Genomic DNA, 57,027 nt, shown 5'->3' on the forward strand with positions numbered 1-57,027 from the left:
GAAGTCTTTTGAGTACTTACCCATGAAAAACGCCCCATAAGGTTGGATAGGTGTCCAACATTTGGGGCGCAGTTCACTACCTGTGCCATCTCTTCGCGAGCTTGCGCTTGCTCCTACAGCCGATAGGTGCTGCCGTAGCAGCAGGGCCGGGCCACGGCGTAACGCCTTGTTAACGCTTCAACCAGGCCAGGTCTTCAGGCCGGGTGATCTTGATGTTGTCGCCACGGCCTTCGATCAATCGCGGCGCAAAGCCTGCCCACTCCATGGCCGAGGCCTCATCGGTCACGGTGGTACCAGCGACCAAGGCGTCGGCCAAGGCCCGCTGCAAAGGACCGAGGCGGAACATCTGGGGCGTAAAGGCATGCCAGACCACACTGCGGTCCAAGGTTTCGCTCACGCGCCCATCACTGCCCGCGCGTTTGAGCGTGTCCTTGGCAGGCACCGCCAACAGGCCACCGACTTCATCATGGGCCAGTTCGCTCAGCAGGCGCTCCAGGTCGCTACCTGCCAGGTTGGGCCGGGCCGCGTCATGGACCAACACCCAATCCCGGCTTCCGGCGCCCAGCTCACTGAGCTTAAGCAGCGCATTGAGTACAGAATCACACCGCTCCTGCCCGCCGTGGGCGCGGTGAATGCCAGGGTGACGCGCGCATGCCAGGTCGGGCCACCAGGCGTCATGCTCGGCCAGGCTTACCACCACGCCACGTAGCCCCGGGTGGTCAAGGAAACAATCGAGGGTGTGTTCCAGCAGGGTTTTGCCCGCATAGCTCAGGTATTGCTTGGGTCGATCCGCGCCCATGCGCGAGCCCACGCCTGCGGCGGGTATGACCACCCAGAAAGGTACAGGCCCGGGGGTCATTGGGTAATCTGGTAAAGGGTTTCGCCGTCCTTGACCATGCCCAGCTCATGACGGGCACGCTCTTCAACGGTCTCCATGCCTTTTTTAAGCTCGGCTACTTCGGCATCGAGTACACGGTTGCGCTCGAACAAGCGCTCGTTTTCAGCCTTCTGATCGGCAATCTGCTGTTTTAGATCTGCTGCCTGGGCAAAGCTGCCCGTGCCGGTCCACAGCCGATGCTGTAGCCCCGCGAGCAACACGATAAGAACCAGAAACAACCAGTAGGGACTGCGCATCAAAGCATCCAAAAGAGATCAATTGCCTGCCAGATAGCACGAAGCCTGGCAGGGCCAGGCTTGGTGAATGCGAGCATGAAGGGAAGCAATTGGAACCGGTAACGCTAGACGGGCAACCTTCCCTGCCGCCTTTTTACCACTTCCTGATCAGCCGCGAAACTCGGCGCGACCACGGTAAGGGGCTTTCTCCCCCAACTGTTCTTCAATACGCAGCAGTTGGTTGTACTTGGACACCCGGTCAGAGCGGCACAGCGAACCGGTCTTGATTTGACCGGCAGCGGTACCGACCGCCAGGTCGGCGATGGTGGAATCTTCGGTTTCACCGGAACGGTGAGAGATGACCGCCGTGTAACCCGCCGCCTTGGCCATCTGGATGGCTTCGAGGGTTTCGGTCAGGCTGCCGATCTGGTTGAACTTGATCAGGATGGAGTTACCGATCTTCTTGTCGATGCCTTCCTTAAGAATCTTGGTATTGGTCACGAACAGGTCGTCACCCACCAATTGCACCTTCTCGCCGATCTTGTCAGTGAGGATTTTCCAGCCAGCCCAGTCGGATTCATCCAGACCATCTTCGATGGAGATAATCGGATAACGCTGGGTCAGGCCTTGCAGGTAGGTAGCGAAGCCTTCGGCATCAAACGTATGACCTTCACCGGCCAGGTCGTAGGTGCCGTTGTCGAAAAACTCGCTGGCCGCGCAGTCCAGCGCCAGGGTCACGTCGGTACCCAGCGTGTAGCCAGCCTTTTCCACGGCTTCGGCGATAGCGCCCAAGGCCTCTTCGTTGGAGGCCAGGTTAGGCGCGAAGCCACCTTCGTCGCCCACCGAGGTGCTCAGGCCACGGGCCTTGAGTACCGCCTTGAGGCTGTGGAAGATCTCCGCGCCCATGCGCAGTGCATCGGCGAAGTTTTTGGCGCCGACCGGCTGCACCATGAATTCCTGGATATCGACGTTGTTATCGGCGTGCTCGCCACCGTTGATGATGTTCATCATCGGCACTGGCATCGAGTACTGGCCAGGGGTGCCGTTGAGGTTGGCAATGTGTGCGTACAGCGGCAGGTCCTGGTCTTCAGCAGCAGCCTTGGCAGCGGCCAAGGACACTGCCAGGATGGCATTGGCGCCCAGGTTGGCTTTGTTCTCGGTGCCGTCGAGGTCGATCATGGTGTGGTCGAGGGCTTTCTGGTCGGCAGGGTCCTTACCCAGCAGCGCGTCGCGGATAGGGCCATTGATATTGGCCACGGCCTTCAATACGCCTTTGCCCAAGTAACGGCTCTTGTCGCCATCCCGCAGTTCCAGTGCTTCACGCGAGCCAGTAGACGCACCCGACGGCGCGCAGGCACGGCCTATGATGCCATTGTCCAGAAGCACGTCGGCTTCCACGGTTGGGTTGCCACGGGAGTCCAGAACCTCACGACCTTTGATGTCGACGATTTTTGCCATTGTTGTAAACACTCCAGATTGGACGAAACGACGCAGCTGAGGGTTGAACAGCACCCGGCGACTCCTGTCGCCGGGCCTCAGAAAAAGCCGGTGGCCGCGCGTGCGCGGTCAGGCGGTCTCTATGATCGGAAAACCTTTGACCAGTTCATCCAGGGCCTTGAGTTGGCTCAAAAAAGCTTCGAGCTTGTTCAGGCGCAGGGCGCACGGGCCATCGCAACGGGCATTGTCGGGGTCTGGGTGGGCTTCCAAAAACAAGCCCGCCAGGCCTTGGCTGATGCCTGCCTTGGCCAGGTCAGTGACCTGGGCACGGCGACCACCAGCGGAATCGGCGCGCCCACCCGGCATCTGCAGGGCGTGGGTCACGTCGAAGAACACGGGGTATTCGAACTGCTTCATGATGCCGAAGCCGAGCATGTCCACCACCAGGTTGTTGTAACCGAAGCTTGAACCCCGCTCGCACAGCACCAGTTGGTCGTTACCGGCTTCTTCGCACTTGGTCAGGATGTGCTTCATTTCCTGGGGCGCGAGGAACTGAGCCTTTTTGATGTTGATCACCGCATTGGTGCGCGCCATGGCGACCACCAGGTCGGTTTGCCTGGAGAGGAAAGCCGGCAGCTGGATGATGTCGCACACTTCAGCCACGGGCGCGGCCTGGTGAGGCTCGTGCACATCAGTGATCACCGGCACGTTGAAGGTTTTTTTGATCTCTTCGAAGATCTTCAGGCCCTCTTCCATGCCAGGGCCACGATAGGACGTCACCGAGGAACGGTTGGCCTTATCGAAGCTGGCCTTGAACACGTAAGGAATGCCGAGCTTTTCGGTCACCCGCACGTATTCTTCGCACACTTGCATGGCCAGGTCGCGGGATTCGAGCACGTTCATGCCGCCGAACAGCGCCATGGGCTTGTCGTTGGCCAGCTCGATGCTGCCTACGCGGATAGTTTTCTGTGCCATGGGTCAGCCTTTGTTCCGTTGAGCCAGTGCCGCCTTGACGAAACCGCTGAACAGCGGGTGGCCGTCACGGGGCGTGGAAGTGAATTCTGGGTGGAACTGGCAGGCCACGAACCAAGGGTGGTCCTTGCCTTCTACAACTTCGACCAGCGCACCGTCACCGGAGCGGCCGGAGATCACCAGGCCCGCTTCGACCAACTGCGGCAACAGGTTGTTATTCACCTCATACCGGTGGCGATGGCGCTCGACGATCACGTCTTTTTCGTAGCAGGCGTGTACCTTGGAGCCAGGCTCAAGCAGGCAGTCCTGCGCGCCCAGGCGCATGGTGCCGCCCAGGTCGGAGGTTTCGGTACGGGTTTCCACCGCGCCGGTGGCATCGGACCATTCGGTGATCAGGCCCACCACGGGGTGGCCGCTGCTACGCTCGAATTCGGTGGAGTTCGCGTCGGCCCAGCCCAGCACGTTACGGGCGAATTCGATGACCGCCACCTGCATGCCCAGACAGATGCCCAGGTATGGGACCTTATTCTCACGGGCGAATTGTACCGCGCGGATCTTGCCTTCAACGCCGCGCAGGCCAAAGCCGCCCGGTACCAGAATGGCGTCTACCCCTTCGAGCAAGCCAGTGCCCTGGTTTTCGATGTCTTCGGAGTCGATGTAGCGCAGGTTGACCCGGGTGCGGTTCTGAATGCCGGCATGGCTCATGGCCTCGATCAACGATTTGTAGGCGTCGAGCAGCTCCATGTACTTGCCGACCATGGCGATGGTGACTTCATGCTCAGGGTTGAGCTTGGCATCGATGACTTTGTCCCACTCGGCCAGGTCGGCGCCGCCGCATTGCAGGCCAAAGCGCTCCACTACGAAATCATCCAGGCCCTGGGCATGCAGCACGCCCGGGATCTTGTAGATGGTGTCCACGTCTTCGAGGGAAATGACCGCACGCTCTTCGACGTTTGTGAACAAGGCGATCTTGCGGCGGGAAGAGGCATCCACCGGGTGGTCGGAGCGGCAGATGAGTACATCTGGCTGCAGGCCGATGGAGCGCAGTTCCTTGACCGAGTGCTGAGTAGGCTTGGTCTTGGTTTCACCAGCCGTGGCGATATACGGCACCAAGGTCAGGTGCATCAGCATGGCGCGGCGGGCGCCCACCTCAACCCGCAGCTGGCGGATCGCTTCCAGGAACGGCTGAGACTCGATATCGCCCACGGTACCGCCGATTTCCACCAGAGCTACGTCGGCATCGCCGGCGCCCTTGATAATACGGCGCTTGATTTCGTCGGTGATGTGCGGAATCACCTGAATGGTCGCGCCCAGGTAATCACCACGGCGCTCTTTGCGCAGCACGTGCTCGTACACACGGCCGGTGGTGAAGTTGTTGTTCTGGGTCATGGTGGTGCGGATGAACCGCTCGTAGTGGCCCAGGTCCAGGTCGGTTTCGGCACCGTCATGGGTCACGAACACTTCACCGTGCTGGAACGGGCTCATGGTGCCCGGGTCCACGTTGATATACGGATCCAGCTTGAGCATGGTGACCTTCAGCCCCCGCGCCTCCAGGATGGCCGCCAAGGATGCTGAAGCAATGCCTTTCCCCAATGAAGAAACAACACCGCCCGTGACGAAGATGTAACGCGTCATGAAAAACCCTAGAAGTCTGCGTTAAAGCGGTCGGAGCCGCCGGGGAAAGCGAAGGAAGGCCTGGCGCACGGAACGGTGTTCCGCTTGCAAAAAGCCCCGAGACCTAGAGCGCTACCGTGCTGGGTTCGAGAAAATGCCGCGTTCGCATGTACCGGCGATTGGCGCCGGCCTATGAGAGCCGCTACAGGTTTTCAAACATCACGCGGTAAGACCGTTCGGTCATCGGCAACTTCGGCGGTTTCGGGAACGCGCAGAAGCTGTATCAAGAAGGGAGGGTAGTCTACCGGAAACCGCCTTTCATCTCAAACACCGGTCGTTCGTCGGTGGTCGCCAGTGCAGGTGGCCGGAGGTTACAGTGAGCCCAGGCAGGTTGGCCACGGCCAGCAGTTGCCCCTCCACGAACAGCAACGGCAAGCGCCCGCGCAGGAAGTTGGGCACCCCCGCCTCATTGAGCAGACGCTTCAGATCCCGGCTGCCTCGGCCCGGCAATAGTAACCGTTCCCCCCCTTGGCGATAGCGCACCTGAACACCGGCTCCAGGCACGGCCCCTTGCCAACGGAGCGTGCCATTGCCCGGCAGGTGCAGCGGCTGAGAAAGGTCCTCCCACGCGCAGGGAGAAGGTGGCGCTTGTAGCCAGGGCCCGGCCAGCCACCAGGCGCGCCCTGCCCCACGACACAATCTGCCGTCGGTCAGGGCCCAGATGGGCGAGGCATCCTGGGCTGCATCTCTGAACGCCACCCACCCTGCCCAATGGTCAGTGTCTGGCAAACGTGTAAGGGGCGCCAGCCAGGCTTGCAGGGCGTTGCGCTGCCGCGCTTCGCTCAAGGCTTGCAAGGGTGCCAACGCCAATGAAGGCATGGGCAGCCAGGTAAAAGCCCCGGGAGTACTGGCAGCGGCCAGGTCTTCGGCGGCCAGTTCTTCCAGCAAGCACAGGGCCTCGGCGAAATGCCCTGCGCTGCGGGCAAGGTTGGTCGCGGCGGCTGGCCAGCGAGCGTGCAAACCTGGCATCACCTGATGGCGCATGTAGTTACGCCCATGGCGGGTATCGGCATTGGAGGGGTCTTCTACCCACCCAAGGTCGTGATCTTGTGCATAGGCCAACAGCGCCTGGCGGCTGATGCTGAGCAACGGACGGCACAGCGTTCCGGCGCCGAGCGCGCGCTGCCAGGCCATGGCCGCCGCGCCGCGCACGCCAGCCCCGCGCATCAAGCGCAAAAGCAGGGTTTCGGCCTGGTCATCCTGGTGCTGGCCGGTCAGCAGCACCTCGCCAGCGCTCAGGGCAGCCTCCAGGGCAGCATAGCGGGCATCCCGTGCGGCCTGCTCCAGGCTTGCACCAGGCCGCACCTGTACCCGCTGCACGGTCAAGGGCACCTTGAGCGCGTGGCACAGCCGGTGGCAGTGGTCAGGCCATGAATCGGCGGCCGATTGCAGCCCATGATGGATATGAATAGCCCGCAACGGGGGAAGGCTGTGCTGGCGAGCGAGGGCCACCAGGGCATGCAGTAGCACACAGGAGTCCAGCCCCCCTGACAACGCCACTACCCAGGAAGGGGCAGCGCGCCAGGGGCTCAAGCGCTGTAACAGGTGCTCAGTGAGCATCGCCTGGCAACCCTCGGTAAGCGGCTACGGGCCAGCACAGGGCTGGCCCGGCTGCCTGAGCTTATAAGCCGTAGCTCATCAACCGCTGGTAGCGGCGATCCAGCAGTGCTGGGGTGTCGAAACCCTTGAGCATGTCTAGCTGCTCAATAAGCGAAGCTTGCAGGGTTTGCGAGGCCAGGGCGATGTCCCGATGAGCGCCACCGAGCGGCTCGTCGATCACTTTGTCCACGATGCCCAGGCCTTTGAGGCGCTCGGCGGTAATGCCCATGGCTTCAGCCGCATCCGGCGCCTTCTCGGCGGTTTTCCACAAAATGGATGCACAACCCTCAGGGGAGATCACCGAATAGGTGGAGTACTGCAACATGTTGAGCTGATCGCACACGCCAATGGCCAGCGCACCACCAGAACCGCCTTCGCCGATTACCGTGGCGATGATTGGGGTTTTCAGCCGCGCCATCACCCGCAGGTTCCAGGCAATCGCCTCGCTCTGGTTACGCTCTTCGGCATCGATCCCTGGGTAAGCGCCGGGGGTATCGATAAAGGTAAGGATCGGCATTTTGAAGCGCTCGGCCATTTCCATCAGGCGGCACGCCTTGCGATAGCCTTCAGGGCGCGGCATGCCGAAGTTGCGGCGTACCTTCTCGCGGACTTCACGCCCTTTCTGATGGCCGATCACCATAACGGGCTGGCCGTCCAGGCGCGCGGTGCCGCCCACGATGGCGGCGTCATCGGAGAAGTGCCGGTCCCCGTGCAGCTCTTCGAACTCGGTGAAGACCTGCGGAATGTAATCCAGGGTGTAAGGGCGACGCGGGTGACGCGCCAGTCGCGCGATCTGCCAGCTGGTGAGATTGCCGAAAATGCTCTCGGTCAGCGTGCTGCTCTTTTCCTGAAGGCGAGAGATCTCATCGCTGATGTTGAGTGAGTTGTCGTTGCCGACAAGGCGCAACTCTTCGATCTTGGCTTGCAGGTCAGCGATTGGCTGTTCGAAATCCAGGAAATTCGGGTTCATAGGCTTCCGTCTAGGGTCGACGGCCAGGCGGCCGGTTGATCCGTTTGGCGCCATACCATACGGAAGTGGCGCCTTGAGGTCGAGATGTAAAAAACAGTGCGCCGTTGCCAAAGGGGCAGCGACGCGTGCCGGGGTAAGGTCGGTACCCCTGGCTTAACGATAATTCAGGAAGACGTTCTCCCGCCCGAACTGGTCACGCAAGGCCTGGATCAGGCTGTCGGCCGGGTCGATCCGCCAGGCCTCGCCAAACTGCACCAGCGCGCGCGCCTCGCTGGAACTGTAATCCAGAGTGATCGGGCAGGCCCCACGGTGCTTGTTCAACAAGGTGCCCAGCCAGTTGATGCGATCCCCGCCCAAGGCATTGATATCAACCTTCAGGCGCAGGCTTTCGGCCAACTGGGTGCGAGCGTCTTCCATGCTCAGTACCCGCTTGACCCGCAAGCGCAGCCCACCGGAAAAGTCATCATTGCTGACCTCCCCTTCTACCACCACCACGGTATCGGTTTGCAGCAAGGCCTGGGCACTGTGGAAAGCGTCGGCAAACAGCGACGCTTCGATGCGCCCAGAGCGATCGTCGAGGGTAATAAAGCCCATCTTGTCGCCCTTTTTATTCTTCATCACCCGCAGCGCGACCACCATGCCGGCGATGGTCTGGGTGTCCCGGGCTGGCTTAAGGTCAATGATGCGCTGCCGAGCGAAACGGCGGATTTCGGTTTCGTATTCGTCGATGGGGTGGCCGGTCAGGTACAGCCCAAGGGTGTCTTTCTCACCCTTGAGACGCTCTTTGAGCGACAACGCCCGCGCCCGGCCATGGTTGGCGTAGACATCGGCGTCCGCTTCGGCGAACACGCCGCCAAACAGGTCCACGTGGCCACTGTCCTGGGTACGCGCGGTTTGCTCGGCGGATTTGATCGCTTCTTCCATGGCGGCCAGCAGCACCGCGCGGTTGCGGTCGATGTTGGCCTGGTAGGCCTTGGGCTCGTCATGGAAATGCGGCCCCAGGCGGTCCAGGGCGCCGCTGCGCACCAGGGCATCGAGGGTACGTTTGTTAATGCGTTTAAGGTCTACCCGGGCGCAGAAATCGAACAAATCCTTGAAGGGCCCAGCCTGGCGGGATTCAACGATGGCCTCCACTGGCGACTCACCCACCCCCTTGATAGCGCCCAGGCCGTAGATAATCCGGCCATCTTCGTTGACCGTGAATTTGAATTCCGAGGCGTTCACGTCTGGCGCGTCCAAGCGCAGCTTCATGCTGCGCACTTCCTCGATCAGGGTCACGACCTTGTCGGTATTGTGCATATCCGCCGACAGTACCGCGGCCATAAAGGGCGCCGGGTAGTGGGCCTTGAGCCAGGCGGTTTGGTAGGACACCAGGCCGTAGGCGGCGGAGTGGGACTTGTTGAAGCCGTAACCAGCGAACTTTTCTACCAGGTCGAAAATGTTACCGGCCAGGTCCGCATCGATGTTGTTATTGGCGCAGCCTTCGATAAAGCCGCCACGCTGCTTGGCCATTTCTTCGGGTTTTTTCTTACCCATGGCCCGGCGCAGCATGTCCGCCCCGCCAAGGGTATAACCGGCCATCACCTGGGCGATCTGCATTACCTGTTCCTGATACAGGATGATGCCGTAGGTGGGCGCCAGTACCGGTTTTAGGCCTTCGTACTGGTAATCGGGGTGCGGGTAGGCCAACTCGGCGCGGCCGTGCTTACGGTTGATGAAGTCGTCCACCATGCCCGACTGCAACGGCCCAGGGCGGAACAGGGCCACCAATGCGATAAGGTCTTCCAGGCAGTCTGGCTTGAGCTTCTTGATCAGCTCTTTCATGCCACGGGATTCGAGCTGAAACACCGCGGTGGTTTCAGCCTTTTGCAGCAGGCTGTAGGTCGGCTTGTCGTCCAGCGGAATGAACGCGATGTCCAGGGGCGGCTCGTTGACCTTGGCCCGGTCGCGGTTGATGGTCTTGAGCGCCCAGTCGATGATGGTCAGGGTACGCAGGCCGAGGAAGTCGAACTTCACCAGGCCGGCGGCTTCCACATCGTCTTTATCGAACTGGGTCACCAAGCCGTCACCGGCTTCATCGCAGTAGATAGGCGAGAAGTCCGTCAGCTTGGTGGGGGCAATCACCACCCCACCGGCGTGCTTGCCTACGTTACGGGTAATGCCTTCGAGCTTGAGGGCCATGGCCCAGATTTCCGCTGCCTCTTCGTCGGTGGCCAAAAAGTCACGGAGCATTTCTTCCTGCTCGAAAGCTTTTTCCAGGGTCATGCCCACTTCGAAGGGGATCATCTTGGACAGGCGGTCGGCCAGGCCATAGGACTTGCCCTGCACCCGCGCCACGTCCCTGACCACCGCCTTGGCCGCCATGGAACCGAAGGTGATGATCTGGCTGACGGCGTTACGCCCGTACTTGTCGGCCACATAGTCGATTACCCGGTCGCGGCCATCCATGCAGAAGTCAACGTCAAAGTCGGGCATCGAGACCCGCTCGGGGTTGAGGAAGCGTTCAAACAGCAGGTCATATTCCAACGGGTCCAGGTCAGTGATCTTCTGCACGTAGGCCACCAGCGACCCGGCGCCCGACCCCCGCCCTGGGCCCACGGGCACGCCATTGCTCTTGGCCCACTGGATAAAGTCCATCACGATCAGGAAATAACCGGGGAAGCCCATCTGGATGATGATATCCAGCTCGAAATTCAGCCGGTCCACGTACACCTGGCGCTTGGCTTCGTAGTCAGGCGTGGTCTCACGCGGCAACAGTACCGACAAGCGCTCTTCCAGGCCGTCGAAAGACACCTTGCGGAAGTACTCGTCGATGGTCATGCCATCGGGAATGGGATAATCGGGCAGGAAGTGCTTGCCCAGCTTCACCTCGATGTTGCAGCGCCGGGCGATTTCCACAGTGTTTTGCAACGCATCGGGCAGGTCGCTGAACAGCTCGGCCATTTCTTCGGGGCTTTTCAGGTACTGCTGGTCGCTGTAGTTGCGCGAACGCCGGGGGTCATCCAGCGCGCGGCCTTCGCCGATGCACACTCGGGTTTCGTGAGCCTCGTAGTCTTCGGCCTTGATAAAGCGCACATCGTTGGTGGCCACCAGCGGCGCGCCCAAGCGGTCGGCCAAGGCCACGGCGGCGTGCAGGTAGTCTTCATCCCCGGCGCGGTTGGTGCGCTGCACTTCCACATAGAACCGATCGTCGAACACAGACTGCCAGTAGCCCAGCAAGGCTTCTGCCTGGCCGGGGTCATTGCCCAGCAAGGCCTGGCCGATTTCGCCCTCTTTCGCCCCGGATAACGCGATCACCCCGGTACTGGCGTCGGCCACCCATTCGCGCTGGACCACGATCACGCCATTGCGCTGGCCTTCCATGTAGCCACGGGAGATCAACTCGGTGATGTTGCGATAGCCCTCGGCATCCATGGCTAGCAAGCTGATGCGGCTCAAGGGGGCGTCGATATCCGAGCCCGCCAACCAGAGGTCGGCGCCGCAAATCGGCTTGACGCCCGCGCCCATGGCGGCTTTGTAGAACTTCACCAGGGCGCACATGTTGCTTTGGTCGGTAACGGCCACCGCTGGCATGTTCATGGTAGCCAGGCTTTTGATCAGTGGCTTGATCCGCACCAGGCCGTCTACCAGGGAGTATTCGGTGTGCAGGCGAAGATGAACGAAAGAAACCGGCATGAGCGTTCCGTTGGCGAATAAAACGATAGCGGGGGATTGTACCGGGGGCGCGCGCCTAATGCATGACCGTCAGGCTTGGGCGTAATCCGCGTCGCGGGCTTCGAAGGCAGCCCGTACAGGCGCGAAGGAGCGCCGATGGATAAGGGTTGGGCCCAGCCGTGCCAGGGCTTCGAGGTGCACGGGGGTTGGGTAACCCTTGTGACTGCCCATGCCGTAGCCTGGGTAGATCAATTCGAACGCGGTCATTTCACGGTCTCGGCTGACCTTGGCCAGAATGGACGCGGCGGCAATGGCAGGGACCTTTGCATCACCTTGCACCACAGGCGCGCTGGGCACAGCCAGCACTGGGCAACGGTTGCCGTCGATCAAGGCCATGCGAGGGGTAATGTGCAACCCTGCTACCGCCCGCTGCATCGCCAGCATGGTGGCGTGGAGGATGTTCAGGCGGTCGATTTCGTCTACTTCCGCCCGAGCGATGCACCAGCTCAAGGCCTTTTCGCAGATTTCTTCGTACAGGGCTTCGCGCCGTGCCTCGGTCAGCTTTTTCGAATCGTTCAGGCCCAGGATGGGCCGAGCAGGGTCAAGAATCACCGCCGCCGTGACCACTGCGCCACACAAGGGCCCACGGCCGACTTCATCCACGCCGGCGACCAGCGTTTCGACCAGGTTGTAATCCAGGCCCATCTGCGGTTGTTTAGGTTTCATGATCGCGCTCCCGTCAGCGTGATAGCAGTTGCAGTACCGCGTCGGCCGCCTGATTGGAGGCGTCTTGGCGCAGGGTGCGATGAATCGCGTCGAAGCCCGCGGTTTGCTCGTGCGGATCGTCCAGCAGGGGTAGCAGGGCTTCGGCCAGCGCCTCGGGCGTGGCGGCGTTTTGAAGTATCTCCGGTACCAGCTGGCGTTGAGCCAACAGGTTAGGCAAAGACACGTAGGGGCTGGTGACCATACGTTTGAGCATCCACCAGGTCAACGGCGCCAGGCGATAGGCCACGACCATCGGTCGCTTGTACAGCAGTGCTTCGAGAGTAGCCGTGCCTGAGGCGATCAACACCGCGTCGCACGCGGCCAGTGCCTCGTGGGACTGCCCGTCGAGCAAGGTGACCGGCAACTGGCGACCCTCCAACAGCGCTTCGAGCTGAGCCCGGCGCTCCGGGCTGGCGCAGGGCAGTACGAAGGTCAAACCAGGCCGCGCGGCCAGCAACCGTTGCGCGGTGTCGAAGAACAAGGCGCCCAGGCGCCTGACTTCGCCACCTCGGCTGCCAGGCATCAGCGCGACCATTTGGCCCGCTGCCTCAAGGCCTAGGGTCAGGCGAGCCTGCCCGCGGTCGGCTTGCAGCGGGACCTGGTCGGCCAGGGAGTGCCCCACGAACCGCACGGGCACCCCCTGCTCTTCATAAAAGCGTGCCTCGAAGGGGAAGAGCGTAAGCATCAGGTCGCAGCCTTCGCGAATCTTCAATACACGCTTTTGCCGCCAGGCCCAGACAGAAGGGCTGACGTAATGCACGGCCTTGATGCCTTCGTGGTGCATCCGCGCTTCGATGGCGAGGGTGAAGTCCGGCGCGTCTATACCAATGAAGACGTCTGGTCGCGCGTTGAGCAGGTCCTGGATCAGTGCCTTACGCCGTGCCAGCAGCTCGCGCAGGCGGCCCAGCACTTCCACCAGCCCCATGACCGCCAAGCGCTCCATGGGAAAATACGACAGCAGGCCTTCAGCCTCCATGCGGGGACCGCCTACACCCATGAAGCGAACATTCGGCTGACGGGCCTTGATAGCGCGCATCAGGCCTGCGCCGAGGATGTCACCGCTGGCTTCACCCGCGACCAGAGCAACGCAAAGAGGAGGCAGCTCGGGTGTCATCAGCGGGTAATACCGCGCGTGGCATTGCGAATGGTGGTGGCGAACAAGGCGACCTCAGGGCAACCCTGGGCGGCGAGTTCAAGCCGAGCCAACGCCTGTTCGATGGTCAAGCCTTGGCGATACACCACCTTGTAGGCATTGCGCAGCGCATGAATGGTGGCATCGCTGAAGCCACGGCGGCGCATGCCTTCGAAGTTCATGCTGCGCGCTTCGGCCGGGTTACCGAACACGGTCACGAAAGCAGGAACATCCTTGCCGATGGCGGTGCCCATGCCTGAAAAACTATAAGCGCCGATGTGGCAATACTGGTGCACCAGGGTATAGCCCGACAGGATGGCCCAGTCCCCCACATGCACATGGCCCGCCAGGGCGGTGTTATTCACCAGAATGCAGTGGTTGCCAATCACGCTGTCGTGGCCGATATGGGCATAGGCCATGATCAGGTTATGGTCGCCCAGGGTAGTTTCAGAACGGTCCTGCACGGTACCGCGGTGTATGGTCACCCCTTCACGGATCACGTTATGGTCACCGATCACCAGGCGCGTAGGCTCGCCCTTGTACTTCAGGTCAGGCGTGTCTTCGCCGATGGACGAAAACTGGTAGATGCGGTTATGGCGGCCAATGCGCGTAGGCCCCCGCAGTACCACGTGAGGGCCGATGACCGTCCCTTCGCCGATTTCTACCCCTGCGCCGATGATCGACCACGGGCCTACCTCGACACCTTCAGCCAATACGGCAGAAGGATCGATGATCGCACGAGGGTCGATCAAGCTCATAGCTTGCGTTCCGCGCAGATGATTTCAGCCGAGCACACAGGCTTGCCGTCCACGGACGCCTGGCAGTCGAACTTCCAGATCTGCCGCTTGCAGCTGATGAACCGGGCTTCAAGAATCAGCTGGTCGCCTGGGGTCACGGGCTGGCGGAAACGCAGCCTGTCGGAACCGACGAAGTAGTAGAGCGTACCGTCGGCGGGTTTCACGTCCAGCATCTTGAAGCCCAGAATGCCCGCGGCCTGGGCCATGGCCTCAATGATCAATACGCCCGGCATGATGGGATGAGCAGGGAAATGGCCATTGAAAAAAGGCTCATTGATACTGACATTCTTGTAGGCGCGAATGCGCTGGCTCTCGACATCCAACTCCACGACCCGGTCCACCAGAAGGAAGGGGTAACGGTGAGGCAAGTATTCGCGAATCTCGTTGATGTCCATCATATCGGGGGGAAGCCTGTATAAAAGAAAGGGAGCGCGCAAGCGTGCGGGGCCGCTCGGGTGCGGCACTCCTTACCTCAGCAGCGCGGTCTAACGGCAGCGCGCGGCTGATATTGAAAAGGTATCAGCCATCTGATGCCCCGTCGTTACCACGGGTCACCGCTTCGATTTGCTTTTCTGCCTGGACGAGGCGGCGGTATATGTCATCCAGCTGGCGGATACGCGCCGCGCTCTTGCGCCATTCGGCGGCAGGTTGCATTGCCGTACCCGAGGAGTATGCCCCCGGCTCGGTGATGGACCGAGTGACCATGGTCATGCCTGTCACGAATACGTTGTCACAAAGTTCGATATGGCCCACCAGACCTACACCACCTGCCAACATGCAGTGTTTGCCGATCTTGGCGCTACCCGAGATGCCCACGCAAGCCGCCATGGCCGTGTGGTCCCCAATCTGTACGTTGTGGGCGATCTGGATCTGATTATCGAGCTTGACCCCGTTACCAATGAGGGTGTCAGCCAAAGCACCCCGATCTACGGCGGTATTCACGCCGATTTCCACGTCATCACCGATGCTCACGCCGCCAATCTGGGCGATCTTCTGCCATACGCCTTTTTCATTGGCAAAACCAAAGCCTTCACCGCCCAACACCGCGCCAGACTGGATCACCACACGCTTACCAATGCGTACGTCGTGATACAAGGTGACTCTCGGCGCCAACCAGCCGCCCTCCCCGATTACGCTACGCGCACCGATAAAGCAATGAGCGCCCAGGGTGACGCCCGCGCCGATGGAGGCACCGCTCTCGATGACCACGAAGGGCCCCACACTGGCGGTAGGGTCCACCAGGGCATCGGCCGCTATCACGGCACTGGGATGCACCCCCGCCGATGCGCGAGGCTTAGGGTCGAACCGGTGGGATACCTGAGCGTAGGCCAGGTAAGGATCTGGCACGATCAGCGCGTTCCCTTCGAAACCCTCGGTATGTTCGCGCTTGAGCAACACCGCGCCGGCATGGGTCGTGGTGAGGTGCTTGCGGTACTGGGGGTTGGCCAGGAAGCTCAGCTGAGAAGGGCCGGCTTCCTGTAAGGAAGCCAGCCCGTCGATGACGTGCCCTCGGGCGCCGATTACCTCGGCGCCCAGGGAGTCGGCGATATCACCGACGGTGAGGCTCGAGGTCATCATCACTTGGTCTGATTCATGCGCTCGATAACTTGGCGGGTGATGTCGTACTGAGGTTTGACATCAATGACCGCGCCGCGCTCAAGCACCAGGTCAAAGCCGCCTTGCTTGATAACAGCCTCAACGGCGCCATCGAGCTTAGGCTTGAGCTGCTTGAGCATGTCACGGTCAGCCGAGGCCTTGGCTTCGTTCAGCTCCTTGGACTGGAACTGAAAGTCACGGGCCTTTTGCTTGAAGTCCAGCTCCAGGCGCTCGCGCTCAGGCTGCTGCATTTTGTCGCCACCCTTGACCAGGCGGTCCTGAATGTCCTTGGCGCTGCTTTCCAGGGATTTAAGCTTGGACAGCTGCGGGCCGAATTTCTTTTCCGCGTCTACCGCGTACTTCTTGGCGGCATCGGATTCGAGCAGCGCCATTTGATAATTGAGCACCGCGATCTTCATGTCGGCAAAGGCCGGGGTCGCGAAGATGGCCGCGGCCAGAACAACCAGTTGAGTCAGCTTACGCACGATACACTCCTGCGAATTCGTCTTAGGTAAACCAGGGCGCGACGCTTAGAACGTCTGCCCCAGCGAGAATTGGAAGATCTGGGTTTCGGCTTCGTCCGGTTTCTTGATCGGCATCGCCAGGCTGAAGCTCAGCGGCCCCAAGGCAGTGATCCAGGTCACGCCCAGGCCCACGGAAGCTGCCATGTTGGAGAAGTCGATCGAGCCGCAGTCCTTGGTAGCCACGGGATACTCCTTGCTCGCCGTGGAGTACTGGCACTTGGAATCGAACACGTTACCCACATCCGCGAACAGCGAGGTGCGCAGGGACTTCTGGTCTTTTACGAATGGCATCGGGAACAGCACTTCCGCGCCACCGGTGATCATCACGTTACCACCGAAGGCCAGGGAGTCCTGGTCTGGGTCGTTGAGCGCCGCGGTACTGCGTGGACCAAGCGTGCTGTCCTTGAAGCCACGCACCGAGTTGAAGCCACCGGCGTAGTAGTTTTCATAGAATGGCAGACCATCGCTGGAACCGTAGCCATCGCCGTAACCCAATTCGGTATGGAAGCGCATGGTGTAGTTTTCCGTGATCGGCGCAAACAGCTGACCACGGTAGTCGAGCTTGTAGAACGACAGGTCGCTACCCGGCGTGGTGGTTTCCAGGGTAAGGCTCTGGGAATGACCACGGGTAGGCAGGGTGCCGCGGTTCAGGGTTGAATCCGACCAGCCCACCGAGGCCTTGAAGTTGGTGAAGCTATCCCCTTCGCGATCGATGAAGTCGTAGATCTCGCCAACGGTATAGGTACCGGTGTTGATCTCATCCTTTTGCACCGTCAAACCAAAGGTCAGGCGCGACGTTTCGCTGATCGGGTAGCCAAAGTTCAAGCCGGCACCCAGGCTGTCTACCGCGTAGCTCGCGACGTCGACGTCGAGATCGTCGTAGTCGGTCTTGCGGTAGAAGGCGTTGTACCCAAGGCTCACGCCATCGGGCGTGTAATAGGGGTCAACGAAGCTGAAGTTGTAGCGGGTCTGGTATTCGGAACGGGTCAGGCCGATGCTGACCTTGTTACCGCTACCCAGGAAGTTGCTCTGGCTGATGGAACCACCCAGGATCAGGCCTGCGCTCTGGGCAAAGCCCACGCTGGCGGTGATCGAGCCGGAAGGTTGCTCTTCGACTGTGTAGTTCACGTCCACCTGATCATCAGTGCCTGGCACCGCGGGGGTTTCGACGTTCACTTCCTTGAAGTAACCCAGCCGCTCCAGGCGGGTCTTGGACTGGTCGATCAGGTAGGTAGAGGCCCAACCACCTTCCATCTGACGCATTTCGCGACGCAGTACTTCGTCTTCGGTCTTGGTGTTGCCACGGAAGTTGACCCGGTTCACGTAGGCGCGCTTGCCAGGGTCCACTACGAAGGTGATGTCCACGGTATGGTCATCGTCATGGGGCTGCGGTACGCCGTTGACGTTGGCGAAGGTATAGCCTTCGTTACCCAGACGACGGGTAATCAGGTCCGAGGTGGAGGTCATGACCTTGCGCGAGAAGACTTGCCCGGGCTTGACCAACAGCAGGTCCTTGACCTGGTCTTCAGGTACTTTCAGGTCGCCACTGAGCTTGACGTCACGAACCTTGTATTTCTCGCCTTCGTTCACGTTCACCGTGATGTAAACGTGCTTTTTGTCTGGCGTGATGGACACCTGGGTGGAGGCGATGTCCATGTTGATGTAGCCACGGTCCAGGTAATAGGAGCGTAGGCGCTCCAGGTCGCCGGAGAGTTTTTCCCGAGCATACTTGTCGTCGTTTTTGAAGAACGACAGCCAGTTGGTGGTTTTAAGCTCGAAGAGGTCGACCAGGTCATCCTCCGGGAACACGGTATTGCCCACCACGTTGATATGCTGAATGGCCGCGACCGTGCCTTCGTTGATCTTGATTTTCAGGCCCACGCGGTTACGCGGCTGGGTTACTACTTCGGTGTCCACGGTAGCCGAATAGCGGCCTTGTGCAACGTACTGACGCTGCAGTTCGTTGCGCACGCCTTCAAGGGTGGCGCGCTGGAAGATTTCGCCTTCGGCAAGGCCCGATTGCTTAAGGCCTTTGAGCAGGTCTTCGGTGGAAATGGCCTTGTTGCCTTCGATGTCGATACTGGCGACCGAAGGCCGCTCCACCACGTTGATCACCAGAACGTTGCCATCACGCCCTAGCTGGATGTCCTGGAAAAACCCGGTTTTGAACAGCGCGCGCGTAGAATCCACCAGCTTGCGGTCGTCAGCTTCCTCGCCCACGTTCAGGGGCAAGGCGCCAAAGACGCTACCGGCGGACACCCGCTGTAGGCCATTGACGCGGATATCGGAGATGGTGAAGGACTCGGCGTGAACTTCGGCGATCATCAGCGCGGACAGCACCGCAGTAAGCAGCAGACGTTTCATGAAGTCCTTTCTTATTCCAACTGGCAATAAACAAACTGCCGCAAAGGCGGCAGGTTCGCAATTGTACGACTCATTACAACCGACCCAAATCGTTTATCAAGGCGAGGAGCATGACCCCGACCACTAGACTGATACCGATTTGAACCCCCCAGCCCTGTACCCGATCGGAGACCGGGCGACCCCGTGCCCACTCGATCAGGTAAAACAGCAGATGCCCCCCATCCAGGACGGGAATGGGTAGCAGATTAAGAACCCCAAGGCTGATGCTTAGATAAGCCAGGAAATTCAAGAAATCCCCAAGACCCGACTGGGCCGAAGCGCCCGCCACTTTAGCAATGGTTATCGGTCCACTCAAGTTTTTTACCGACAGCTCGCCGAAGAGCATTTTCTTCAACGAATCCAGCGTCAGCACACTCATTTCCCAAGTACGCCTGGCGCCTTCCACGATACCGTCCAACGGGCCGTAGCGGACTTCTCGCACCATCTCCTTTGGCCAGGCCACTGGCGTCACCCCCGCGCCCAGGTAACCTGCCGCGGCATCGCCCTCCCCTTTACGGCCCAGCGCTACCGGTAGGTCTAGGCGCTCTCCCGCGCGTTCCACCTGAAAGGTCACGCGTTTATCGGCACGCTGGCGCACCTGATCGACGACCTGCTGCCAATCCGCCAGGGGTTGGCCATCCAGCGCAAGCAGCCTGTCTCCAGACTTCAACCCTGCGGCTTGGGCGGGCCCCTTGGGGTCGATCTCCGCAAGGATGGGGTCCAGGGTCGGGCGCCAAGGACGAATCCCCAGGGAACGCACAGGGTCTGGCTCGTCACTGCCCTTGAGCCAATCCACCAGGCTCAGGTTGTGCTCGCTGGCGCTGCCCTGTTCATCGCTGGTTTGAATGCGCAAGTTACCGGTCTCGCCCAGCCGCCGGACCAGTTCGATGTTGACCGAGGACCACCCTGACACGGCTTCGCCGTCGACCTGAGTAATCTCCTGCCCGGGCTCAAGGCCCGCGCTCGCCGCCAGGCTGCCAGGTTCTATGGCGCCAATGACCGGGCGCACCTGCTCACTGCCCAGCATTGCCAGGAGCCAGAAAAAGACAATGGCCAGCAAAAAGTTGGCGACAGGGCCGGCCGCAACGATGGCAATACGCTGCCGGACTGTTTTACGGTTGAATGCTTGGCCCAACTGGTGCTCGGGAACTTCGGCTTCGCGCTCGTCGAGCATTTTCACGTAGCCGCCCAGGGGAATGGCCGCTACAACGTATTCGGTGCCTTGTTTATCGGACCAGCGTAGCAAAGGCGTGCCAAAGCCCACAGAAAAACGCAGCACCTTGACGCCGCAGCGGCGAGCCACCCAGAAGTGACCGAATTCGTGGAACGTGACCAGCACCCCCAGTGCCACCAGGGTGCCCAGTATCATGTAGAGCGCGCTCATAGGTATCTCCGCTGCGCCTGGGGGCGCTCATACGCCCTCGGGGCGAACCAATCGGAACTCATTGACCCCGCCGAGTCAACCACTGCTCGGCGGCGCGGCGAGCGCTGTCATCGGCCGCGAATACCGCATCAAGGTTGCCCAGGGGTTCACTGGGCAACTGTTCCAGCACTGATTCGATCATACTCGCGATCTCGGTATAACGGATGCGCCGCTCAAGAAACGCCTGCACGGCTACTTCGTTGGCGGCATTGAGCGTCGCTGGAGCGCTGCCCCCTGCTTCGGCCGCCTGGCGCGCCAGGCGCAAACAGGGAAAGCGATGCTCATCGGGTGCTTGGAAATCCAGGCGGCCAATGCTGAACAGATCCAGTGGCGGCACGCCTGAGTCGATCCGCGCGGGCCACGCCAATGCGCTGGCGATAGGCGTGCGCATGTCCGGGTTGCCCAACTGAGCCAATACAGAACCGTCGATGTAATCCACCAGCGAATGGATAACGCTCTGAGGGTGCACCACCACTTCCACCTGGGAGGGCCTTGCATCGAACAACCAGCAGGCTTCGATCAACTCCAGCCCTTTGTTGGCCATGGTGGCCGAGTCCACGGAAATCTTGCGACCCATGGACCAATTAGGGTGCGCGCAGGCCTGCTCAGGGGAAACCGATGCCAGTTCACTCAACGGGGTTTCCCTGAACGGCCCACCCGAGGCAGTGAGCAGAATGCGGCGCACGCCGACCGGTGCCAGCCCTTCGGCATAATTGCCGGGCAGGCACTGGAAAATCGCATTGTGTTCGCTATCGATGGGTAGCAGCCGCGCGCCATGGGTGCGTACCGCCTGCATGAACAACCCACCGGACATCACCAGCGCCTCCTTGTTGGCCAGAAGCACCTTCTTCCCCGCCCGTACCGCCGCCAAGGTAGGTTTCAAGCCCGCGGCGCCAACGATGGCCGCCATCACGGTATCCACCTCGCCAGCCGATGCTGCCTGGCACAAGCCAGCTTCCCCATGCAGTACATCGGTGGCCAACCCAGCCTTGCGCAGGCGCAGGCTAAAGTCCACGGCTTGGGCGGAGGTAGCCACTACCACGACCTTGGGCCGATGCCGCTCACAGAGCGCCAGCAGCTCATCCAGGCGTGCATGGCCGGTCAAGGCGAAAACCTCATAGAGGCTTGGGTGCCGTGATATGACGTCGAGGGTGCTATGGCCGATGGAGCCCGTGGCACCCAGCACCGTGATGCGTTGCCTGTTCGTCACAATACGCCCCAACCTGTCATCCACAGCAACACCGCAAACACCGGAATAGCCGCCGTCAGGCTGTCGATGCGATCAAGCACCCCGCCATGACCGGGCAGCAACTGGCTGCTGTCTTTGACCCCGGCTTGGCGCTTGAACATGCTTTCAGTCAGGTCCCCCACCACCGACACCAGCACCACCACCGCCGTAGCCAGCAGCGCGGCGACCAGTTGGCCAGCCGACCACTCACGGGTAATGCCGGTGACCAAGGTGACCAGCAAGGCGATACCCAGGCCGCCATAGAGCCCAGCCCAGCTTTTGCCAGGGCTTACCGCGGGGGCCAGCTTGCGCTTGCCGAAGGCCCGCCCCGAGAAGTACGCGCCAATATCAGCCACCCAAACCAGCACCATGACCGCCACGATCAGCCAATTCCCACCGCCGGACGGCCAGGTTTTAAGCAAAATCAACCCCACCCATGCCGGCAGCAGCACCAGCAGGCCGACCAGCACCTTGCAGGCAACGCTGGACCAGAAATGGGCCGAGCCCGGATAGGTCATGACCAGCCAGGTTGCCACTGCCCACCAGATCACCGCCAAGCCCAGTAACCAGGGCGCCAGGGTAGGTACCAGGTGGAGCACTATTAGCAGCCCTGCCACTATGGCCGCGAACACACAACGCAAGGGTTGCGACTCCAACCCGGCCAAGCGCGCCCATTCCCAGGCGCCGAGGGTGACCACAACGCCGATGAACAGCGCGAACCAGCCGCCATCAAGCAAAAAGAACCCACAAAGGGCCAGGGGTAACAGCACCAAGGCGGTGAGAATGCGTTGCTTGAGCATCAGGCGCGGGCTCCAGCCTCGACCTGCTCGCTGGTTTTCCCAAAGCGACGCTGGCGTGAGGCGAAATCGGCCAGCGCGCAGCGCATGGCCTCGTGTTTGAAGTCCGGCCAGTACAGGTCGGAAAAGTACAACTCGGCATAGGCCAACTGCCACAGCAGGAAGTTGCTGATACGGTGTTCGCCCCCGGTACGAATACACAAGTCCGGCAGCGGGAGACCGCCAGTTGCCAGGTACGCTTGCAGGCGCTCGGGCGTGATGTCCTCGGGCCGCAGCGTACCGCCTTGTACCTGACGGGCCAGGGCCTGCGCGGCCTGGGCAATATCCCACTGACCGCCATAGTTGGCGGCGATCTGCAGCACGAAACGGCCAGTACCGGCGGTCAGAGCTTCAGCTTCCCCCATGGCGGCTTGCAACTCGGGATGGAACCGGCCGCGATCGCCGATGATCCGTAGGCTGATGTTGTTCTCGTTCAGGCGGCGGGCTTCGCGCCTGAGCATGGTAAGGAACAGCTCCATCAGCGCCCCCACTTCATCGGCGGGGCGCTGCCAGTTCTCACTGGAGAAGGCAAACAGGGTCAATACATCGACCTTTGCCTCGGCGCATACCTCGATGACCGCGCGAACAGCATCCACGCCTGCCTTGTGACCAGCGACACCAGGCAGCAGGCGCTTTTTGGCCCAGCGATTGTTGCCGTCCATGATGATCGCCACATGCCTGGGGACGGGGGCCGACGCTCTCGGCTTGGTCTTTTCCATGAAAACGCCAAGCCTTCCTTATACAGCCATCAAATCGGCTTCTTTCTGCTTGACGGCCTTTTCTATCTCAGCCACGAACTTGTCGGTCAGCTTCTGGATATCGTCAGCGGCACGACGCTCGTCGTCTTCGCTGATTTCCTTTTCCTTGACCAGGTCTTTGAGCTGGCTCAAGGCATCGCGACGAATGTTGCGTACGGCAACGCGACCATCTTCGGCGGCATCACGGGCCTGCTTGGTAAAGCCCTTGCGGGTTTCTTCAGTCAACGGCGGCATGTTGATCAACAGTAACTCGCCCAGGTTGGTGGGGTTGAGGTTCAGACCGGCACTCTGGATGGCCTTGTCTACCGCGCCCAGCATGTTGCGTTCGAACGCTACCACTTGCAGGGTACGGGAATCCTTCACCGTCACGTTGGCGACCTGATTGATTGGGGCATCGGCACCGTAGTAAGGCACCTGCACGCCTTCCAGGATGCTGGGGTGGGCCTTGCCGGTACGAATACGGCCAAAGGCGTGCTCCAGCGACTCCAGGGATTTCTGCATACGCGCCTGGGTGTCTTTCTTGATTTCATTGATCATTGTTCGCCTTCCTCGATCAGAGTGCCTTCAGCGCCGCCCACTACGATATTCAGCAAGGCGCCAGGCTTGTTCATGTTAAACACGCGCAATGGCATGTTGTGGTCGCGGCACAGGCAGATGGCGGTGAGGTCCATCACGCCCAGCTTGCGATCCAGCACTTCGTCGTAGGTCAACCGATCGAATTTCTCGGCATGCGGATCCTTGAAGGGGTCGGCAGTGTATACACCGTCAACCTTGGTCGCCTTGAGCACCACGTCGGCGCCGATCTCGATGCCTCGCAGGCAGGCGGCCGAATCGGTGGTGAAGAAGGGGTTCCCGGTGCCCGCGGAGAAAATTACCACATCCCCCGTGCCCAGGTGACGAATCGCCTTGCGCCGATCGTAATGATCTGTGACACCGACCATGGAGATAGCGGACATCACGATGGCGGAAATGTTGGAGCGCTCCAGGGCGTCGCGCATGGCCAGGCCATTCATCACGGTAGCCAGCATGCCCATATGGTCCCCGGTCACCCGGTCCATGCCTGCCGCGCTGAGGGCGGCGCCTCGGAACAGGTTGCCCCCGCCGATCACCAGCCCGACCTGTACGCCGATACCGACCAGCTGGCCGACTTCCAAGGCCATGCGATCCAGCACCTTGGGATCGATACCGAACTCTTCGGAGCCCATCAGGGCTTCGCCGCTTAGTTTGAGCAGAATGCGTTTATAGCGAGGTTGACGACTACTCACCTGCTGGGCCATTGCGTATCTCTCCTGCGGCGTTCTTGAATATGTGCGGCGCCAGGCGCCAACCACACGCCCGAAGCATGCGGGTTCTACTTTGACAAAGAGGCCGCGCGCGTGAGCGGGCAGCCTCTTTGGGTGACAGTTACAACCTGCCTTATTGCTTGCTGGCAGCGGCCACTTGTGCGGCAACTTCATCGGCGAAGTTGTCCACTGGCTTCTCGATGCCCTCGCCTACCTTGAAGTAGGTGAAGGAAACGATTTCAGCGCCACTCTGCTTGGCCAGAGCGCCTACGGTCAGCTCAGGGTTCTTGACGAACGCTTGCTCGACCAGGCTTGCTTCGGCCAGGAACTTCTTGATACGACCAGCCACCATGTTTTCAACGATGTTGGCAGGCTTGCCCTTGATTTTTTCTTCGTTGAGCGTCATGAACACGCCCTTTTCACGCTCGATGGCTTCGTCGGAGACTTCCGATGGCAGCAGGAACTCAGGGTTGCTGGCCGCCACGTGCATGGCGATGTCCTTGGCCAGCTCGGCGTTGCCGCCCTTGAGCACGACCGCGACGCCAATCTTGTTGCCGTGCAGGTAGCTGCCGACTACGTCACCTTCCACACGCACCAGGCGGCGGATATTGACGTTTTCGCCAGTTTTGCCTACCAGCACCAGGCGGTCGGCTTCCATGGTTTCAATCAGCGGCTCGGCGGTAGTCAGCTTGTCAGCGAACGCTTTGTCCACGGCTTTGGCAACGAAGGCCTTGAAGTCGTCCTGCAGGGCGAGGAAGTCGGTCTGCGAGTTGACTTCCAGCAATACGGCGGTTTTGCCGTCGTCCTTGATGGCGATAGCGCCTTCAGCCGCTACGTTGCCTGCTTTCTTGGCGGCCTTGATGGCGCCGGAAGCGCGCATATCGTCGATGGCTTTTTCGATGTCGCCGCCAGCCTTGGTCAAGGCCTTTTTGCAGTCCATCATGCCTTCGCCAGTACGCTCACGCAGTTCTTTAACCAGCGCCGCAGTAATTTCTGCCATTTCAAAAATCCTCTTGAACAGGTTTTCGACCACACTGCCCGCGTACGGGCATTCAAATTCGGGCCCGCCGGGTGCTTATGGCCCTAGCGGGTGGCAAAAAGGGGGCCTAGCCCCCTTTTCGCTTACCGTGCCATTTTCAGGCGCGGCGACTCAGCCTTCTACGGCCTCGCTGGCAGCTTCCTGGGCGAATTCGCCAGTGCCGCCTGCAACGTTGTTGCGACCACGGATAACGGCATCAGCCATCGAACCCATGTACAGCTGGATGGCGCGAATGGCGTCATCGTTGCCTGGGATCACGTAGTCAACGCCTTCCGGGCTGCTGTTGGTATCGACAATGCCGATGACCGGAATGCCCAACTTGTTGGCTTCGGTGATAGCGATACGCTCGTGGTCAACGTCGATCACGAACAGGGCATCAGGCAGGCCGCCCATGTCCTTGATACCACCCAGGCTGCGATCCAGTTTTTCCAGATCGCGAGTGCGCATCAGCGCTTCTTTTTTGGTCAGCTTGGTGAAGGTGCCATCTTCCGCCTGGGTTTCCAGGTCACGCAGACGCTTGATCGATGCGCGGATGGTTTTGTAGTTGGTCAGCATGCCGCCCAACCAGCGATGGTCGACGTAAGGCGAGCCGCAACGCGCTGCTTCTTCGGAGACGATCTTGCCAGCGGAACGCTTGGTACCAACGAACAGGATCTTGTTTTTGCCCTGGGCCAGCTTCTCGACGAAGCTCAGTGCTTCGTTGAACATCGGCAGGGTTTTTTCAAGGTTGATGATGTGGATCTTGTTGCGCGCGCCGAAAATGAACTTGCCCATTTTCGGGTTCCAGTAACGGGTCTGGTGGCCGAAGTGCACACCGGCCTTCAGCATATCGCGCATGTTGACTTGGGACATGATAGTTCCTTGATAAGTCGGGTTAGGCCTCCACGTATCCCAATGAACCAACCGAGCCCTCGCGGCCTCGGCACCCAGGTCACTGTGTCGATACGTGTGTGGGTTTAAGCCCAGCGGGGGTACCCCCGCAAAGCGGCGCACTTTATATCACACAACACGGCAAAGAGAAACCGCTGAAAACCTGGCCCCCGCCCCTCCACATCATTGCCGGCCCCCACCGAGGCCTCCCCCGGCACGGCTATGGTAGAATTGCCCTCTTTGCGATTATTTACTTGCACCGATGGTGCCCAGAGAGCCTGTATGACCGTAACCATCAAAACCCCCGAGGACATCGAAAAAATGCGCATCGCCGGCCGCCTGGCCGCTGAAGTGCTGGAGATGATCGAGCCCCATGTCAAGGCTGGGGTCACCACCGATGAGCTGGACCGCCTCTGCCACGACTACATCGTCAATGAACAGGGCGCCATTCCCGCGCCGCTCAACTACAAAGGCTTCCCCAAGTCCATCTGTACGTCCCTCAATCACGTGGTATGCCATGGCATTCCCAACGAAAAGCCGTTGAAGGATGGCGATGTGCTGAACATCGACATTACCGTGATCAAGGAGGGCTATCATGGCGACACCAGCCGCATGTTCCATGTGGGAAACGTGCCGGAGTGGGCCGAGCGTTTGTCGAAGGTCACCCAGGAGTGCCTGTATAAAGGCATCGAGCTGGTGCGCCCCGGTGCCCATCTGGGTGATATCGGCGAGGTGATCCAGAAGCACGCCGAGAAAAACGGCTTTTCGGTGGTGCGCGAATACTGCGGCCATGGCATCGGCAAGGTGTTCCACGAAGAGCCTCAGGTATTGCATTACGGGCGCGCCGGTACTGGCGTGGAGCTCAAGGAAGGCATGATCTTCACCATCGAGCCGATGATCAACCAAGGCAAGGCCGATACCCGCCTGCTGGGCGATGGCTGGACCGCGATCACCAAGGACCGCAAGTTGTCGGCCCAGTGGGAGCACACCATTCTGGTGACGGCCGATGGCTATGAAATCCTGACCCTGCGCGGTGACGACACCCTGCCACGCACCTCGGCCCGCTGAACGTTACGCGGGTCATATCGATAGAAGGAAGGCCGTCATGCCGCAAGTGGACCCGGAGTTGTTCGATCGCGGCCAGTTCCAGGCGGAGCTGGCGCTCAAGGCCAGCCCCGTGACGGCCTTCAAGAAAGCCATCCGCCAGGCACGGGACGTGCTGAACGCCCGTTTCGCCAGTGGCCGAAACATCCGCCGCCTGATAGAAGACCGCGCCTGGTTCGTGGACAACCTCCTGCAGCAGGCATGGGCCCAGTTTGACTGGAGCGCGGAGGCGGATATCGCCCTGGTGGCCGTAGGCGGCTATGGCCGAGGCGAACTCCATCCGTATTCGGACATCGACCTGCTGATCCTGCTGGAGAACGCCGATCACGAACTGTTTCGTGATTCCATCGAGCGGTTTCTTACCTTGTTGTGGGACATCGGCCTGGAAGTGGGGCAAAGCGTGCGTTCGGTGCAGGAGTGCGCCCAGGAAGCCGAGGCAGACCTGACGGTGATCACCAACCTGATGGAGTGCCGTACCATTGCCGGCCCCGAACGGTTGCGCAAGCGCATGCTGGAAGTCACCGCCCCCGACCGCATGTGGCCGAGCAAGGCGTTCTTTCTGGCCAAGCGCGCCGAGCAGACGGCCCGCCACCATAAGTACAACGATACCGAGTACAACCTCGAGCCTAACGTCAAGGGCTCGCCAGGCGGGCTGCGAGATATCCAGACCATCCTCTGGGTAGCCCGCCGTCAGTACGGCACGCTCAACCTTCAAGCATTGGCGGGCCAGGGCTTTTTGCTGGAGAACGAAAGCGACCTGCTGGCCGCCTCCCAGGAGTTTCTCTGGAAGGTGCGCTACGCCCTGCACATGCTGGCCGGGCGCTCCGAAGACCGCCTGCTGTTCGATTACCAACGGAGTATCGCAAAGCTTCTAGGCTACGAAGACAGCGACGCGAAGCTTGCCATCGAAGCGCTGATGCAACAGTACTACCGGGTGGTAATGCGCATTGCCGAGCTGAGCGACCTGATCATTCAGCACTTCGAGGAAGAACTGCTGGCTGCCGACACCGGCACCTCGCTGCAGCCGATCAACAACCGCTTCCAATTGCATGACGGTTACATCGAAGCCACTGCGCCTACGGTATTCAAGCGCTTCCCTTTCGCTATTCTTGAAGTGTTTGTGCTGATGGCGCAAAACCCGAATATCAAAGGGGTGCGGGCCGATACCATTCGCCTGCTGCGTGAGCACCGCCACCTGATCGATGACAGCTTCCGCCATGATATCCGCAACACCAGCCTGTTCATCGAGCTGTTCAAGTGCGAGATCGGCATCCATCGCAACCTGCGGCGGATGAACCGCTACGGGATCCTGGGGCGCTACTTGCCGGAATTCGGTCATATCGTTGGGCAGATGCAACACGACCTGTACCACATCTATACCGTGGACGCGCACACGCTCAACCTCATCAAGCATTTGCGCAAGCTGCAGTACACGCCCATTTCCGAGATGTTTCCACTGGCCAGCAAGGTCATGGGGCGGCTGCCCAAGCCTGAGCTTATTTATATCGCCGGCCTGTATCACGACATTGGCAAGGGCCGTAACGGTGACCACTCCGAGCTGGGCGCCGTGGACGCGCAAGCCTTCTGCGCGCGCCACCAGTTGCCGCCGTGGGACAGCCGGTTGGTCGTGTGGCTGGTACAGCACCACCTGGTGATGTCCACCACGGCCCAGCGCAAGGATTTGTCCGACCCTCAGGTGATCCATGACTTCGCTCAATTGGTGGGCGATGAAGTTCACTTGGATTACCTCTATGTGCTGACGGTGGCGGACATCAACGCGACCAACCCAAGCCTGTGGAACTCATGGCGGGCCAGCTTGCTGCGTCAGCTCTACACAGAGACCAAGCGCGCCCTGCGTCGCGGCCTGGAGAACCCGCTGGACCGGGAAGAGCAGATCCGCCGCACCCAGGCCGCGGCTCTGGATATCCTGGTCAGAGGCGGTAACGACCCGGACGACGTGGAGCAGCTGTGGAGCCAGTTGGGGGACGATTACTTCCTGCGCCATACCGCCGCTGACGTGGCCTGGCACACGGATGCCATTTTGCAACAGCCTGTCGATGCCGGGCCGCTGGTACTGATTCGGGAAACCACCCAGCGAGACTTTGAAGGCGCCAGCCAGATCTTCATCTATGCGCCAGACCAGCACGACTTCTTCGCGGTGACCGTGGCAGCGATGGACCAGCTCAACCTGAACATCCATGACGCCCGCGTCATCACGTCCAGCAGCCAGTTCACGCTGGACACCTACATTGTGCTGGACAACGACGGCGAATCGATCGGGCACAATCCTCAACGTATTCAGCACATCCGCGATGGGCTGACCGAAGCGCTGCGCAACCCGGACGACTACCCCACTATCATCCAACGGCGGGTGCCCCGGCAGCTCAAGCACTTTGCCTTCGCGCCCCAAGTCACCATCCATACCGATGCTCAGCGGCCAGTGACCATTCTGGAGCTCAGCGCGCCGGACCGCCCCGGGCTGCTGGCACGCCTGGGCAAGATCTTCCTGGAATTCGACCTGTCGTTGCAGAACGCGAAAATCGCCACCTTGGGCGAGCGGGTGGAAGACGTATTCTTCCTGACTGACGCCCATAACCAGCCCCTGGCCGACCCCCAGCTGTGCGCGAGATTGCAGGACGCTATCGTCGAGCAACTGAGCGTGAGCAAGCCCGTTGCCATAGAACTAGACCGATTGAGCATTTAAGCCCGATGAATCACGCCCTTACCCAACTGCAGCCCTACCCCTTCGAAAAGCTTCGTGCCCTGCTGGCTGGGGCGCAGGCCCCGGCGGGTTTGGCGCACATTGCCTTGTCCATTGGCGAACCCAAGCACGCCTCCCCGGCGTTCGTGGCCAAGGCGCTTGCCGATAACCTCGACCAGCTTGCGGTTTACCCCACCACCGCAGGGCTGCCAGCGTTACGCGAAGCGATTGCGCATTGGTGCGCTCAGCGTTTCGGAGTGCCCAGTGCCTGGCTAGACCCCACGCGGCATGTGCTGCCAGTAAACGGTACCCGCGAAGCCTTGTTCGCGTTTGTGCAAACAGTCGCCGAGCGCGACCAGGATGGGCTGATCGTCAGCCCAAATCCCTTCTATCAAATCTACGAAGGCGCGGCGATTCTGGCTGGCGTACAGCCCCATTACCTGCCGTGCCTGGAAGCCCATGGCTTCAACCCGGATTTCAGCGCTGTTTGCGCTGACACCTGGGCCCGTTGCCAAGTGCTGTTCCTGTGCTCGCCCGGCAACCCCACCGGGGCATTGATCCCCATGGACACCTTGAAAGCGCTGATCGCCCTGGCGGATGAGCACGACTTCATCATTGCCGCCGATGAATGCTACAGCGAGCTGTACTTCGACGAGGGTGCTCCGCCTCCAGGGTTGCTGAGCGCCTGTGCCGAGCTAGGGCGAGAGGATTTCAAGCGCTGCGTGGTGTTCCACAGTTTGTCCAAGCGGTCCAACCTGCCAGGGTTGCGCTCGGGGTTCGTGGCTGGGGATGCGGACATCCTCAAGGCGTTCTTGCTGTACCGGACCTACCACGGTTGCGCCATGTCCATTCCTACCCAGTTGGCGAGCCTGGCGGCCTGGCAGGATGAAGCCCATGTACGCGCCAACCGCGCCCTGTACCGGGAAAAATTCGATGCGGTGCTAGGTATTCTCGCCCCCGTACTGGATGTACAGCGCCCCGACGGCGGGTTTTATCTGTGGGCGGGCGTGCCCATGGGCGATGAAGCCTTCTGCCGAGAGCTGTTCTGCCAGCAGCACGTGACCGTAGTACCTGGCTCTTATCTGTCGCGAGAAGTCGATGGCGTGAACCCAGGCGCCAATCGCGTGCGCATGGCATTGGTCGCGCCTTTGGCCGAGTGCATCGAAGCCGCCGAGCGCATCCGCGCCTTCGTCCAAGCCCGCTAAGCACGTTAGCGCGGGGGTAGCGATTGAAACTGCCCCTGGGCCAAACCGTCCACGCTATTGCCCAGCGCATCGCGGGCCTTGAGGTCCGCGCCTTTGGCTGCCAGGGCGCTGAGGATGTCTTGGCGTTGGAACAGCGCCGCGTACATGGCAGCGGTTTGGCCATTCTGGTTACGCTGGTCGGGTGAACAGTCGGCGTTGACTAGCCGCCGTGCAATGCTCAACTCCCCCTTAAAGATCGCGCCCATCAGGGCCGTATTGCCTCGGGCATCCTGAGCGCAAGGGTCCGCGCCCGCCGCGAGCAATTGCTCCACCGCCGCCTGATGACCGTGGTAGGCCGCCAGAATCAGCCCCGTGTAGCCTTTCTCGTCCTGAATGTTCAGGTTGAAGTGAGCCTCGACAAAGGCCTCTAGCATGTCGGCATTACCCTCACGGGCCGCTTCGAAGTACAGCTGGCGCAACTGGGCCTGGGTATCGCTGTTTGGTACAGGCACGGCTAGGGCCATCGCTGGAACAGCCAGCAATAACCACAGAATCAAGGGTTTCATAGCGGTATGTCCATGTGCGGGCCCGCCGCGATCATGCCGGCGGGCCCTGGTGGGTCAGTCCTTCAGCTGGGAAGCCAGGGCTTGCACCTTAGCCAGGTCGCCCTTGGCCACTTTGGTAACCCCAGTGCCGTATTCAGGGTCGGCCTTGTACAGATAAGAAAGCATGATGTGCTTGCTTTCAGTATCGGTGGTGGCCAGGGACTCGCCGAAACTCTGGATCAAATCCGCGCGCTCCTTCTTGCTGTAGGAGCGGTACAGGTCACCGGCCTGCTTGAAGTTTTGCTCTCGTTGGATCTTCTTTTGTTGAGTTGCGCCGTTTAGAGGCAGCTGGCTGTAACGCGCGCTGTCGTCAGCAGGGCGAGGGTTCAACCGGCTAGGCTCGTAATTCACGCCCGTGGTGGTGTGACCAGCGTTCATGGCGCCATCCTGGTTGCCATTGTTGACCGCGACCCGAGGGCGGTTCACAGGCAGGCTCAGGCCATTGGTACCCACGCGATACAGCTGGGTGTCGGCGTAGGCGAAGATCCGCCCTTGCAGCAAACGGTCTTCGGAGGGCTCGATCCCAGGTACCAGGTTGGCCGGTGCCATGGCCACTTGCTCGGTTTCTTGGAAGAAGTTATCCACGTTCTTGTTCAGGACCATCTGCCCAATTTTACGCTCGGGTACGTCTGGCCAGATTTTCGTGGCGTCCAAGGGGTCGAAGTCAAAGGTCGACAGCTGCTCGGGCTTGAGCACCTGCACATACAGGTCCCACTTGGGGTAATCCCCCTGCTTGATGGCATTGACCAGGTCATTGGTCATATGGCTGTAGTCCTTGCCTTGCACCTTGGCGACTTCAGCAGGGTCTAGGTTCTTGACCCCCTGCAGGCTTTTCCAATGGAATTTGGCGTAATGCACTTCGCCCTTGGCATTCACTAGCTTATAGGCGTGAACGCTGTTGCCGTCCATGAAACGATAACCGGCCGGGGTGCCCTCGTTAGAGTAAAGCTGGGTTAGCGTACGGGTAGCTTCTGGGACGTGGGAGAAGAAATCGAAACGCCGAGAGTCGTCGTCCAAGTTAGTGCGTGGATCTGGCTTGAACGCATGGACCATGTCCGGGAACTTGATGGCATCACGAATAAAGAAGGTTGGGAAGTTGTTACCTACCAAGTCCCAGTTGCCATCGGCGGTATAAAACTTGGTGGCGAAACCACGGGGGTCACGCAGGGTTTCTGGCGAGTGGTTGCCATGTACCACGGCCGAGAAACGTACGAACACTGGCGTGTGTTCACCCGCGCGGAAAACCCGCGCCTTGGTCAGCTCAGACAGGTCGGCGGTAGCGGTGAATTCACCTTTGACGCCAGTACCGCGAGCGTGCACCACGCGCTCTGGAATGCGCTCGCGGTCGAAGCGTTGAAGTTTTTGGATTAACTGCACATCTTGCAACAGCGCCGGGCCGTTGGCGCCCGCGGTTTGTGAGTTCTGGTTATCGCCAACCGCTGCGCCGTTGTCGCGGGTCAAGGTATCGGCATAAGCCGACGTGACGGTAAGCGCGCCGAAGGCAACAATGCCTAGCGCCTGGCCACTTAAACGAGTGAGTTTCATGTGATCCCTCATGGATTCGTTGGTGATGAAGCCATGTCATCCTAGAGAGCCCACAGCTGAGAGCTGTAATTGAAAAGTCCTATAAAACCCATAGATAAAGATTCAGAAACACATGGAGCCTTATAGCAACTTATCTATTTACGCGCGTAATTCGTGAATCATTTAATTACCATAATTATTTATAAAAATATAAAAAAATATTTTAAGTCGAATGTGAGATCTCAGGCCGGCTTGGCCACGTATCCCCTTTCCGCGGGTACAGATTGAGACCACTTGGTCATGGCGTAGGCTGCAGCGATGCCGCATAATTCCCAACCCCCTACATAGGAGCAAGCTGGGGCCCACGGCCGCCGCTTCACTTACATGGCTTACACTCTTTACGGCATCAAGGCGTGCGACACCGTGAAAAAAGCTCGCGGCTGGTTGGATGAGCGAGGCATCGCCTATGGCTTTCATGACTACAAAACCGCAGGCATCGACCGCGAACACCTCCAGCGCTGGTGCGGCGACCACGGTTGGGAAACCATCCTCAACCGTACGGGCACGACCTTCCGCAAACTCTCGGATGCTCAAAAGGCCGACCTTGATCAGGCCAAGGCCATCGAATTGATGCTTGCGCAGCCGTCGATGATCAAGCGCCCCGTGCTCGACCTTGGTGAGCGAACCCTGGTGGGCTTCAAACCCGATCACTACGCGGCGGCCCTGAGCTGATCAGCCGGCCCCGCCTTCAAGAGGAATACCTTATGACCACTTCCCTGTTCAGCCTCGGCTTTGGCGTTGGCACTCAAAACCGCCAAGGCGCATGGCTGGAAGTCTTCTACGCACAGCCTTTGATGGCGCCGGCGCCGGCGCTGGTCGATGCCCTGGCCAAAGTGCTGGGTTACACCGGCGGCAACGAAGCCATCGCCTTTGGCGCCACCCAGGCCTCGCAACTGGCCGAAGCCCTCAAGGCCATCGAGCCCACCCAGGCCGCCTTGCTTACCCGCCTGGCCGAGAGCCAAAAGCCCCTGGTGGCTACCTTGCTGGCCGAAGACGCGCCGCTGACCTCCACGCCCGAGGCTTACCTGAAGCTGCACCTACTGTCTCATCGCCTGGCTCGCCCCCACGGCCTGAACCTGGCGGGCATCTTCCCACTGTTGCCCAACGTGGCCTGGACCAGCGAAGGCGCCATCGACCTGGCCGAGCTAAGCGCCCGCCAGTTGGAAGCGCGCCTCAAGGGCAAGTCGCTGGACGTGTTCTCAGTGGATAAATTCCCGAAAATGACCGATTACGTGGTGCCGACTGGCGTGCGTATCGCTGACTCCGCGCGGGTGCGCCTCGGTGCCTATATCGGCGAAGGCACCACCATCATGCATGAAGGCTTCGTCAACTTTAACGCTGGCACCGAAGGCCCCGGCATGATCGAAGGCCGCGTGTCGGCGGGCGTCTTCGTGGGCAAGGGCTCTGACCTGGGTGGTGGCTGCTCCACCATGGGCACGCTGTCCGGTGGTGGCAATATCGTCATCAAGGTCGGTGAAGGCTGCCTGATCGGTGCAAACGCAGGTATCGGCATTCCCCTGGGCGACCGCAACACCGTGGAAGCAGGCCTGTACATCACCGCCGGCACCAAGGTGGCCCTGCTGGACGGCGCCAATCAGTTGGTGAAGGTTGTCAAAGCACGAGAACTCGCTGGGCAAAGCGATTTGCTGTTCCGCCGCAACTCCGAAACCGGTGCGGTGGAATGTAAAACCCACAAATCGGCTATCGAGCTCAACCACGCGTTGCACGCGCACAACTGATCAGGCATACCGTGGCGGCGCACGCCGCCCAGTGCCAGGGCCCGAACATGGTTCAACGTTCTCCATGGCGGGGGGATTTCCCCGCGCTGGCTGCCCTTGAACGGCAGCAGCAAACCTACCTGGACAGCGCCGCCACGACCCAGAAGCCTCAGGCCATGCTGGATGCGCTGAACCATTACTACCTGCATGGCGCCGCCAACGTGCACCGGGCTCAGCACTTGCCCGGCGCCTTGGCCACCCAGGCGTTCGAGGCCTGTCGGGAAAAAACCGCCCAGTGGGTCCAGGCGGGTTCACCCTCCCAGGTCATCTTCACCCAGGGTGCTACCTCGGCGATCAACCTGTTGGCCTATGGGTTGGAAGATCAGCTGGCCAGCGGCGATGAGATCGCCGTAAGCGCTCTGGAACACCACGCCAACCTCTTACCCTGGCAGCAGCTCGCGCGTCGGCGCAATGCGCGGTTGGTCATCCTGCCACTGGGCACCGATGGTCGGATCGACCTGGCCAGGGCGAACACGCTCATTGGCCCGCGTACACGATTGTTGGCCGTCAGCCAATTATCCAATGTGCTAGGCACGCGCCAACCCGTGGAGCAGCTGGTGGCCATGGGCCGAGAACAGGGGGCACTATCGATCGTGGACGGCGCTCAGGGGGTGGTGCACGGGCGGCAGAACCTGGCCGCGTTGGGCTGCGACTTTTATGTGTTTTCCAGCCATAAACTCTACGGCCCGGATGGTGTAGGCGTGCTTTATGGCCGGGGCGAAGCCTTGGGCAAGTTGAAGCATTGGCAGTTTGGCGGTGAAATGGTCCATCAGGCCACCTACCACGACGCCAGCTTTCACCCTGCCCCGCTGGGGTTCGAAGCCGGTACCCCGCCCGTTGGCAATATCATTGCACTCGGCGCTACCCTGGATTGGCTCGGCTCGTTGGATGAGCGAGCGGTCAGCGATCACGAACAGTGTCTTCATCAGCACCTGCTACGTGGTCTCGGGGATCGCGAAGGCGTTCGTGTATTAGGCGCGCCCGACGCCGCCCTAGCCAGCTTCGTGGTGAAAGATGTACATAACGCGGACCTCGCGCATCTGTTGACGGATCAAGGCATCGCCGTGCGCGTGGGCACTCATTGCGCTCAGCCGCTGTTTAACACCCTGGGGCTCGATGGCGCCATTCGGGTCTCTCTGGCTTTGTACAACGAAGCGGATGACCTGCTGCGTTTCTTCGACGCCCTGGATCGCGCTCTGGAGCTATTGAGATGAACCTGCCGGCCTTGGCCCTCGAGGCCAGAGAGCGTTTTGCCGGTTGCAACTCTTGGGAAGCGCGGGCACGGCTGTTGATGCAGGAAGGCGAGCGGCTGGCGCCTTTGGCGCCAAACGAATGTACCGAGGCTAACCGGGTAATGGGGTGTGAAAGCCTGGTGTGGTTGGCGGGCGAAAAGGAAAACGGTGTCTGGCGATTCCGCGCCTATAGCGACGCGCGCCTGCTGCGAGGCTTGCTGGCGTTGCTATTGGCGAGGATCAATAACCTGGAGCCTACAGCCTTGCTGCAACTGGACCTCCAGCCCTGGTTTGCCGAGCTGGGCCTGCAACGCCAGCTCACCCCCTCCCGCAGCAACGGGCTCCATGCCGTGTTGCAACGTATACAAACGTTGGTGAACGAATAACACCCTCGCTGTAGGAGCCAGCGAAGCTGGCGAACAGGGCCGTATGCCCCATGGCACAACGTTGCCAACCTTGTTCGCTGGCTAACGCCAGCTCCTACACTGATAGCGGCAGCGGCCGCTCCGATGGCCGCCGCGCGCCGGCTACCAGCTTCTCCACTACCTTGCTAACAGCCACCATGCCGAATGTAGCGGTGACCATCATCACCGCGCCAAAGCCCCCGGCGCAGTCCAGCCGCACGCCCTCGCCCACAAAGGCCTTACTGGAACACACGCCACCGTCAGCTGAGGGATAGCGCAGCTGTTCGGTGGAATACACGCAAGGCACGCCGTAATTGCGCGAGGTATTGCGGGAAAAGCCATAATCGCGCCGCAGCAGGGAGCGTACTTTGGAGGCAAGGGGGTCATTCCAGGTGCGGTTCAGGTCGCAGATGCCTATCTGCGTAGGGTCCACCTGCCCGCCTGCCCCGCCGGTGGTGACCACCGGCAGCTTGCGCCGCTTGCACCAAGCAATCACCGCCGCTTTGGCGTTCACGCTGTCAATGCAGTCGATTACGTAGTCCAGCTCAGCGGTAAGGTACTGCGCCAGCGTATCGGCGGTGACGAAATCCACCACCGCGTGCACCGTGCAGGCCGGGTTGATCGCCCGCAGGCGCTGGGCAAGCACCTCTACCTTCGGTTGCCCCAGGGTGCCCTCCAGGGCATGGGACTGGCGGTTGGTATTGCTTACGCACACGTCGTCCAGGTCAAACAGCGAAATCTCCCCTACCCCGCTGCGCGCCAGAGCCTCGGCCGCCCACGAACCCACGCCGCCCACACCCACCACGGCCACATGGGCCGCCTGCAAACGGGCCAGCCCTTGTACCCCATATAAGCGGGCAACCCCGCCAAACCTTGGATCATCACTGCTCATTGCCGTACCTCTTAAAACAGGCGGCAATTATACGGGCACCGGCGCCAAGGCGAAGGGAAAGCCGATATTCACCACCCCCAAGCAACTTTCGCCGCCGGTTGGTTTCAGCTGTTGAGAATAAGCAAGGACGTTGTCGTTAATGCCCACCCGCAAGTTAGGCCTGAACCTGGTTACAGTCATGGCCATCGCCGCCCTGTTCATCGGCTGTTGGGCGATGGTTAACCGCCCTCTGTCGGCCCCAGCCTGGCCGGACCGGATCTCGGGGTTTTCGTACTCGCCGTTTCAGCTTGGCCAAAACCCTCAAGCAGGCCGCTACCCTTCCGATGACGAAATACGCCAAGACCTTGAGCAACTGGCCCACTACACCGAGAGCCTGCGTACCTATTCGGTAGCCGGTAGCCAAGCTGACATTCCTCGGCTCGCGCAAGAAGCCGGGTTACAGATTACCCTAGGGATCTGGATCGGCAATGACATGGCTCGCAATGAGCAGGAAGTCGCCACGGGTATTGAGTTGGCCAACCGTTACCGGAGCGTGGTCCGGGTAGTGGTGGGCAACGAGGCACTGTTCCGCGAAGAGGTCACACCCGAGCAACTGATGGTCTACCTGGACCGGGTGCGCGCGGCGGTGAAGGTACCGGTCACTACCTCGGAGCAATGGCATATCTGGGCGCACAACCCGGCGTTGGCCAACCATGTAGACCTGATCGCAGCCCATATCCTGCCGTACTGGGAATTTATAGAGGTGGACGCCGCCGGGCAGTTCGTACTGGACCGCGCCCGGGAGCTACGCGAGCAATTTCCGAAAAAACAGTTGTTGTTGTCGGAAGTGGGCTGGCCCAGCAATGGCCGTATGCGCGGCGGCGCCGACGCCAACCAGGCGGACCAGGCGGTGTACCTGCGCAAGCTGGTCAATAGCCTTAACCGCAGGGGCTATGACTACTTTGTGATAGAGGCCTACGACCAGCCTTGGAAGGCCAGCGACGAAGGCGCCGTAGGTGCTTATTGGGGCGTGTTCAACGCACAGCGGCAGGCCAAATTCAATTTCGAAGGCCCGGTGGTGGCGATTCCTCAATGGCGCCTACTGGCTACCGCGTCGGCGGTACTGGCGCTATTGGCCCTGGCCCTGCTGTTGATCGACGGCTCGGCATTGCGCCAGCGGGGCCGTACCTTCCTGACCTTTATTGCCTTCTTATGTGGGTCGGTGCTGGTGTGGATTGCCTATGACTACAGCCAACAGTACAGCACTTGGTTCAGCCTGATCGTGGGTGCCCTGTTGGCGCTGGGGGTCGTAGGCGTGTCTATCGTGTTACTGACCGAAGCTCATGAACTGGCCGAAGCGGTGTGGACCCGCAAGCGCCGCCGGCCGTTCGCGCCGGTTCTTGACGAGCAGGCACCACGGCCGAAGGTGTCCATCCACTTGCCTTGCTATAACGAACCCCCGGCCATGGTCAATGCGACCCTGGACGCCCTGGCGGCCTTGGATTATCCAGACTTCGAAGTACTGGTGATCGACAACAATACCCAGGACCCTGCTGTATGGCTGCCGGTACAAGCCCATTGCACAACCCTGGGGCCGCGCTTTCGGTTCTTCCACCAAACGCCCCTCGAAGGCTTTAAAGGGGGCGCACTTAATTTTTTGCTGGGCCACACGGCAGCGGATGCCGAGGTAGTGGCAGTGGTGGACGCTGATTACTGCGTGCACCCCGATTGGCTCAAGCACATGGTTCCGCATTTCGCCGACCCTTGCATCGCCATCGTGCAAAGCCCGCAAGACTACCGCGACCAGGCCGAGAGCCTGTTCAAGCGGCTGTGCTATGCCGAATATCAGGGGTTTTTTCATATCGGCATGGTGACGCGTAATGACCGCGACGCGATCATCCAGCATGGCACCATGACCCTCGTGCGCCGCGAGGTGCTCGACCGCCTGGGCTGGGCACACTGGTGCATCTGTGAAGACGCCGAACTGGGGCTGCGGGTGTTCGAGGCAGGGCTGTCGGCGGCCTATCACCTGCGCAGCTATGGCCAAGGGCTGATGCCCGATACCTTTAGCGCGTTCAAGAAACAGCGCTCACGCTGGGCCTATGGGGCAGTGCAGATCCTCAAACGCCACGCCCGCGCCTTGTTGCTGGGGCGTGACGGGCACTTGAGCCAAGGCCAGCGATACCATTTCGTGGCCGGCTGGCTGCCGTGGATCGCCGATGGCATGAACATCTTCTTTACCTTTGGCGCGCTGCTGTGGTCCGGGGCCATGATCATCGTGCCGAACCGGGTGGAGCCGCCGCTGCTGATTTTCGCCATTCCACCCTTGGCGCTGTTTGCCTTCAAAGTGAGCAAAACGTTGTTTCTGTACAAACGCAACCTGAACATGCCCCTGGGCCGAGCACTGTGGGCGGCCGTAGCGGGGCTTGCGCTGTCTCATACCATCGGCAAGGCAGTGCTGTATGGGCTGCTCACCCAGAGCATGCCTTTCGTGCGCACCCCAAAGCTTGCGCATCGATCCGGCTTGATAAAGGCCCTGAGCGAGGCGCGGGAGGAACTGTACGTGGCGCTATTGCTTTTAGGGGCCGCCACCGGCATCTGCCTGGCCCAAGGTTTGCCGAACTCAGATGCACGCTGGTGGCTGGTGATGCTGCTGGTGCAAGCCTTGCCCTATCTGGCAGCGGTGACCATGGCGTTGATTTCCGCGGCTCCGTCGCTCCGGCGCGCAGCCAAGGTCGCCCTGGGCGACGCCTAGCTCCGAGCGGGGGCGCCGGGGCGGCGTTTTTGCTTTAACATACTCGGCCTTTTTACCGCCTTGCCCGGAGTACCCCATGACGGCCGCCGCTGATCTTTCGCCTACCCTCGCTCTGGCCTGCGAGCTGATCCGGCGCCCGTCCATCACCCCCCTGGATGCCGACTGCCAAGGCCTGATGATGCAACGCCTGGCCGCCGCGGGCTTTGACCTGGAACCCATGCGCATAGAGGACGTAGATAACTTCTGGGCGCGCCACGGCCAACACGAGGGGCCGGTATTGTGCTTTGCCGGGCACACTGACGTAGTGCCCACTGGCCCAGCCCAGGACTGGCAACATGCGCCTTTCGATGCGCTGATCGATGAACATGGCATGCTCTGCGGCCGCGGCGCGGCGGACATGAAAGGCAGCCTGGCAGCCATGGTGGTGGCAGCGGAGCGCTTCGTGCGGGATTACCCCAGCCATCGTGGCGCCATTACCTTTTTGATCACCAGTGACGAAGAAGGCCCGGCGCACCACGGCACCAAGGCGGTGGTCGAACGCTTGGCGGCGCGCCAGGAGCGGCTGGACTGGTGCATCGTGGGCGAGCCCTCGAGCACGGCCCTGGTGGGTGACGTGGTCAAGAACGGCCGCCGCGGCTCCCTCGGCGCTACCCTGCGCGTGCGCGGAAAACAGGGCCACGTGGCCTACCCGCACTTGGCGCGCAACCCTATCCACCTGGCCGCGCCCGCGTTGGTGGCTCTGACCGCCGAGCACTGGGACGATGGCAATGCCTTCTTCCCGCCGACCAGCTTTCAAATTTCCAATATCAATGGCGGCACCGGCGCGACCAATGTGATTCCCGGCGAGCTGACCGTGGTGTTCAACTTCCGCTTTTCCACCGAGTCCACGGTAGAGGGCCTACAGGCGCGGGTGACCAGCCTATTGGACCAGCACGGCCTGGACTGGCACATCGACTGGGCATTGTCTGGCTTGCCGTTCCTCACCCAGCCTGGCGAACTGCTTGGCGCGGTGGCCGGGGCCATTAAAAAGGTGACCGGGCGCGACACCACGCCATCCACCAGCGGCGGCACCAGCGACGGCCGGTTCATCGCGACCCTTGGCACCCAAGTAGTAGAGCTGGGCCCGGTGAACGCCACCATTCACCAGGTAGATGAGCGGGTACTGGCCAGCGACCTGGACGTGCTGACGGACATTTACTACCACACCCTCGTGAAGTTGCTCGCCTGATGCTCACTTGCCCATTGTGTTCGGCGCCCCTGGCCAGCGCCAGCAACGGCGTTGCCTGCCCAGCAGGGCATAGGTTCGACCGCGCCCGCCAGGGCTACCTCAACCTGTTGCCCGTGCAGCACAAGAACAGCCGCGCCCCTGGCGATAACCAGGCCATGGTCGACGCCCGCCGGGCGTTTCTGCAAGAGGGCCATTACGCACCCGTGGCCGAGCGCCTGGCCGAACTGGCCCATCAGCGCCACCCCGGGCGCTGGTTGGACATTGGTTGCGGCGAAGGCTATTACACTGCGCAAATCGCCCAGGCCCTACCCCAGGCGGACGGCTATGCGCTGGATATTTCCCGTGAGGCGGTGAAACGGGCCTGTCGACGTGCGCCAGGGGTCAGTTGGCTGGTTGCCAGCATGGCTCGGGTGCCCTTGGCCGATGCCAGCTGCGACTTTATCGCCAGTGTGTTCAGCCCGCTGGATTGGATAGAAGCGCGGCGCCTGCTGACCCCTGGGGGCGGTCTGATGCGGGTAGGCCCTACCCGCGACCACCTGATGGAGCTGCGCCAGGCGCTGTACGACGAAGTGCGCGATTATGTGGACGATAAACACCTGGCCCGAGTGCCCGAGGGCATGGGTTTGGTTCACACCGAAGTGCTGACCTACCGCCTGCGCCTGATCGACGGCGCAAGCCGTGCGAACCTATTGGCCATGACCCCCCACGGCTGGCGCGCCAGTGCCCCGCGGCGGCAAGCGGTGATCGACCATCCTGGGCCTTTCACGGTGACGGTTTCGATGCGTTACGATTACTTCGTCGCCGGGCCAGGCAGCTCGGCTTTGGCGCAATGATTTTTCAACTCAGCGAGCCCACCATGCAGCAACCGGATATCGAGATCTACCTGAAGGACGCCGACGTCGACCATAGGGCGATCACAGCCTGGCTGACCAGCGCGCTGGGCCCTTGCACCCCTTGGGCGCAAAAGGGGTACGTGTGGAAGTGCATGGCTGCCCACGTACCGGTGACCTGGGTGCCGATGGCCGTTGGCAAATGGAACAGCCTGTACCTGGAAAGCGAGCAAACACCCTGGGCGGACGACCTGGCCTGTGCTCGTGCCGCGCATCTGGCGCTGGGCGTGGAAGTGCGCTGCGCCCCTGGTGGCTGGGTGGAGGAAGAAGGCGAGGAAGACGCTGACCGCTGGATCCGGGTTAGCGCTGATGGAGAGCAGGAAATCACCTGGCGCACCTAAGTACCGCAGGCCTTCCTTTACCGCCTACCCGAGCAACCCCGTATGACCCCTTCTGTGCTGCACCGCCTCGCATTCAGTTTACTGCGCCGCACCCTTTACCTATGGGTACGCTCGGAAACCATCAACCCAGGCACCGGCGCCAGCCTGGACCGTAGCAAAGCGATCATCTACGTGCTGGACAGCCCGGCCGTTACGGACCTGGCGGTGGTCGACCATGAGTGCGCGCGCCTGGGCCTGCCCCGCCCGGCATTGCCGGTCGCCCTAGGGCCAACCCTTGAAGCGCGCGCGTTCTTCTACCTGACGCCTGCACCCGATTGGCTGGGCCGCCAGGATAAACGCGGCGCGCCGCCGGTGCTGCAGCGGCTGGTGAACGCCTGCACCGCCCAACCTGGCGAAGATGCGCTGATCGTACCCGTGAGCGTGTTCTGGGGCTTGTCTCCGGACAGCGAGTCCAGCCCCTGGAAACTGTTGTTCGCCGACAGCTGGGCAGTGACCGGGCGCCTGCGCCGTTTGATCACGGTGCTGATTCTGGGGCGCAAAACCCGGGTGCAATTCGCCCCGCCGATTTCCCTGCGCAGCCTGGTCGACGCTGGCAAAAGCCCAGCGCTGACCGTGCGCATGGCTCAGCGGTTGCTGCGGGTGCACTTCCGCCAACAACGCGTTGCGGTAATCGGGCCGGATATTTCCCATCGCCGCCACTTGGTCAAAGGGCTCGTGCATGCCTCCCTGGTACGCCAAGCCATCGCCGATGAAGCCGCCCGCGAGAACATCACGCCGGAACGTGCCGAAGGCCAGGCCCTGCGCTATGCCAACGAGATCGCTTCGGACTACACCTATACCGCCATTCGCTTTCTGGAGGTGGTGCTCAGCTGGTTCTGGAACAAGATCTACGATGGCATCAAGGTCAGCCAGGTCGAACAGGTACAGGCCATCGCCCCTGGGCATGAGGTGATCTATGTGCCCTGCCATCGCAGCCATATCGACTACCTGCTGCTGTCTTACCTGCTGTTTCGCAACGGCCTGACGCCGCCACATATCGCCGCGGGCATCAACCTCAACATGCCGGTGATTGGCGGGCTGCTGCGACGCGGCGGGGCGTTCTTCATGCGCCGCACCTTCAAAGGCAACCCGTTGTACACCGCCGTATTCAACGAGTACCTGCACACACTCTTCACCAAAGGCTTTCCGGTGGAGTACTTCGTGGAAGGTGGGCGTTCGCGCACCGGCCGCATGCTGCAACCGAAGACCGGCATGCTGGCCATCACCCTGCGCAGTTACCTGCGTTCCTCCCGCACGCCCATTGTGTTTGTGCCGGTGTACATCGGCTATGAACGGGTGCTGGAGGGCCGTACCTACCTGGGTGAACTTCGGGGGGCCAGCAAGAAAAAAGAATCCCTGTTGGACATCTTCAAAGTGGTGGGTGCCCTTAAGCAGCGCTTTGGCCAGGTGTCCGTCAACTTCGGTGAGCCCATCAAGCTCACCGAGTTTCTCGAACACCAACAACCGGGGTGGCGTACCCAGCCCGCGGCGCCTGACTTCAAGCCTGCCTGGCTGAACCAGGTCACCCAACGCCTGGGTGAGCGGGTAGCCTGCGGCATCAATGAGGCAGCGGCCATCAACCCGGCTAACCTGGTAGCCCTGGCGCTGCTGTCCACCGCTCGCCAGGCCCTGGATGAAAGCGCGTTGGCGCGGGTGCTGGACCTGTTCCTGGCGCTATTGCGCACTGTGCCCTACTCGCCCTATACCACCCTGCCCGAGGGTGATGGCCAAGGGCTGATCGCACACGTCAAAGGCATGGGCTTGGTGGCCGAGCAAACCGACGCCCTGGGGCGGATTCTGTATCTGGATGAGCAGAATGCCGTGTTGATGACCTACTACCGTAATAACGTATTGCATGTGTTCGCCCTGCCTGCGTTGCTGGCCAGTTTGTTCCAGAGTTCTGCGCGCATCGACCGCCTGCAGGTGCTGCGTTTCGCCAAGGCGCTTTACCCGTACCTGCAGGCTGAACTGTTCATCCGTTGGCCCGTGGAAGCGCTGAACGCCGTTATGGATCAGTGGCTAGAGGCGTTCGTGGCCCAGGGGTTGCTACGCCGAGACGGCGACAGCTACCTGCGGCCAGCGCCCAGTTCCCGGCAATTCGTGTTGCTTACGTTACTGGCGCGGGGCATCACCCAGACCTTGCAGCGTTTCTACATGGCAACAGCCTTGCTGCTCAACCATGGCCAATACGGGCTTACCGCCGAGGCCTTGGAGGACCTGGCCACGGTCATGGCGCAGCGGCTGTCGATCCTGCATGGCCTCAACGCGCCGGAGTTCTTTGACAAAAGCCTGTTCCGCCACTTTATCCAGGCGCTGATCGATACCGAAGTGGTGCACCGCAACCTGGAGGGCAAGCTGGGCTATCACCCTCGCCTGGGCGAGTTGGCCGAAGGCGCGGCCAAACGGGTGCTGTCAGCGGAGGTACGGCTGTCCATTCGCCAGGTCACCTTGCATCGCAGCGATGAACTGGCCGCCAGTGAGCCCGACGCCGTGCCTGAAGCGCTGCCGGCCAATGCGCCACCGGCGGATACCTAGCCATTTGTCGCTATGGTGAAGGCTCGGTCACGACGCCGGGCTTACGCCTTCGTACCTCGGGCTGCGCCCCTTGCGGCCATCCAGTACAGTAAAGGCTTTTGCGGACCGGAGTGTGCCAGTGAAGCGCCTTGCTACCTTTGTGATGACCCTCGCCCTCGGCGCCTGCAGTACTGGGCCAACCACCGAAACCCTGCGCGGCGAAGCCTTTTACCTCCAACGCATCGCCCTGCCGCCAAATGCAGTACTTAGCGTAACCTTGGCCGACGTGTCCATGGCCGACGCCCCTGCGCAGCCCCTGGCCCGTTACACCGGCCCGTCCGGCGCGCAGGTACCTCTGCCGTTCGAACTGACCTACGACCGCGGCCGTGTGACCGCTGGTCACCGTTACGCATTGACCGCGCGCATAGAGGCCGCAGGCCAACTGCTGTGGATCAACACCCAGGCTGTACCGGTGGCGCTTGATGGTAGCGACCCCCACCCCCTGCGCGTACGCGTTGATCAGGTGCTTGTTAACCCGATGCGCTGATACAGCGGCAGGTCAGGCGCCAGGCTTGAGGGATTTTTTGGGGTAGATATCATAGCGGCTGGATTTGCCCTCCAGGGTCAAGGCCGGCGCCACGCCTTCGATCGGGGGCGCCTTGCGCGGGCGCTTGACGGTCACCCGATGCGTAGCCAGGGCCAGGGCAGCCTCCAACAGGGCGGGGGCGTCCAGGTCATCGCCTACCAAGGGCCGGAACAGCCGCATTTCCTTTTTCACCAGGGCGCTTTTGTCTCGGTGAGGAAACATCGGGTCCAGGTACACCACCTGGGGCGCGGTGCCCTGCCACGCGCGCAGCAGCTCGATGGCGTTGCCCTGATGCAAGCGCATGCGCTGTACGATCGGCCCTACTTCGTCATCCTGGCGTGCCCGCGCCAGGCCATCGCGCAAGAGCTGGGCAATGATCGGTTGCCGCTCGATCAGGTCCACCTGGCAGCCCAGGGTCGCCAACACAAAGGCATCGCCACCCAGCCCTGCGGTAGCATCCAGCACCGAGGGCCGTACCCCAGGCTGCAACCCGGCTGCTTTGGCGATCATCTGCCCACTGCCGCCGCCAAACTGCCGCCTGTGGGCAGCGCCGCCTTCGAGAAAGTCGACCCATACCGGCCCAGGCGCACCGGGCCCCACCTGCCGCAGCTGCAGCCCTACAGGGCCCAATTGCAACACGAAGTCTGCGCTGGGCTGAGCATAAACCAGGGGTAAGCCCAGGGTGCTTGCCAAGGCCTGCGCGGCCTCGATAAAGGCAGCGCCCAAAGGCATGACCTGGATGGCGCGCGCCGCTTGTCGTTCTTGCATGGGGTGTACTCAAAAAAGGGTAAATCTTCGCCGCGAGCGGCCGATAGCTACAGTGCCCGGTATTTTGCCAGAGCTTCGAGCCCCTGACCGCCATGACCGATTTGATTTCCCCACCTGTTGGTTATGTTTCGCCGGTTGGTAACTTCAGCCGGCGCAATACCCAGACCCTGGGCGGGGTCAGTCACCTGTGGCAAGATTTTTTCGCCAGCGCCTGCAAGCCGCAAGACAGCACCGAGGCCGGTGAAGAAGGCGCGGTACTGCACCTACCACTGCCGCTGCCCCAGGTTGCCAACGACGGCGAACCGGTCGCGGGTAGCCGCTGGTTGGCGCAGGTCAACGAGCAGCGCGGGTGCGACATCAACGATCAAGTGATCGAGCCGCCCAAGCCATTGTTCTTGCCCATTGCAGAATTCGACACGCAGTTGCTACCCGCCCCGGCCCGCCCATACCCGCCCGAAGAGATGCAGACTCAGCAGTTCGAACTGGACCTGGACACTGGCTGGCGCCGCCCTAGGGTACTGGGCAATGGCCAACCTGCCGTCGAGCCTGGCCCGGCACCCAAGCCGCGGGCGCTGTACCTGCCGATCGCGGAACTGGAAAGCGACCTGCTGCCGCCGCCGAACGCGCCTTTCGATGCCAAGACGCTTATCTACCAGCAACAGGAATTCGATTTCGACACTGCCTGGACACGGCCGATCGTGTTGCAAAACCTGAGGGTCACCGCTTAAGGCCATGTCAGGCAAGGCTATGCGATAATCGCCGGCCCCTCCCGCAAGCCTGTTCGGCGTTCGAGACCTTAGATGACTCACCCGGCTACCTGCCCCGCCTGTGGCGGCCAGAACCAATGCGCCTTCGCCACTGCCCAGCCCGGCCCGTGCTGGTGTTTTACCCGTACCGTAGCCCCTGAAGCCCTGGCCGCCCTGCCTGAAGCCCAGCGCAATGTGGCCTGCCTATGCCAAGGCTGTGCCGCTGGCAATACCTCTGAACTCACTCGGCCCACCGAGGCGCCGGATGCGGATTGACAGGTTCCTGGCCAACCTGCCGGGCTTTAATCGGCAACGGGCCAGGCTCGCCCTGGCGCTCGGGCAGGTAGAGGTGAACGGTAAGGCCGTGAGGGTGCCGGAGGTAGAGGTGAACCGCTTCGATACCCTGGCGGTGGAAGGTAAGTTGATTCAACAAGGCCAGGCAGCGCGCTACCTGATGCTGCATAAACCCCAGGGCTGTATAAGCGCCACATCGGACCCTGGGCACCGCACAGTGCTGGACCTGCTCGGCGCCAGTGATCGCGAAGACCTGCACCTGGCCGGGCGTCTGGATTACAACAGTACTGGCTTGATGCTGCTGACCAACGATGGGCACTGGTCGCGGCGCCTGACCCTGCCCGGTAGCAAACTGCCCAAACGCTATTACGTGGAAACCGAACAGCCCATCGAGGCGCATTACGCCGAGGTATTCGAGGCCGGGCTGTATTTTGCCTTCGAAGGCATCACTACCCAGCCCGCGCACTTGGAGATTCTGAGCGAACGCCAGGCCTACCTGAGCTTGATGGAAGGCCGCTATCACCAAGTCAAACGCATGTTCGGCCACTTCCAGAATAAAGTGACCCGGCTGCATCGCCTGGCCATTGGCCCTCTGACGCTGGACCCTGCCTTGGCACCCGGGGAGTACCGGGAGCTGACCACTGTTGAGCTGGCCCAGTTGGCCTAAGCGCTTGCTTACGCAAAAAAAGGTTCTTTTTTCAAAAGCTTTCTGGTAAAAAGTACACCGCTCAAGCGGGTGTAGTTTAGTGGTAGAACGGTAGCTTCCCAAGCTCTAGGTGAGGGTTCGATTCCCTCCACCCGCTCCAGTTTCTTTCGCGGCACTTCGGATTTACGGCGCATCCAGCCAGTCCTCGGACGGCGGAGCCTCCCTGCGCCGCGCACTTCATCCGGATACGCTCTTCATGCCCCACGCCCCTACCTTGCAACGCGGTCTCAGCTCGCGGCACATCCGTTTCATTGCCCTCGGTTCGGCCATCGGTACCGGCTTGTTCTATGGCTCGGCGTCGGCCATCCAATTGGCGGGCCCCGCTGTGCTGGTGGCGTACCTGATCGCCGGTGCCGCGGTGTACATGGTGATGCGCGCGCTGGGCGAAATGGCCATGCACAATGCCGCCCCCGGTTCGTTCGGGGCCTATGCCACGGATTATCTGGGACCTTTCGCAGGTTATGTAACTGGCTGGACCTACACGCTGGAGATGATCATCGTCTGCCTGGCCGACGTCACCGCGTTCGGGGTGTACATGGGCTTTTGGTTCCCCGAGGTACCGCGATGGGTTTGGGTGCTGACGATCATTGGCCTGGTGGCGGCGCTGAACCTGTGCACGGTACGCATGTTCGGGGAACTGGAGTTCTGGCTGTCATTGCTCAAGGTAGGCGCGATTGTTGCGATGATCGTGGGTGGTACGGCGCTGCTGCTGTTTCATCCCCCGGCCGAAGGTGCATTCAGTAACCTGTGGGCCCATGGCGGGTTCATGCCCAACGGGCTGTCTGGCTTAGCAGCCTCCCTGGCGGTGGTGGTGTTTGCCTTCGGTGGCGTGGAAATCATCGGCTTGGCCGCAGCAGAGGCCAAGGACCCCCAGCGCGCCCTGCCCCAGGCCATCAATGGCGTGCCCGTGCGGATTCTACTGTTCTATGTGCTGACCTTGCTGGTGCTGATGGCGCTGTTTCCCTGGCAGCAGATCGGTAGCCAGGGCAGCCCTTTCGTGCAGATTTTCAGCGGCCTAGGCTTGCCTTGGGCCGCGGCCATTTTGAACCTGGTCGTCATCAGCGCCGCAATCTCGGCGATCAATAGCGATGTATTCGGTGCCGGGCGCATGCTCTTTGGCTTGGCCAAACAGGGCCTGGCCCCGGCAGCCTTCGCACGGGTGTCACGACGCGGCGTGCCTTGGGCCACGGTGTTGGTGATGGCGTGCGCATTGCTGGTAGGGGTGCTGCTTAATTACCTGATTCCGGAAAACGTATTCGTGCTGATCGCGGCCATGGCGACCTTCGCAACGGTCTGGGTATGGCTGATGATCTTGCTGTCGCAGGTGGCCATGCGTAAACAGCTGGGCAAGCAAACCAGCGCCGAGCTTGCTTACAAGGTGCCCTTCTGGCCCTTGGGCCCCATGGCGGCGATTGGTTTTATGCTGTTTATCGTGCTGGCGCTGGGTTACTACGAAGACACCCGGGCGGCCTGTTGGGCGGGCCTAGGGTGGCTGGCGCTGCTGGCTATCATCTGGAAGGTGCGGGGCAGGCGTAAGGCGTGAACGGCCCAGCGCAAGGCCGGACCAGGGCATGAGGTAATTATTCTTTGCCAGCCGCTTCGCGGCGGGCGAGGAAATCGTCTTCGAGCATGGCGTCCACTTCGGCTGGGGTGTCTTCCAGCACCGGAGGGGCGGTGAGATGGCCGGTAGACACAACGGTCTCATCCAGGCGGCCCATCAGGTGTTCCAGTGCGTGGCACATTTTGTCGGCCGCGCCTTGTACGGCTTGGTCCATCGACTCGGCTTTGTGAGTCACGGAGAGGGACGTGTGGCCCTTAGGGCGTGCTTCGATCTGGCAGCGTTTATCCTGAGCACCGGCCTTGCCGGCATTTTCATCGCTAACGTGGATTTCAACCCGGGTAAGCATGTCATCAAACCGCGCCAAGGCGTCTTCTATCGTGCTGCCTACCCAGTCATGCAAACCTACGCCGGCGTTGACCTGGTTGCTGTTGACCTGTACCTGCATGGCTGCTCTCCAATGGCTGTAAATGCAAGGGCTTGTTTTTGCTTAGATCAGCAGGATAAGGGGAAGGGTTCAGTTGGATTAATTGGGTGCGCTGGGCAGGGTGAATCAGGGGCTACAACTGTGGGACAGGGCATGGCCCGGGAACAATTGGCCCGGTCAAAGCAATGAGCGGCACCAACGCGAATCCCTAAGGGTCTTTACTTTCAGGCCCTATGGAGTACGCGCAATGGCTGATTCGCTGCATCATGCGTTGGAAAAGATGTATGAAAATCAGATCGCGCTGGCCGCGGCGATCGAGGAGCTGGCGTTGTGGGTGGAGGTGCGCGGGGAGGATGCGGCGACCGCGGGGAGTGTGCGGGACGCGCTGGATACCCTTGAGCGCAACGCCGACCCCTTGAGCCGTTGGATCGCGGCGTTGCACACAGGTGGGGCGGGTCAGTAGCCTTCGGCGGCAAGGATGTCCTGTACGGAACGTTTGGCGGGGCGGCCGTAGAATTTAAGCAACTCGCCAGCGCGGTTGCTGAACACACCGTCCACGCCTGCGTTTTTGACCTTGGCAAAGTCCACCGGATCATCCACGGTGTACACATGAATCAGTAGGCCCTTGTCGTGGGTGATGGTGTTCATCCACGGCTGAATCAGGTCCATGTAACTCTGGTCGCCTCCCTGGGTGAGTGCCGCCGAGGGGCCAGTGCCAACCGCGCCGTGCGCCTGGGCGAAGCTTACCCATTCAGTGAATGCCTGCTCGCTGGCAGGTTGTTGAGTCGCGTACCACGCGGCCTTGTCCTTGGCACCGGAAGCGGCAAAGGTCACTTTGGATTTAGGCTCGATACTGCCCTCTCCCACCCATAGCAGCAGCACCTTCGGCACCTTGGGCATTTCCTTGGCAAGCAGCTGGAGGCTGGCTTTTTCGAAGGTTTGCAATACCACGCGGCGGCCAGGCGCCAGGTCCCCGTTGGGGGTCAACCAGCCACGGGCGGTCAGCTTGGCCTTGAGGTCCGCCTCAATGCCGGGGTATAGGTTTGGCACTTTGGTTTCAATGTACAAACCTACTGTGTGAGCGGGGTCCGCCTCGGCGATATCGATGATTTCATCCAGCGTTAGTACCTTGGCTCCAGCGAAGGCTGCCCGGGCGCGTTCCGGGTGGGCGCGATTGAACCAGCTCCCGGCGTCCAGCTGTTTTAGCTCGGCCAGGGTGAAGTCACTGATGGGGCGTTCCCGACGTTCTGGAAAGCGGACCGCGACGTCGGTGGTGCGCACCAAGGTATCATCGTGGAAAGCCACCAACTGACCATCGCGGGTGCGCTGCAGGTCCATTTCCAGGTAATCCGCGCCCAGCTCCCGGGCCGCCAGATAGGCTGGCTTGGTGGACTCTGGCGCATCATGGCTGGCGCCACGGTGAGCAATCACCGCCGGGTAAGGAATGTCAGCCTTGCGGGCCAGTTCCCGCGGCGACGGCGCCGCGGCTAGAACCGGCCCGGTGGTCATCGCCAGGCAAAACAAGGCGGCAGTCCACAGGTGCTTTGCATCTACATTCACAAGCAGTGCTCCTTTCAGGCATGTAGGTTAACGGGGCAAGCCATCAAGCATAGCGCAGCGGCGCGCCCAGGCTGCTCGCGTACGCTCAGCCTAGGGTACCCGTGCTAAAGTCGTGTTTTGCCTCAGACCACTGATACTCGCCTGCCATGAATTCCTCTGTGTTCGACGCCTCCCTTCCCGCCTGGAAAGACATGCCCTTGGCCGGCCATTGCACCGGGCTACTCCTGGGCAACGGCGCCAGCCGGGCGGTTTGGCGTGGTTTTGCCTACGACTCGCTGTTCGAGCGGGCGCAAAAGGTTCGCAATCGCCCCCTGGGGCAAACCGACCTGGCCCTGTTCAAGGCCCTGGGTAGCCAGAGCTTCGAGCAAGCCTTGAGCAGCCTCAACATCACCACGCGGGTCAACGCGGCCCTGGCCATCGGGGCCTCTGGCCCACTGAACCGCTATTACGCGATCAAAGAAGCGCTGATTCACGCCATGCGTAGCGTTCACCTGCCCTGGCGCTTGCTAACCAGCAGCACCCGCTTGGCCTTGAACCAGGCATTGCGCGAGTACCCCTGTGTGTACTCGAGCAACTACGACCTGCTCTGCCATTGGGCGGTGTGGGAGGCACCGGAAGGGTTTGACGACGGGCTGGACGATGATGCAGGTTTCGACCCTCGTCGCCCCGCCCAGGGGGACCACCGTTTGTTGTACCTGCACGGCGGGTTGCACCTGCTCAAGGATCGGGACGGCGCCACGCGCCGCAGGGCCGCTGCGGGGGGCGAGCTGCTGGACGGCTTTGCCATCAATGCCCCAGGGGACGTACCGCTGTTCGTCAATGAAGGCCTTAGCGTAGACAAACTGCGTGTCATACGCGGCTCGGACTACCTTTCCCATGGCCTGGGCGTGCTTGCGGCTCACCAGGGCCCGCTATGCCTGTTTGGCCACCAATTAGGCAGCCAGGACGATCACTTGCTGGCGGCTTTGCGCCAAGCGCCCATCGAACGCATGGCGGTAGGCATTTTCCCCTTGAGCGCCCCTTGGATCATCAGCCAGAAACAGCGTTACCAGCAGCTGCTTGGCGATCGTGTGCAATTAGCGTTTTTCGACGCTACAGCCCACCCCTTGGGCGCGCCTGCGCTGTTGGTGCCTCAGGAAAACCCTAACGCCACCCGGGGCTGAGTCAGGCCAGTAGGCCGTCCGCCCTGAGCAAGGTTTCCAGGCAGTGCTCGGTCACCCCATAGAACGCTTTGAGGGCCTGAATACGCGCCAGCTGAGGCGCGGTGTTCACGGGCCCTTGGCGTTTCACCGCCAGGATCATCTTGTTTTTGCTGGTGTGCTCCAAGGACACGAACTCAAACACCTTGGTGTCGTATCCACAGGCGTCCAGGTAAAGCGCACGCAGGCTGTCGGTCAGCATTTCCGCCTGCTGGCCCATGTGCAAACCGTAGTGCAGCATCGGCCCCAACGGTTCGGGAGCGACCATCTGCGGGCGCAGCTGCTTATGGCAGCAGGGCGAGCACATGATGATCGCCGCTTGGCTGTGAATGCCGGTGTGGATGGCATAGTCGGTGGCCACGTCACAGGCATGCAGGGCGATCATCACGTCGATACGCGGCGGCACCACCGTGCGTACGTCCCCATGCTCGAAGACCAGCCCTGGATGATCGAGCCCTGCCGCGGCCTGATTGCACAGCTGCACCATGTCCGGCCGCAGCTCTACCCCCGTCACCCAGGCTTCGCGCCCCAACCCGTGGCGCAGATAGTCGTGGATGGCAAACGTAAGGTAGCCCTTGCCCGAGCCAAAATCCGCTACCCGAACCGGCGCGGGCGCCGCCAACCCTGCCTGGGTGAAGGCGTGGGCGAACACTTCGATAAACTTGTTGATCTGCTTCCACTTGCGTGACATGGCCGGCACCAGCGCACCCTGGCGGTCAGTGATGCCCAATGCGCCGAGAAACGGCCGGTCCAGGCTCAACCAACGCTGCTTGGCCCGGTCATGTTCAGCGGCCGCTGGCGCCTGCGGTTGCTCGGCTTTGGCCCGGTGCAGGCGGGCCTTGCCCTTTTTACCGAACTCTAGCTGTAGGGTTTCGGTGGTGGTGTGCAGGTGGGCGTTACGAAAACGCACCGGCAGTGCCGCCTCGATTTCGGCCAGGCCCTCGACCGGTGAACGGTGCTGGGTAATGTCTCGGGTGCGGTAGCGCAGCACGAACCCCAACCGCGACTCCCCTTTGACCAGCAGCGGCTTGATGGTAATGCGCTCCAGCTCAGGCTCGCCGCCCACCGGGCGCGCTAGCACCAGCTTCACCCATTGCCCCTCGGTCAGGGTGGCGGCCAACAGGGCCATAAAGGCCGCGCGGGGATCGTCCATGGGTGAAGTGCAAGCAGTAGGGGCAGGCATGAAGCGGCTCTCGAAAAATAACGGGCGCCCAGTGTAAGGCAGGCGGTGGGCCACCGGAAAAAAGCCTGCCCACTGGATTGGCTAGCGTCGATGGGTTACAACAGCCTCAAACAACACGTAAAGATAGTTTCATTCGACCTTTAGCTGAGCTTTTTCAGCCGCGCAGGGCCCACCCAGGAATGATTCCATGAAGACGCTGTATCGACTTGGCCTGGCTGCCGCCTTGGCTTGCCCGCCTGTATTAGCCGCTACCCCAGGCAATGATGCCGCTGGCAAAGAAGCCTTTATCAGCGACCTGCTCCAGCGCATGACCCTCGATGAAAAAATTGGCCAGCTACGGTTGATCAGCATCGGGCCAGAAATGACTCATGAGCAGATCCAGCAAGAAATCGCCGCCGGGCGTATCGGCGGCACCTTCAACTCGGTCACCCCGTCGGAAAACCGCCCCATGCAGGATGCGGCCCTGCGCAGCCGGTTGAAGATCCCGATGTTCTTCGCCTATGACGTGATCCACGGTCACCGCACCCTCTTCCCCATTGGCCTGGGGCTGGCTTCGACCTGGGACATGGACGCCATTGCCCTGAGCGCGCGCACGTCAGCCAGAGAAGCGGCCGCCGACAGCCTGGACATGACCTTCGGCCCGATGGTGGATGTTTCCCGCGACCCGCGCTGGGGCCGTAGCAGTGAAGGCTTCGGTGAAGACACCTATCTGGTATCGCGTATCGCCAAGGTGATGGTGCAGGGTTATCAAGGCGCGGACGTGAGCGCGTCCGACAGCATCATGGCCGTGGTGAAGCATTTTGCGCTCTATGGCGGCGTAGAGGGCGGGCGGGACTACAACACGGTGGACATGAGCCCCACGCGCATGTACCAGGATTATCTCCCACCCTACCGCGCGGCCCTGGAGGCAGGTGCTGGCGGGGTGATGGTGGCGCTCAACTCCATCAACGGCGTACCGGCCACCTCCAACACTTGGCTGATGCAGGATTTGCTACGCCGGGATTGGGGTTTCAAGGGGCTGACCGTGAGCGACCACGGCGCCATCCTTGAGTTGGTCAAGCACGGCGTGGCCAAAGACGGCCGGGACGCTGCGCGGCAGGCCATTCATGCAGGCATCGACTTGAGCATGAACGATGCAGTGTATGGCAAGGAGCTGCCTGGCCTGGTGAAGAGCGGCGAAGTGCCTATGGCCGAAGTGGACAACGCCGTGCGCGAAGTGCTGTCGGCCAAATACGACATGGGCCTGTTCGCCGACCCTTACCGCCGCTTGGGCAAGGCTGCCAATGACCCTGCAAATATCAACGCCGACAGTCGCCTGCATCGAGAAGAAGCCCGTTCCGTGGCCCGCCGCTCGCTGGTGCTGCTCAAGAACGCCAACGACACCCTGCCGTTGAAGAAAACGGGCAGTATCGCGGTGATCGGCCCTCTGGCCGATGCCCCTATCGACATGATGGGCAGCTGGTCCGCCGCTGGCCAGCCCGCGCAGTCGGTCACCCTGTTGCAGGGCATGCGCGACGCCGTGGGCAGCCAAGCGCAGGTGACCTATGCCAAAGGCGCCAATGTTACCAACGATCGCAACAGCCTGGCGTTCCTCAACCGGCTCATCTTCGACCGTACTGAAGTGCTGATAGACCCTAGGCCAGCGCAGGCGTTGATCGACGAAGCCCTCAAAGCCGTGGAAGGCGTGGATGTGATCGTTGCGGCCTTGGGTGAGTCTCGAGGCATGTCCCATGAGTCGGCCAGCCGTACTACCCTGGAGATTCCGGAACCACAACAAGCTTTGCTCACAGCCTTGCGAGCCACGGGCAAGCCTGTAGTGTTGGTACTGATGAACGGGCGGCCGTTGTCGCTGGTACGGGAAACCGAGCAGGCCAGCGCTGTGCTGGAGACCTGGTTCAGCGGCACCGAAGGGGGCCATGCCATTGCCGATGTGCTGTTTGGGGACTTTAACCCTTCGGGCAAACTGCCGGTGACGTTCCCCCGCTCCGTGGGGCAGGTGCCGATGTACTACAACCACCTGACCATTGGCCGACCGTTCATTCCTGGCAAGGCGGGCAACTACACGTCCCAGTACTTTGACGAAGACACCAGCCCGCTCTTTCCCTTCGGTTATGGCCTGAACTACACCACCTTTGACACTTCAGAGGTGCGCCTGTCGGCCAACCGCCTCAAGCGCGGTGACCACCTGACGGCCAGTGTGACCGTGCGCAACACTGGCAAGCGCGACGGCGAAACCGTGGTGCAACTGTATGTGCATGATGTGACCGCCTCCATGGCCCGACCTATCAAGGAGCTGAAAAACTTTCAGAAAGTCTTCCTCAAGGCTGGGGAACGTAAGGAAGTCAGCTTCACCCTAAGCGAGGACGATTTGAAGTTCTATAACCCGCAGTTGCACTACGCCGCAGAGCCGGGTGATTTCGAGGTGCAGATAGGGTTCGACTCCGAAGCCGTGAAGCAGGCGCGGTTCGAGCTACTGTAATTTCATCGCCGTAGTAGCCTGGCGTGCCGGGCTGCCAACGCTGCGTTCAGTGTTTCCAGAGGGCACCCCATGCAAGACGATTTTCATTTCTACGAACCGGCCAAGGGCCACGGTTTGCCCCACGACCCCTTCAATGCCATCGTGGGACCCCGGCCCATTGGCTGGATTTCTTCGCACAGCGCCACCGGCGTGCTGAACCTGGCCCCCTACAGCTTCTT

Annotated in this window: 51 protein-coding genes and 1 tRNA gene (1 of these 52 only partly in view); 22 read left to right on the top strand and 30 right to left on the bottom strand. The window is 61.2% G+C overall.

Annotated elements, in window-relative coordinates:
• Positions 1-169: 169 nt before the first annotated feature.
• The 23 genes from ispD to rpsB all read right to left on the bottom strand — a co-directional run bounded on the left by ispD (position 170) and on the right by rpsB (position 26,055).
• Positions 170-859 carry a 2-C-methyl-D-erythritol 4-phosphate cytidylyltransferase gene (gene ispD / locus ACWKV4_RS14580; protein ID WP_483832804.1) on the bottom strand — a complete coding sequence of 230 codons (690 nt, stop codon included), beginning with the start codon at positions 857-859 and terminating at the stop codon, positions 170-172.
• Positions 856-1,134 carry a cell division protein FtsB gene (gene ftsB / locus ACWKV4_RS14585; protein ID WP_483832805.1) on the bottom strand — a complete coding sequence of 93 codons (279 nt, stop codon included), beginning with the start codon at positions 1,132-1,134 and terminating at the stop codon, positions 856-858. The genes ispD and ftsB overlap by 4 nt, the downstream gene beginning before the upstream one ends.
• A gap of 147 nt (positions 1,135-1,281) precedes the next feature.
• Complete coding sequence (eno, locus tag ACWKV4_RS14590) at positions 1,282-2,571, bottom strand: phosphopyruvate hydratase (RefSeq protein WP_483832806.1); 1,290 nt, start codon at positions 2,569-2,571, stop codon at positions 1,282-1,284.
• Between the two features lie 108 nt (positions 2,572-2,679).
• On the bottom strand, positions 2,680-3,525 hold the full coding sequence (kdsA, locus tag ACWKV4_RS14595) for a 3-deoxy-8-phosphooctulonate synthase (protein WP_483832807.1): 846 nt from the start codon (positions 3,523-3,525) through the stop codon (positions 2,680-2,682).
• A gap of 3 nt (positions 3,526-3,528) precedes the next feature.
• Positions 3,529-5,157: a CTP synthase gene (pyrG, locus tag ACWKV4_RS14600; RefSeq protein ID WP_483832808.1), complete on the bottom strand. Its 1,629-nt coding sequence runs from the start codon at positions 5,155-5,157 to the stop codon at positions 3,529-3,531.
• Between the two features lie 297 nt (positions 5,158-5,454).
• Positions 5,455-6,756, bottom strand: coding sequence for a tRNA lysidine(34) synthetase TilS (tilS, locus tag ACWKV4_RS14605; protein WP_483832809.1), 1,302 nt, complete (start codon positions 6,754-6,756; stop codon positions 5,455-5,457).
• Between the two features lie 61 nt (positions 6,757-6,817).
• Complete coding sequence (locus tag ACWKV4_RS14610; RefSeq protein ID WP_483832810.1) at positions 6,818-7,765, bottom strand: acetyl-CoA carboxylase carboxyltransferase subunit alpha; 948 nt, start codon at positions 7,763-7,765, stop codon at positions 6,818-6,820.
• Positions 7,766-7,918: 153 nt separating this feature from the next.
• A complete protein-coding gene (dnaE, locus tag ACWKV4_RS14615; protein ID WP_483832811.1) occupies positions 7,919-11,440 on the bottom strand; it encodes a DNA polymerase III subunit alpha in 3,522 nt (1,173 codons plus the stop codon).
• 69 nt (positions 11,441-11,509) lie between these two features.
• Positions 11,510-12,145 carry a ribonuclease HII gene (rnhB, locus tag ACWKV4_RS14620; protein WP_483832812.1) on the bottom strand — a complete coding sequence of 212 codons (636 nt, stop codon included), beginning with the start codon at positions 12,143-12,145 and terminating at the stop codon, positions 11,510-11,512.
• 13 nt (positions 12,146-12,158) lie between these two features.
• Positions 12,159-13,298, bottom strand: a complete 1,140-nt coding sequence (gene lpxB / locus ACWKV4_RS14625; protein WP_483832813.1) for a lipid-A-disaccharide synthase — start codon at positions 13,296-13,298, stop codon at positions 12,159-12,161.
• A complete protein-coding gene (lpxA, locus tag ACWKV4_RS14630; RefSeq protein ID WP_483832814.1) occupies positions 13,298-14,074 on the bottom strand; it encodes an acyl-ACP--UDP-N-acetylglucosamine O-acyltransferase in 777 nt (258 codons plus the stop codon). Before lpxA ends, lpxB begins: the two co-directional genes overlap by 1 nt.
• Positions 14,071-14,511, bottom strand: a complete 441-nt coding sequence (gene fabZ / locus ACWKV4_RS14635; protein WP_483832815.1) for a 3-hydroxyacyl-ACP dehydratase FabZ — start codon at positions 14,509-14,511, stop codon at positions 14,071-14,073. Before fabZ ends, lpxA begins: the two co-directional genes overlap by 4 nt.
• Positions 14,512-14,632: 121 nt before the next feature.
• On the bottom strand, positions 14,633-15,694 hold the full coding sequence (lpxD, locus tag ACWKV4_RS14640; protein WP_483832816.1) for a UDP-3-O-(3-hydroxymyristoyl)glucosamine N-acyltransferase: 1,062 nt from the start codon (positions 15,692-15,694) through the stop codon (positions 14,633-14,635).
• A complete protein-coding gene (locus ACWKV4_RS14645; RefSeq protein ID WP_483832817.1) occupies positions 15,691-16,194 on the bottom strand; it encodes an OmpH/Skp family outer membrane protein in 504 nt (167 codons plus the stop codon). The genes lpxD and ACWKV4_RS14645 overlap by 4 nt, the downstream gene beginning before the upstream one ends.
• Positions 16,195-16,239: 45 nt before the next feature.
• The gene (bamA, locus tag ACWKV4_RS14650) at positions 16,240-18,597 is read right to left on the bottom strand and encodes an outer membrane protein assembly factor BamA (RefSeq protein WP_483832818.1); all 2,358 of its coding nucleotides are present in this window, start codon (positions 18,595-18,597) and stop codon (positions 16,240-16,242) included.
• 73 nt (positions 18,598-18,670) lie between these two features.
• The gene (gene rseP, locus ACWKV4_RS14655; protein ID WP_483832819.1) at positions 18,671-20,020 is read right to left on the bottom strand and encodes a sigma E protease regulator RseP; all 1,350 of its coding nucleotides are present in this window, start codon (positions 20,018-20,020) and stop codon (positions 18,671-18,673) included.
• Between the two features lie 58 nt (positions 20,021-20,078).
• The gene (gene ispC, locus ACWKV4_RS14660) at positions 20,079-21,269 is read right to left on the bottom strand and encodes a 1-deoxy-D-xylulose-5-phosphate reductoisomerase (protein WP_483832820.1); all 1,191 of its coding nucleotides are present in this window, start codon (positions 21,267-21,269) and stop codon (positions 20,079-20,081) included.
• The gene (locus ACWKV4_RS14665; protein WP_483832821.1) at positions 21,266-22,087 is read right to left on the bottom strand and encodes a phosphatidate cytidylyltransferase; all 822 of its coding nucleotides are present in this window, start codon (positions 22,085-22,087) and stop codon (positions 21,266-21,268) included. The genes ispC and ACWKV4_RS14665 overlap by 4 nt, the downstream gene beginning before the upstream one ends.
• The gene (gene uppS, locus ACWKV4_RS14670) at positions 22,087-22,842 is read right to left on the bottom strand and encodes a polyprenyl diphosphate synthase (protein ID WP_483832822.1); all 756 of its coding nucleotides are present in this window, start codon (positions 22,840-22,842) and stop codon (positions 22,087-22,089) included. Before uppS ends, ACWKV4_RS14665 begins: the two co-directional genes overlap by 1 nt.
• Positions 22,843-22,860: 18 nt before the next feature.
• Positions 22,861-23,418, bottom strand: coding sequence for a ribosome recycling factor (gene frr / locus ACWKV4_RS14675; RefSeq protein ID WP_483832823.1), 558 nt, complete (start codon positions 23,416-23,418; stop codon positions 22,861-22,863).
• Positions 23,415-24,158 carry a UMP kinase gene (pyrH, locus tag ACWKV4_RS14680; RefSeq protein ID WP_483832824.1) on the bottom strand — a complete coding sequence of 248 codons (744 nt, stop codon included), beginning with the start codon at positions 24,156-24,158 and terminating at the stop codon, positions 23,415-23,417. The genes frr and pyrH overlap by 4 nt, the downstream gene beginning before the upstream one ends.
• A gap of 139 nt (positions 24,159-24,297) precedes the next feature.
• Positions 24,298-25,164 carry a translation elongation factor Ts gene (gene tsf / locus ACWKV4_RS14685; protein ID WP_483832825.1) on the bottom strand — a complete coding sequence of 289 codons (867 nt, stop codon included), beginning with the start codon at positions 25,162-25,164 and terminating at the stop codon, positions 24,298-24,300.
• Positions 25,165-25,314: 150 nt separating this feature from the next.
• A complete protein-coding gene (gene rpsB, locus ACWKV4_RS14690; RefSeq protein ID WP_483832826.1) occupies positions 25,315-26,055 on the bottom strand; it encodes a 30S ribosomal protein S2 in 741 nt (246 codons plus the stop codon).
• 300 nt (positions 26,056-26,355) lie between these two features.
• Here rpsB and map point away from each other — a divergent pair, with 300 nt between their 5' ends.
• The 3 genes from map to dapC are packed head-to-tail and all read left to right on the top strand — an operon-like array spanning position 26,356 to position 31,083.
• Positions 26,356-27,141, top strand: a complete 786-nt coding sequence (gene map / locus ACWKV4_RS14695; RefSeq protein ID WP_483832827.1) for a type I methionyl aminopeptidase — start codon at positions 26,356-26,358, stop codon at positions 27,139-27,141.
• 37 nt (positions 27,142-27,178) lie between these two features.
• Positions 27,179-29,881 (top strand): [protein-PII] uridylyltransferase, encoded by a 2,703-nt coding sequence (locus ACWKV4_RS14700; protein ID WP_483832828.1) that lies wholly within the window; start codon positions 27,179-27,181, stop codon positions 29,879-29,881.
• A 5-nt stretch (positions 29,882-29,886) separates the two neighbouring features.
• Positions 29,887-31,083, top strand: a complete 1,197-nt coding sequence (gene dapC, locus ACWKV4_RS14705; protein WP_483832829.1) for a succinyldiaminopimelate transaminase — start codon at positions 29,887-29,889, stop codon at positions 31,081-31,083.
• A 5-nt stretch (positions 31,084-31,088) separates the two neighbouring features.
• On the opposite strand, the gene ACWKV4_RS14710 is transcribed toward dapC, so the two are convergent.
• A complete protein-coding gene (locus tag ACWKV4_RS14710; protein ID WP_483832830.1) occupies positions 31,089-31,628 on the bottom strand; it encodes an ankyrin repeat domain-containing protein in 540 nt (179 codons plus the stop codon).
• A 54-nt stretch (positions 31,629-31,682) separates the two neighbouring features.
• Complete coding sequence (gene katB / locus ACWKV4_RS14715) at positions 31,683-33,212, bottom strand: catalase KatB (RefSeq protein WP_483832831.1); 1,530 nt, start codon at positions 33,210-33,212, stop codon at positions 31,683-31,685.
• Positions 33,213-33,575: 363 nt separating this feature from the next.
• On the opposite strand from katB, the gene ACWKV4_RS14720 reads away from it, so the two are divergent.
• Genes ACWKV4_RS14720 through ACWKV4_RS14735 form a run of 4 tightly spaced genes read left to right on the top strand, consistent with a single transcriptional unit; the run spans position 33,576 to position 36,647 of the window.
• Positions 33,576-33,923 (top strand): ArsC family reductase, encoded by a 348-nt coding sequence (locus ACWKV4_RS14720; RefSeq protein ID WP_483832832.1) that lies wholly within the window; start codon positions 33,576-33,578, stop codon positions 33,921-33,923.
• Positions 33,924-33,955: 32 nt separating this feature from the next.
• Complete coding sequence (gene dapD / locus ACWKV4_RS14725; RefSeq protein WP_483832833.1) at positions 33,956-34,990, top strand: 2,3,4,5-tetrahydropyridine-2,6-dicarboxylate N-succinyltransferase; 1,035 nt, start codon at positions 33,956-33,958, stop codon at positions 34,988-34,990.
• Between the two features lie 47 nt (positions 34,991-35,037).
• Positions 35,038-36,243 carry an aminotransferase class V-fold PLP-dependent enzyme gene (locus ACWKV4_RS14730; protein WP_483832834.1) on the top strand — a complete coding sequence of 402 codons (1,206 nt, stop codon included), beginning with the start codon at positions 35,038-35,040 and terminating at the stop codon, positions 36,241-36,243.
• Positions 36,240-36,647, top strand: a complete 408-nt coding sequence (locus ACWKV4_RS14735) for a SufE family protein (RefSeq protein ID WP_483832835.1) — start codon at positions 36,240-36,242, stop codon at positions 36,645-36,647. The genes ACWKV4_RS14730 and ACWKV4_RS14735 overlap by 4 nt, the downstream gene beginning before the upstream one ends.
• Positions 36,648-36,741: 94 nt before the next feature.
• On the opposite strand, the gene tcdA is transcribed toward ACWKV4_RS14735, so the two are convergent.
• A complete protein-coding gene (gene tcdA / locus ACWKV4_RS14740) occupies positions 36,742-37,557 on the bottom strand; it encodes a tRNA cyclic N6-threonylcarbamoyladenosine(37) synthase TcdA (protein ID WP_483832836.1) in 816 nt (271 codons plus the stop codon).
• A gap of 139 nt (positions 37,558-37,696) precedes the next feature.
• Here tcdA and ACWKV4_RS14745 point away from each other — a divergent pair, with 139 nt between their 5' ends.
• From ACWKV4_RS14745 to ACWKV4_RS14770, 6 genes are all read left to right on the top strand, one after another.
• Complete coding sequence (locus ACWKV4_RS14745) at positions 37,697-40,291, top strand: glycosyltransferase (protein WP_483832837.1); 2,595 nt, start codon at positions 37,697-37,699, stop codon at positions 40,289-40,291.
• Positions 40,292-40,367: 76 nt separating this feature from the next.
• A complete protein-coding gene (dapE, locus tag ACWKV4_RS14750) occupies positions 40,368-41,519 on the top strand; it encodes a succinyl-diaminopimelate desuccinylase (RefSeq protein WP_483832838.1) in 1,152 nt (383 codons plus the stop codon).
• Positions 41,519-42,352 (top strand): putative RNA methyltransferase, encoded by an 834-nt coding sequence (locus ACWKV4_RS14755; protein ID WP_483832839.1) that lies wholly within the window; start codon positions 41,519-41,521, stop codon positions 42,350-42,352. The genes dapE and ACWKV4_RS14755 overlap by 1 nt, the downstream gene beginning before the upstream one ends.
• A gap of 23 nt (positions 42,353-42,375) precedes the next feature.
• Positions 42,376-42,750: a hypothetical protein gene (locus ACWKV4_RS14760; protein ID WP_483832929.1), complete on the top strand. Its 375-nt coding sequence runs from the start codon at positions 42,376-42,378 to the stop codon at positions 42,748-42,750.
• 42 nt (positions 42,751-42,792) lie between these two features.
• A complete protein-coding gene (plsB, locus tag ACWKV4_RS14765) occupies positions 42,793-45,324 on the top strand; it encodes a glycerol-3-phosphate 1-O-acyltransferase PlsB (protein ID WP_483832840.1) in 2,532 nt (843 codons plus the stop codon).
• A gap of 118 nt (positions 45,325-45,442) precedes the next feature.
• Positions 45,443-45,850, top strand: a complete 408-nt coding sequence (locus ACWKV4_RS14770; protein ID WP_483832841.1) for a YbaY family lipoprotein — start codon at positions 45,443-45,445, stop codon at positions 45,848-45,850.
• Between the two features lie 12 nt (positions 45,851-45,862).
• Here the strand turns inward: ACWKV4_RS14770 and ACWKV4_RS14775 are convergent, their stop codons facing one another.
• Entirely contained in the window at positions 45,863-46,621 is a 759-nt protein-coding gene (locus ACWKV4_RS14775) for a class I SAM-dependent methyltransferase (protein ID WP_483832930.1), read from the bottom strand.
• 128 nt (positions 46,622-46,749) lie between these two features.
• Here ACWKV4_RS14775 and ACWKV4_RS14780 point away from each other — a divergent pair, with 128 nt between their 5' ends.
• From ACWKV4_RS14780 to ACWKV4_RS14800, 5 genes are all read left to right on the top strand, one after another.
• On the top strand, positions 46,750-47,385 hold the full coding sequence (locus ACWKV4_RS14780; protein ID WP_483832842.1) for an energy transducer TonB: 636 nt from the start codon (positions 46,750-46,752) through the stop codon (positions 47,383-47,385).
• A 72-nt stretch (positions 47,386-47,457) separates the two neighbouring features.
• The gene (locus ACWKV4_RS14785) at positions 47,458-47,679 is read left to right on the top strand and encodes a cysteine-rich CWC family protein (protein ID WP_483832843.1); all 222 of its coding nucleotides are present in this window, start codon (positions 47,458-47,460) and stop codon (positions 47,677-47,679) included.
• Positions 47,669-48,364, top strand: a complete 696-nt coding sequence (locus tag ACWKV4_RS14790; protein WP_483832844.1) for a pseudouridine synthase — start codon at positions 47,669-47,671, stop codon at positions 48,362-48,364. The genes ACWKV4_RS14785 and ACWKV4_RS14790 overlap by 11 nt, the downstream gene beginning before the upstream one ends.
• 65 nt (positions 48,365-48,429) lie before the next feature.
• Positions 48,430-48,503 (top strand) — tRNA-Gly (locus ACWKV4_RS14795).
• A gap of 96 nt (positions 48,504-48,599) precedes the next feature.
• Positions 48,600-49,946 carry an amino acid permease gene (locus ACWKV4_RS14800; RefSeq protein WP_483832845.1) on the top strand — a complete coding sequence of 449 codons (1,347 nt, stop codon included), beginning with the start codon at positions 48,600-48,602 and terminating at the stop codon, positions 49,944-49,946.
• Positions 49,947-49,983: 37 nt separating this feature from the next.
• Here the strand turns inward: ACWKV4_RS14800 and ACWKV4_RS14805 are convergent, their stop codons facing one another.
• Complete coding sequence (locus ACWKV4_RS14805) at positions 49,984-50,409, bottom strand: HPF/RaiA family ribosome-associated protein (RefSeq protein WP_483832846.1); 426 nt, start codon at positions 50,407-50,409, stop codon at positions 49,984-49,986.
• Positions 50,410-50,635: 226 nt separating this feature from the next.
• Between ACWKV4_RS14805 and ACWKV4_RS14810 the strand changes: the two genes are divergently transcribed.
• Positions 50,636-50,851 (top strand): hypothetical protein, encoded by a 216-nt coding sequence (locus tag ACWKV4_RS14810; RefSeq protein WP_483832847.1) that lies wholly within the window; start codon positions 50,636-50,638, stop codon positions 50,849-50,851.
• On the opposite strand, the gene ACWKV4_RS14815 is transcribed toward ACWKV4_RS14810, so the two are convergent.
• Complete coding sequence (locus ACWKV4_RS14815; RefSeq protein WP_483832931.1) at positions 50,845-51,897, bottom strand: glycerophosphodiester phosphodiesterase; 1,053 nt, start codon at positions 51,895-51,897, stop codon at positions 50,845-50,847. The two genes, ACWKV4_RS14810 and ACWKV4_RS14815, sit on opposite strands and share 7 nt — an antisense overlap.
• Before the next feature lie 197 nt (positions 51,898-52,094).
• Between ACWKV4_RS14815 and ACWKV4_RS14820 the strand changes: the two genes are divergently transcribed.
• On the top strand, positions 52,095-53,111 hold the full coding sequence (locus ACWKV4_RS14820) for a DUF4917 family protein (protein ID WP_483832848.1): 1,017 nt from the start codon (positions 52,095-52,097) through the stop codon (positions 53,109-53,111).
• A gap of 1 nt (position 53,112) precedes the next feature.
• Here ACWKV4_RS14820 and ACWKV4_RS14825 read toward each other — a convergent pair whose 3' ends face one another.
• A complete protein-coding gene (locus ACWKV4_RS14825; RefSeq protein ID WP_483832849.1) occupies positions 53,113-54,330 on the bottom strand; it encodes a class I SAM-dependent methyltransferase in 1,218 nt (405 codons plus the stop codon).
• Positions 54,331-54,517: 187 nt separating this feature from the next.
• Here ACWKV4_RS14825 and bglX point away from each other — a divergent pair, with 187 nt between their 5' ends.
• Together bglX and ACWKV4_RS14835 are read left to right on the top strand one after the other, a co-directional pair.
• Positions 54,518-56,809: a beta-glucosidase BglX gene (gene bglX, locus ACWKV4_RS14830; RefSeq protein ID WP_483832850.1), complete on the top strand. Its 2,292-nt coding sequence runs from the start codon at positions 54,518-54,520 to the stop codon at positions 56,807-56,809.
• Between the two features lie 69 nt (positions 56,810-56,878).
• On the top strand, positions 56,879-57,027 hold the 5' end (the start) of the coding sequence (locus ACWKV4_RS14835; RefSeq protein WP_483832851.1) for a flavin reductase family protein. The gene runs 469 nt beyond the window's last position; only the first 149 of its 618 coding nucleotides appear in the window; the start codon lies at positions 56,879-56,881; its stop codon lies beyond the right edge, outside the window.

The sequence above is a fragment of the Pseudomonas artemisiae genome (genome assembly GCF_057128685.1).

What these genes read in the sequence shown, in the direction of transcription:
- ispD (WP_483832804.1), bottom strand. Translation starts at nt 859, where the DNA reads ATGACCCCCGGGCCTGTACCTTTCTGGGTGGTCATACCCGCCGCAGGC.
- ftsB (WP_483832805.1), bottom strand. Translation starts at nt 1,134, where the DNA reads ATGCGCAGTCCCTACTGGTTGTTTCTGGTTCTTATCGTGTTGCTCGCG.
- eno (WP_483832806.1), bottom strand. Translation starts at nt 2,571, where the DNA reads ATGGCAAAAATCGTCGACATCAAAGGTCGTGAGGTTCTGGACTCCCGT.
- kdsA (WP_483832807.1), bottom strand. Translation starts at nt 3,525, where the DNA reads ATGGCACAGAAAACTATCCGCGTAGGCAGCATCGAGCTGGCCAACGAC.
- pyrG (WP_483832808.1), bottom strand. Translation starts at nt 5,157, where the DNA reads ATGACGCGTTACATCTTCGTCACGGGCGGTGTTGTTTCTTCATTGGGG.
- tilS (WP_483832809.1), bottom strand. Translation starts at nt 6,756, where the DNA reads ATGCTCACTGAGCACCTGTTACAGCGCTTGAGCCCCTGGCGCGCTGCC.
- ACWKV4_RS14610 (WP_483832810.1), bottom strand. Translation starts at nt 7,765, where the DNA reads ATGAACCCGAATTTCCTGGATTTCGAACAGCCAATCGCTGACCTGCAA.
- dnaE (WP_483832811.1), bottom strand. Translation starts at nt 11,440, where the DNA reads ATGCCGGTTTCTTTCGTTCATCTTCGCCTGCACACCGAATACTCCCTG.
- rnhB (WP_483832812.1), bottom strand. Translation starts at nt 12,145, where the DNA reads ATGAAACCTAAACAACCGCAGATGGGCCTGGATTACAACCTGGTCGAA.
- lpxB (WP_483832813.1), bottom strand. Translation starts at nt 13,298, where the DNA reads ATGACACCCGAGCTGCCTCCTCTTTGCGTTGCTCTGGTCGCGGGTGAA.
- lpxA (WP_483832814.1), bottom strand. Translation starts at nt 14,074, where the DNA reads ATGAGCTTGATCGACCCTCGTGCGATCATCGATCCTTCTGCCGTATTG.
- fabZ (WP_483832815.1), bottom strand. Translation starts at nt 14,511, where the DNA reads ATGATGGACATCAACGAGATTCGCGAATACTTGCCTCACCGTTACCCC.
- bamA (WP_483832818.1), bottom strand. Translation starts at nt 18,597, where the DNA reads ATGAAACGTCTGCTGCTTACTGCGGTGCTGTCCGCGCTGATGATCGCC.
- rseP (WP_483832819.1), bottom strand. Translation starts at nt 20,020, where the DNA reads ATGAGCGCGCTCTACATGATACTGGGCACCCTGGTGGCACTGGGGGTG.
- ACWKV4_RS14665 (WP_483832821.1), bottom strand. Translation starts at nt 22,087, where the DNA reads ATGCTCAAGCAACGCATTCTCACCGCCTTGGTGCTGTTACCCCTGGCC.
- uppS (WP_483832822.1), bottom strand. Translation starts at nt 22,842, where the DNA reads ATGGAAAAGACCAAGCCGAGAGCGTCGGCCCCCGTCCCCAGGCATGTG.
- frr (WP_483832823.1), bottom strand. Translation starts at nt 23,418, where the DNA reads ATGATCAATGAAATCAAGAAAGACACCCAGGCGCGTATGCAGAAATCC.
- pyrH (WP_483832824.1), bottom strand. Translation starts at nt 24,158, where the DNA reads ATGGCCCAGCAGGTGAGTAGTCGTCAACCTCGCTATAAACGCATTCTG.
- tsf (WP_483832825.1), bottom strand. Translation starts at nt 25,164, where the DNA reads ATGGCAGAAATTACTGCGGCGCTGGTTAAAGAACTGCGTGAGCGTACT.
- rpsB (WP_483832826.1), bottom strand. Translation starts at nt 26,055, where the DNA reads ATGTCCCAAGTCAACATGCGCGATATGCTGAAGGCCGGTGTGCACTTC.
- map (WP_483832827.1), top strand. Translation starts at nt 26,356, where the DNA reads ATGACCGTAACCATCAAAACCCCCGAGGACATCGAAAAAATGCGCATC.
- ACWKV4_RS14700 (WP_483832828.1), top strand. Translation starts at nt 27,179, where the DNA reads ATGCCGCAAGTGGACCCGGAGTTGTTCGATCGCGGCCAGTTCCAGGCG.
- dapC (WP_483832829.1), top strand. Translation starts at nt 29,887, where the DNA reads ATGAATCACGCCCTTACCCAACTGCAGCCCTACCCCTTCGAAAAGCTT.
- ACWKV4_RS14710 (WP_483832830.1), bottom strand. Translation starts at nt 31,628, where the DNA reads ATGAAACCCTTGATTCTGTGGTTATTGCTGGCTGTTCCAGCGATGGCC.
- katB (WP_483832831.1), bottom strand. Translation starts at nt 33,212, where the DNA reads ATGAAACTCACTCGTTTAAGTGGCCAGGCGCTAGGCATTGTTGCCTTC.
- ACWKV4_RS14720 (WP_483832832.1), top strand. Translation starts at nt 33,576, where the DNA reads ATGGCTTACACTCTTTACGGCATCAAGGCGTGCGACACCGTGAAAAAA.
- dapD (WP_483832833.1), top strand. Translation starts at nt 33,956, where the DNA reads ATGACCACTTCCCTGTTCAGCCTCGGCTTTGGCGTTGGCACTCAAAAC.
- ACWKV4_RS14730 (WP_483832834.1), top strand. Translation starts at nt 35,038, where the DNA reads ATGGTTCAACGTTCTCCATGGCGGGGGGATTTCCCCGCGCTGGCTGCC.
- ACWKV4_RS14735 (WP_483832835.1), top strand. Translation starts at nt 36,240, where the DNA reads ATGAACCTGCCGGCCTTGGCCCTCGAGGCCAGAGAGCGTTTTGCCGGT.
- tcdA (WP_483832836.1), bottom strand. Translation starts at nt 37,557, where the DNA reads ATGAGCAGTGATGATCCAAGGTTTGGCGGGGTTGCCCGCTTATATGGG.
- ACWKV4_RS14745 (WP_483832837.1), top strand. Translation starts at nt 37,697, where the DNA reads ATGCCCACCCGCAAGTTAGGCCTGAACCTGGTTACAGTCATGGCCATC.
- dapE (WP_483832838.1), top strand. Translation starts at nt 40,368, where the DNA reads ATGACGGCCGCCGCTGATCTTTCGCCTACCCTCGCTCTGGCCTGCGAG.
- ACWKV4_RS14755 (WP_483832839.1), top strand. Translation starts at nt 41,519, where the DNA reads ATGCTCACTTGCCCATTGTGTTCGGCGCCCCTGGCCAGCGCCAGCAAC.
- ACWKV4_RS14760 (WP_483832929.1), top strand. Translation starts at nt 42,376, where the DNA reads ATGCAGCAACCGGATATCGAGATCTACCTGAAGGACGCCGACGTCGAC.
- plsB (WP_483832840.1), top strand. Translation starts at nt 42,793, where the DNA reads ATGACCCCTTCTGTGCTGCACCGCCTCGCATTCAGTTTACTGCGCCGC.
- ACWKV4_RS14775 (WP_483832930.1), bottom strand. Translation starts at nt 46,621, where the DNA reads ATGCCTTTGGGCGCTGCCTTTATCGAGGCCGCGCAGGCCTTGGCAAGC.
- ACWKV4_RS14780 (WP_483832842.1), top strand. Translation starts at nt 46,750, where the DNA reads ATGACCGATTTGATTTCCCCACCTGTTGGTTATGTTTCGCCGGTTGGT.
- ACWKV4_RS14785 (WP_483832843.1), top strand. Translation starts at nt 47,458, where the DNA reads ATGACTCACCCGGCTACCTGCCCCGCCTGTGGCGGCCAGAACCAATGC.
- ACWKV4_RS14790 (WP_483832844.1), top strand. Translation starts at nt 47,669, where the DNA reads ATGCGGATTGACAGGTTCCTGGCCAACCTGCCGGGCTTTAATCGGCAA.
- ACWKV4_RS14800 (WP_483832845.1), top strand. Translation starts at nt 48,600, where the DNA reads ATGCCCCACGCCCCTACCTTGCAACGCGGTCTCAGCTCGCGGCACATC.
- ACWKV4_RS14805 (WP_483832846.1), bottom strand. Translation starts at nt 50,409, where the DNA reads ATGCAGGTACAGGTCAACAGCAACCAGGTCAACGCCGGCGTAGGTTTG.
- ACWKV4_RS14810 (WP_483832847.1), top strand. Translation starts at nt 50,636, where the DNA reads ATGGCTGATTCGCTGCATCATGCGTTGGAAAAGATGTATGAAAATCAG.
- ACWKV4_RS14815 (WP_483832931.1), bottom strand. Translation starts at nt 51,897, where the DNA reads ATGACCACCGGGCCGGTTCTAGCCGCGGCGCCGTCGCCGCGGGAACTG.
- ACWKV4_RS14820 (WP_483832848.1), top strand. Translation starts at nt 52,095, where the DNA reads ATGAATTCCTCTGTGTTCGACGCCTCCCTTCCCGCCTGGAAAGACATG.
- ACWKV4_RS14825 (WP_483832849.1), bottom strand. Translation starts at nt 54,330, where the DNA reads ATGCCTGCCCCTACTGCTTGCACTTCACCCATGGACGATCCCCGCGCG.
- bglX (WP_483832850.1), top strand. Translation starts at nt 54,518, where the DNA reads ATGAAGACGCTGTATCGACTTGGCCTGGCTGCCGCCTTGGCTTGCCCG.